Raw genomic sequence first — 57,671 nt, forward strand, 5'->3', positions numbered from 1 at the left:
TGGCGGCAGCTTTGGCGCCGGCAACTACGGAATGTGCGGCCGCGCCTACGATCCACGCTTCTTGTGGATGTGGCCAAATGCCCGAATCGGCGTGATGGGTGCGGAGCAAGCCGCGGGTGTGCTGGTGCAGGTCAAGCGCGAACAGGCCGAGCGCAATGGCGTCGGGTTTACAGCCCGGGAAGAGGCCGAGATCAAGCAGCCGATCCTCGACCAGTACGAGCATCAAGGCCACCCCTACTACTCCAGCGCGCGCTTGTGGGATGACGGCGTGATCGATCCGGCGCAAACCCGAGAGGTTTTGGCCCTTGGCCTGTCGGCGGCCTTGAACGCCCCTGTCGAAGCCACCCGTTTCGGTGTGTTCCGGATGTAACCCCACAGCCTTTCAGGACTGACAAACATGATGGATTTCAACACCCTCGAACTGCACACCGATCCCCGGGGCTTTGCCACCCTGTGGTTGAGCCGCGAGCAGAAGAACAATGCATTCAATGCCGAGATGATTCGTGAGCTGATTCTGGCGCTGGAGGCCGTACAAGCCGACCCTGCCCTGCGTTTTCTGGTGCTGCGCGGGCGCGGCAAGCATTTCAGCGCCGGTGCCGATCTGGCCTGGATGCAGCAATCGGCCGAACTGGACTACCACACCAACCTTGACGACGCCCGCCACCTGGCCGAGCTGATGTACAACCTGGCCAAGCTGAAAATGCCCACCCTGGCCGTGGTCCAGGGCGCGGCCTATGGTGGTGCGCTGGGCCTGATCAGTGCCTGCGACATGGCTATCGGCACCGAAGACGCGCAGTTCTGTCTGTCGGAAGTGCGTATCGGCCTGGCACCTGCGGTGATCAGCCCCTTTGTGGTGCAGGCCATCGGTGAGCGCGCTGCCCGCCGCTACGCCTTGACGGCTGAACGCTTCAGCGGCGAACGTGCCCGGGAACTGGGGTTGCTATCGGAGTGCTACCCGCTCGCCGAGCTTGAACAGCACATCGACCTCTGGATTGACAACCTGCTGCTCAACAGCCCCCAGGCCATGCGCTCATGCAAGGACCTGTTGCGGGAAGTCAGCCACGGAGCACCGACCCTGGCTATTCGCCGTTACTGCGAAAACGCCATAGCTCGCATCCGCGTCAGCCCCGAAGGCCAGGAGGGCTTGCGCGCCTTTCTGCAAAAACGTGCCCCCAGCTGGCAAGCCGATCCATCGACCCTGGAGCCGCGTTCATGAGCGCCCCTATTCTGACATCCGTACTGGTTGCCAACCGTGGCGAAATCGCCTGTCGGGTAATGCGCACAGCCAGGGCCCTGGGCCTCACCACAGTAGCCGTCCACAGCGCGACCGATCGCGATGCGCGGCATTGCCGCGAAGCCGATATCTGCGTAGACCTGGGGGGCAGCAAAGCGGCCGACAGCTACCTGAAAATCGACAAGATCATTGCAGCCGCCAAGGCCAGTGGGGCCCAGGCCATTCATCCCGGTTATGGCTTTTTGTCGGAGAACGCAGGCTTTGCCCGTGCCATTGAAGCTGCCGGGCTGATATTTCTCGGCCCGCCCGCCAGTGCCATTGATGCCATGGGCAGCAAGTCCGCCGCCAAGACCTTGATGGAAGTGGCGGGCGTACCGCTGGTGCCGGGTTACCACGGCGACGCCCAGGATCTGGAAACCTTTCGCCTCGCCGCAGAACGCATCGGCTATCCGGTGCTGCTCAAAGCCACGGCAGGAGGCGGCGGCAAGGGCATGAAGGTGGTCGAGGACGTCGCCCAGCTGGCAGAGGCGCTGGCCTCGGCACAGCGCGAAGCCCTGTCGTCCTTTGGCGATGCGCGCATGCTGGTGGAAAAGTACGTACTCAAGCCACGACACGTGGAAATCCAGATTTTTGCCGACCAGCACGGCAACTGCCTGTACCTCAATGAGCGCGACTGCTCGATTCAGCGCCGCCACCAGAAAGTCGTAGAGGAAGCGCCAGCACCGGGCCTGAGTGTCGAACAGCGTCAGGCAATGGGCGAGTCCGCCGTGCGTGCGGCCCAGGCCATCGGTTATGTGGGCGCGGGCACTGTAGAGTTCCTGCTGGATGCGCGAGGCGAATTCTTCTTTATGGAGATGAATACGCGCCTGCAGGTTGAGCACCCGGTCACTGAAGCCATCACCGGCCTCGACCTGGTGGCCTGGCAAATCCGCGTGGCACGAGGTGAAACCCTGCCCATCAGCCAGGCTCAGGTCCCGTTGAACGGCCATGCCATAGAAGTGCGACTGTATGCAGAAGACCCGGGCCATGATTTCCTTCCGCAAACCGGCCGTCTTGAGGTGTATCGCGAGTCGGCCGCTGGCCCGGGCCGTCGCGTGGACAGCGGTGTCAGCGAGGGCGACGAAGTTTCACCGTTCTACGACCCGATGCTGGGCAAGCTGATTGCTTGGGGTGAAGACCGCGAACAGGCACGTTTGCGCCTGATGGCCATGCTCGATGAATTCGCTATTGGCGGGCTGAAAACCAACCTGAATTTCTTGCGCCGCATTATCGGCCACCCTGCCTTCGCCGCAGCCGAACTCGATACCGGATTTATCCCACGCTACGAAGAAGAATTACTGCCTGCTGCCGAACCTTTGCCTACGGCATTCTGGTCTGCCGCTGCCCAGGCATTCAGCCAAAGCCAACCGCTACGGGTGCGCAACGATGACCCGGCATCGCCCTGGTCGGCAGCCAATGGCTTTCGTAGCGGCCTGCCGGCAAACACATTGCTGGTTCTGGCCTGCAAGGGTGAACAGCAGGTTATCCACCTCAGTGGCAACACCACCACTTTGCGCGATGAACACTTGCTCATCGAGCAGGACGGTGTACGCCGTCAGCACCTGGCCATCCGTCGGGGCGATGCGCTGTACCTGCGCTGGGACGGTGAACTGCACTGCGTGCGTCTGCACGATCCGATCAGCGCCGTGGACGCCAGTCACACGGCCCAGGGCGGCCTGACTGCACCGATGAACGGCAGCATCGTACGTGTGCTGGTCGAGGTCGGGCAAACCGTCGAGGCCGGTGCTCAGCTGGTGGTACTGGAAGCCATGAAAATGGAACACAGCCTGCGAGCCCCCCATGCAGGCGTGATCAAGGCGCTGTTTTTCCAGGAAGGTGAAATGGTCAGTGAGGGCTCGGCACTGGTCGAGCTGGAATGAGAAAAGGCGGGTACCGTGACCGGTATCCGCCTTTTCACTTGCAGTATGGACACACCGCTTCTAAAACTTGGCAGTGGCCTGTACCACCACGCCGATAATCCGGCAGTTTTCATCAAACAGGGTTTTCGGGTAGGTCGGATTGAGTGGCTTGAGGTAACGTTGCCCGCTTTCTTCGATCAACTGCCGGAAAGTCGTGGCATCGGATTCCGGCGTAAGAGCGATGACCATTTTGCCTGGCGTGGCCTCGATGTCCGGATCAACCAGAATCATCATCCCCTGCGCAATGCTGACCCCCACCGGGGCAGTCATTGCGTCTCCCGTGACCAGCAGCCAGAACGCAGCGCCCTTGGCGTAGTGATCACTCACTTCAAACAGCGTACCGGGCGGTGCATAACCGGGCAGCAGCTTTTCGCTGACGTGACCCGCCGCTACCCAGTCGCGCACCGGGTAGCGGAATGCCGATGTGATCTCGTAGGTGTATTCGTCAACCCCGGGCTTGTCGCCCGCCTCGTTGCGCTCACGAATCACCAGGGCGACCTCAAGGTGCTCCAGCCCAAGGGCGTGAAGTACGTTGTTCATCGTCGGCAAGTCGGGTTGACGGCGTTTATTGAGCCAATGGCCGACTCCGCCCTGGGAAGCCCCGACGCGTTCGGCTAGTTTTTCTTGCGTGAGTTTCAGCTCGCGCAATTTGGTTCTGACTAAAGCGATCCATTTATCCATCTGCCGAACAATACGGATTGAATTCGACGCAACAATACACGAATTGTATTATTTACTTATGAGACAAAAATACTTAATGTACTAATCTGCTTTAGCTGACTCGATCAACTCCTGAGACGCAGGTAAATCATGACTCCAATAACAAAAATCCCTTTCGAAACCGAGTCCGATGCCGGGCTTGAATCCATCAAGGACAGCATCGCGACCCAGCGTGCCCTCGACTATTATTTGAAACCTCCTGTTTCTCAACACGCTACGGGTAAGAAAATTTTCCAGGTCAGCGATGACGTGAGCCAGGAAGAAGCTCTGGTGCTGGCCTCGGATTACTTGCGCTGCGCAATTGCCAATGCGCAAAGCGCCAGCGAGCATCAGCAGGGCTCTCAACGGGATCTGCTGCTGAGCCTGCTGCTGCTTATGGAGCCATCCCGGCAATTGCTGGACAAGGCTATCGACATGCAACAACTGACTGCCCGCTGAAGTGAAAAGGCGCTGATTGCCTGCTGCGGGCACCAGCGCCCTGGCTATCACGCGTTCAGACGCTCCTGGGCGAGGCTGTCGGCAATGCGCGTGGTGTTCATGTCCTGCGCTTTAGCCCTTAGAAAGATCTGACGCAACGTCTCGCAAATGCCTTCAACGTGCTGGCGAACCTGCTCAGGCGTGCCACCGTTGTACTCGTAAGACACGTCAATAATGCCGCCCGCATTGATTGCGTAATCCGGTGCGTGCAAGCAACCCCGACGCCACAGTTCATCGGCATGGGAAGCCTTGGCCAATTGATTGTTGGCCGCACCGGCAATCACCGGTGCACGCAGTACCTGCAAGGTTTCATCGTTGATGATGGCACCCATGGCACAGGGCGAGAACACGTCGACATCGAGCCCGTAAATATCCAGTGCACTGACCGCATGGGCACCGAGTTCGTCGACAGCACGGCGCACATTGGCCTCCTGGATATCGTGAACCCACAGCTCGGCGCCCGCCTCCTTCAGGTGCCGGGCCAGGTTGTATCCCACCTGACCCAGCCCTTGAACGGCCACCCGCAGGCCCGTCAGGTCGTGGCGCCCCAAACGCTGCAACACTGCCTCACGCAGGCCAATAAAGACCCCTAGGGCGGTAGCCGGAGACGGGTCACCACTGCGCGTGCCACCGCCCAGTTGTTCGCGGGTGCCAGCACCCACCACGTGGCGGGTGCGCTGGCCCATGAGGGCCATTTCAGCAACCCCGGTGCCGGAGTCCGCCGCCGTGATGTAGCGTCCGCCCATGCTCTCGACAAAACCACCCATTGCCTGAAACAGCGCCTCGCTCTTGTCTTTGCGCGGGTCACCAATGATCACCGCCTTGCCGCCACCCAATGGCAACCCGGCCAGCGCCGACTTGTACGTCATGCCACGGGACAGGCGCAGCACATCGTTCAAGGCTTGCTGCTCGTCGGCATAGGGCCACATGCGGCAACCGCCCAGGGCTGGCCCCAGGCGCGTGTTGTGCACCGCAATAATGGCCTTGAGGCCCGTGGCCTTGTCATGACAGAACTGGACGTGTTCGTGGTGATCGAATTCGGGGTGGGTAAAAATCGGCATTGCGTTCTCTCTCTTGTTTTTAGCCAGAATGCGAGCCAGACCTTAAAGTCAGTCTGTGACCCGTGGCAAAAGAGTGAGGGTTTTACCTAGGATTTTTCTTTCTAAATTGCAGGAATTGTTCTGCTAATCTGCATGCATCATTCAAAAACAATAAGAAAACAGATCAATTCATGCAGATAAAGTTAAGCGCCATCGACCGCAAGATCCTTCGCCTGCTCCAGCACAATGCCGACCTGTCTGCCGCCGAGGTGGCGGAACGTGTGGAATTGTCGCAATCACCCTGCTGGCGGCGTATCCACCGTCTGCAAGAGGAAGGGCTGATCGAGCGCAAGGTCGCCCTGCTCAACCCGAAAAAACTCGGCCTCAATGTAGTGGTGTTCGTCAATGTGCGGCTGTCGGGCCACGGCCGTCGCCATCTGACCGAGTTTGAAGAGGCGATTACCGATTATCCCGAAGTGATCGAGTGCTACACCATGGCCGGGGACATGGACTACCTGCTCAAGGTGGTCACCCACGATATCGACAGCTACGAACGTTTTTTGCGCGATCACTTGCTGCAGAAACCACACGTACAGGAAGCCCACTCCAATATCGCCATGAGTGAGGTCAAACGCACCACGGAACTGTTACTCGATTAGGTCTGCAGGCCGCTGGATAGAGCATTGGGCCGGGGAGCGAAAAATTAATTTCGGAAAAGCGCGGGAAATAGCTTGATTTGCAAATGATAATGATTATTATTGCATGCAGCTGGTCGCGAGATCAGTCGATAATTCAAGGGACCTTAGGTCGGTCTTTTGAATTACCTCCTCATCAGGCTAATCACGGTTATTTGACCCGGCTTCTGGCCGGGTCTTTTTTTTGCGGCCAGTTATCTGGCTCTGCGTGCTTCAGGCTAATGAAGTCTGGTGTGCAGCCATTTTCTTGGGTGGCCGTCACGATAGGGTGATGATAGCAAAAGAACATCGAGAAACGGAAGCCTGAAGTCTAGGACTATAGCCGTAATGGCAATCTAGCACTTGAGAATCAATCGCAAAAACCCTACAATTGCGATGCGTCAAGGATGACGCCCCCCTTCGCTATTTCCTTCTTCCTCCCGCCTAAAATTCTGTATTGGCCTATCGCCATAGCACGGTACAGTAACGTCCACAATTATCAGATTTCGGGATTTGGACGATGACCGTGGCGCCCTCTTCACTTCATATCAGCAGCGACTTCGACAGCGGCAATATCCAGGTGCTGGATACCAGCAACCCGTTGCAGGTAAAACTTGCCATCAAGCCGGACACCAAGAGCCCGCATTTTCAGTGGTTCCATTTCAAGGTCGATGGCCTGACACCCGGTCACACCCACCATTTCCAATTGAGCAACGCCAGCCAGTCTTCCTACAATAAAGCGTGGGATGGCTACCAGGCAGTGGCGTCTTACGATCAGGAAAACTGGTTCAGGGTACCGAGCGATTTCGACGGCACATCCCTGAATATTCATTTTGCAGCCGAGCAACCTCAGGCCTGGTTTGCCTACTTCGAACCCTACAGCCGCGCACGTCATGATCAGTTGATCAAAAATGCCCTGCAGTGGTCAGGTTGCGAGCTGCTGGCCACCGGCAAGAGCGTTGAAGGTCGCGACATCCAGTTGTTGCGCAAAGGTAGCGGCGCCAGCCACAAGCGCAAGATCTGGATCATCGCCCAGCAACATCCCGGCGAACATATGGCCGAATGGTTTATGGAAGGCCTGTTGGAGCGTCTGGAGCAAGGCAGCGACCCGCAAATGCGCAAGCTGCTGGACTACGCGGATCTTTACCTGATTCCCAACATGAACCCTGATGGCGCCTTCCACGGGCACCTGCGGACCAATGCCAACGGTCAGGACCTGAACCGCGCCTGGCAAAACACCAGCCCGCAGGTCAGCCCCGAAGTGTTTTTTGCCCTGGAGCAGATGAGCCAGTACGGCGTCGATCTCTTCCTGGATATCCACGGCGACGAAGAAATCCCCTACGTGTTTACCGCAGGCTGCGAAGGTAACCCGGGCTACACCCAGCGCCTGGCAACTCTGGAAGAACGCTTTCGCACGCACCTCAGCGCCCTGACCAAAGATTTCCAGACCACCCACGGCTACACCCGCGACGAACCCGGGCAAGCCAATATGACCCTGGCCTGCAACAGCGTTGGCCATCGCTTCGACTGCCTGTCGCTGACCCTGGAGATGCCGTTCAAGGACAACAACGATGCGCCGGACCCGCAGACCGGCTGGGATGGCAAGCGTTCTAAGCAATTGGCCAAGGACGTGCTGACCACCCTTTCGACGATGGTCAGAGAGCTGCGTTAAAAGCTGCATAAGCAGTACCGGGCCCGACCAAGGGCCCTTTACCGCTGACTGGCCAGAGCCCAGGAGCATCACGTTTTGCGCTCATAACCCGCCGACAAATCCTCGGCCCCAAGCCGATAAATCGCTATCATGCGCGACACTTTTTGTCCTGCTTACGAGTCCCGACCCTGCATATGGATACCCTCGCTAAACTGCGCGCTGGCCAACTGGCGGGCCTCAAACGTCTTGATCTGTCGTGCGGGCTGACCGAGTTTCCGGCCGAGATATTCCAGTTGGCCGACACCCTGGAAATCCTCAACCTCAGCGGCAACGCCCTGAGCAGCCTGCCCGCTGACCTGCATCGCCTGACCCGGTTACGCATCCTGTTTTGCTCGGACAATCAATTCACCGAGCTGCCGGTTTGTCTTGGGCAGTGTGCGCAATTGAGCATGATTGGTTTCAAGGCCAACCGGATCGCCAACGTACCCGGTGCGGCACTGCCTCCTTTACTGCGCTGGCTGATCCTGACCGACAATTGCATCGAGCAACTGCCCGAAGAGCTGGGCCAGCGGCCACTGCTGCAAAAGCTGATGCTGGCCGGTAACCGCTTGCAGCAACTGCCCGCCAGTCTGGCCAAGTGCGAGCGCCTGGAGCTGATCCGCCTGGCTGCCAACCAGTTCAGCGAACTGCCCGACACCCTGCTGGCCTTGCCGGGCCTGAGCTGGCTGGCGTATGCCGGCAACCCGCTGCTTGAAGATGCCAGCACCCGGCACCAGCCCGACACCACGCCAAATATTGACTGGTCGCAGCTCGAGCTTGAGCAAAAGCTGGGCGAAGGCGCCTCCGGGATCATTTATCAGGCGCAGTGGCGCGCACCGGGGCAATCCCTGCAACCGGTGGCGGTCAAACTGTACAAGGGCAGCATCACCAGTGATGGCTCGCCGCTCAATGAAATGAATGCCTGCATCGCGGCAGGCCAGCATCCAAACCTGATCAAGGTACTGGGCCGCGTCACGGGTCATCCCGACGATCAGGCCGCATTGGTGATGGAACTGATCGACCCGTCCTTTATCAATCTCGCGGCCCTGCCCAGCTTCGACACCTGTAGCCGCGACCTGTATGCCGACAGCACCCGTTTCACCCGCGACAGCGCCTTGCGCATTGCCCGCGGTATTGCCTCGGCGGCCGGCCACCTGCACGCGCAGGGCATCTGCCATGGCGACTTGTACGCGCACAATATTTTATTCAATGCCCGGGGTGACTGCCTGCTGGGCGATTTCGGTGCCGCGTGCTTCCATGCCCTGGACGACAGCCCGCAAAGCCGGGCGCTGCAACGCATCGAAGTGCGAGCGTTCGGGATTTTACTGGGCGAGTTGCTGGAGCGGATCGACTCGGGCTTGAGCGATCAACAGCGCATTGAGCTGCAAGGGTTGCAACAGCGCTGTATTCAGCCAGAGGTACTGGCACGGCCGGGATTTGCCGAGGTTATACGGGCATTACAGTAAGTCCTGTAGCAGCTGCCTTCGTTCCTCGGCAGCTGCTACGGGATAGGCTCGATGGCTTACGCCAACGCTACAAACATGTCCTGCACGTCGTCCTGCTCTTCCAGCTTGGCCAGAAACTCTTGTACTTCGGCCATTTGCTCGTCCGTCAAACCGCTTACCGGGTTTTTCGGCTGGTAGCCCAGCTTGGCTGAAACCACGGTAAAACCTTGCTCGGGCAATGCTTTCTGTACAGCGTCGAGGTCAGTCGGCTCGGTGATGAACAAGGTCGTGCCTTCTTCTTCGCCTTCTTCGAAATCCTGGGCACCGGCTTCAATCGCGGCCATTTCAGGGTCTGCGTCCGGGGTATCAGGCTTGGCCTCGATCATGCCGACATGATTGAAGTCCCACGCCACCGACCCTGAAGCGCCCAGTTGGCCCTTGCGGAAGGCCACGCGGATTTCAGCGACGGTACGGTTGATGTTGTCCGTCAGGCACTCAATGATCAGCGGCACCTGGTGGGGAGCGAAACCCTCGTAGGTAACGCGGTGGTATTGCACGGCCTCGGTGCCGATACCGGCGCCCTTGTTGATCGCGCGCTTGATGGTGTCAGCCGGCATCGAGGCTTTTTTGGCCTGCTCATAGACCAGACGCAAGTGCGAGTTCATGTCCGGGTCGGCGCCGTTGCGCGCAGCAACCGTCAATTCCTTGGCCAGCTTGCCAAAAATCTTGCCGCGGCTGTTGGCGGCGTCCGCTTTATGTTTAACCTTCCACTGTGCGCCCATTACTCACTCTCTCAATCTGGTGTGTCGCAGCCTGTCGGCCGTCGAATGGGCGCAAGTTTATACGGCAAGAAGTCGGCAATCGACCAAAAAATCCAATTGATACCTGCTTAACCCTTGTCAGCCTTGCCCGCCGCCGCAGCAAATCTGGCCAGGCGCACATCCAGATGCCGAGGCCGGCGACCATGATCTTCGGCCCGTTCCTTGCGCCGAATGGCGTTGCGCACCATCAGCGACCCCAGGTAACGAATGGGTTCGGGCGGGAAATACCCCAACGGTCCGTTGACCAGCGGCGAGCGGGTCCAGTCATTGGCCAGCCCCAACACCAGCGAGGCGAGAATCTGCCCGCCCATATGGCAAGGCCCCACGCCGCTGCCCGAATAACCAAAGCCATAAAACACATTGCCGTGGCTGCTCATCTGACCAAAAAACGGCAAACCGGTGACAGAGCGGTCTGAAGGACCATTCCATGTCGCCTCGATCCCAACCCCGGCAAACGCCGGAAAGAACTGCTCCAGGCTTTTGCCCAGCAGCCCGGCGTAGGGCGACGGCTGATCGAACACAGGCAGCATGCGCCCACCGTAGGCAAAGGTATTGCCACCCTTGCCCAACATGATTCGTCCGTCCGGGGTGTTGTGGTAGTAGTGCACGAATATTCTCGAATCGAGCACGGTGACACCACTGGTCAGGCCGATGTCCTGCAGCAGGTCCGGGCGCGGTTCCGTGATCAGCATATCGCTGGAGACAATCGCCACACTGCGCTCGAACTGCGGGAATGCCCGGGCCATCCAGGCATTCATCGCGAGCACCACGCGGTCAGCACGAATGCTTCCGCCAGGCGTGCGGATCAGCGCCGGCGCGCCCTCTTCCAGCCCGGTCATTGGCGTGTTTTCGTGGATTTTAACCCCCAACTGCAAGGCCACCCGACGCAAACCACGCACCAGTTTGCCAGGCTGTACGCTGGCAGCAGCGGGAGAAAACCAGCCCTCCAAATGCTGGGCAGAACCGGCCCGGCGCTGCACGTCATCAACCGCCAGCTTGCTGAACGAGTTGATGGCCTGGCGCTCCAGCGCAGCAATCACGCCATCCGTCGATCCGATCTGGGCCTGATTGGTCGCGGTGTATAACGTGCCATCGAGGCGGTAATCAGCCTCCACACCATAGCGCTCACAAAATGCACCGATTGCGTAAATGCTCTGTTCCGAGGCTTTGACCAGCCGCACGGCCTCCTCCACCCCGAACAACCGCTCAAGGGTGAAATACTTGGCCGACCATGACAGCGCACAGCCACCGTTGCGCCCGCTGGCACCTGCGCCGCATATATCGGCTTCAATCAGCACCACATCCAGTTCAGGGCTTTGCTCCTTGAGCATGATCGCCGTCCATAACCCGGTATAACCGCCCCCCACAATGCACACCTGGGCACGGGTTTCACCCGCCAGCGCCTCGCAGGGTGCTTCATTTTCCAGGGCCAGTGCCTGTTCCAGCCAAAAAGGTCGCATGGGTCATTCTCCTGCTCAGGTGCGTAAAGGCTTGATCAGCAATGGATGATTGGGCACAAACGGGCACGCGGCTTTGAGCCCCGCAGGTCGGCTGTTCCAGTGCGGAATCAGCACCAGCGAGGAAAACAGCGCGCAGCAGGCAAATACGATAAACACCGTGACCGTGTCGAAATAACCGGGCAGCAGGCCGCCCAGAATCGCCCCGACCGAGCCGCAGCCATTGACGAACCCCGCCGCCGTGGCTCCGGCCTTGGCGGTGCCGAAATCAATGGCTGCAGCGCCGCTGATCATGGAGTCAGGCCCATACAGAGTCAGGCCCATGACAAACAGCAAGGCCACCACCAGCACCACGCTGCCGGAATGCAGTGCACCCATGAAAAACGCCAGGGAAACGGTCAGCGCCAACAGGCTCAAAATGCAGGCGGGCATGCGCCGGGCACCGAACAGCTTGTCGGAGGCCAGGCCGATCATGATCGGCCCCAGCAAGCCCGCCAACTCAAAGGCCGTAGGAATAATCGCGGCGCCGACCTTGCCCACTTGCGGCATTTGCTCGAACACAATCACCGGCCCCCACAGCAGAATCGCGTAGCGTGCCGGCTTGAGCATGAAGTACGCCAGACCCAGGGTCAGCACCGTGCGATTGCGCATGATCTCGCGCAAGGGTGCCCAAACGCTGATGCGCTTTTCGGCAGCGATTTCATCGGCGCTCATTGGCGGCTCGGGCTCAACCGCCGGCAGGCCGACATCTTGCGGCGTATTGCGCTGGAAGATAAAGAACAGCACCGCCACCAGCGCCACCACCGCCGCGCTGGAAATAAACGCCGCATGCCAGCTGCCGATCAGCGTATACGCCCACCACCCGGCAAAGGGTGAGGCCACCAGCCCGCCAAAGGCGTAGCACGAACTCCACAGCCCCAGCACCCGCCCACGTTGCTGGGCGGGGAAAAAGCTGCCGATGTTTTTGCACAGCCCCGACCAGCCGGTGGATTGCGCCAGGCCCTGAACCAGCATGCAGGTGGCAAAGATCGGCAAGGTGGCGTAAGTGCCCATCACCAACGCCGCCAGTGCAGAGATGATCAAGCCGCCCAGCACCACAACCCGTGGGCCGAAGCGATCGGCGAGGATGCCCCAGGTAAATTGCCCTACGGCGTAGGCTGCCAGATAGATGGCATCGAGGTTGGCCATTGCCATCTTGTCCAGATGAAAGCCGGGGTCATCAGCAATCCCCAGTTTGGCCACGGAAAAGGCTTTGCGAGTGAAGTAAAAGGCCGCGTAGGCCAGCCAGGTGATGGCAAAAATCTGCACGCGCCAGCGCTTGATGGTGGCAAAGGAGTTGTTCATGTCGGGTCTGACCTCAGAGGTGGAATGTGCCGGCAGAATCAGAAGAGAACGCCTGTTTTTTTATTGTGTTGAGCACTTCAATACCGCCCTTCAGACAAGAGCCGTATTTGACAGACACACCCTGAACGGCCCGTTTTTTGTTGGAGTTAGGGGCTGCACATCAGTGTGTCGCGACCCACCGTTATCGAGGACATAACGCCGGGCTGAGGTCGATCAAAGCAATTACTGACTAATAGGTAAAATCGATTTATCGTATTTCACTCATAAGCTCAGCTTGTAAGAGGTTTTTCAATGTCAGTTTCCCATGCGCAGTTGAAGGCCTTTCATGCCGTCGCCGTTCACGGCAGTTTCACACGGGCTGCCGAACGTCTGTTTTTAAGCCAGCCGGCCATCTCCGATCAGGTCAGAAAACTTGAAGAACGCTTCGGGGTGTTGCTGTTCCACCGCAACAAGCGCTCGGTGCGCCTTACCGACCTGGGTGAGCGGTTGCTGAGCATCACCCAGCGCCTGTTCGGGGTACAGGCCGAGGCCCAGGAGTTACTGCAGGACTCCCAGGCCCTGCAAACCGGGAGCCTGATCCTGGCCGTGGACGCCCCTGTTCATGTGTTGCCGCAAATCGCCCGCTTTTGCCAGCGCTACCCCGGGATCACGGTAAAAATCGAAACAGGCAACACCGACGAATGTCTGGCGCGGCTGTTCAACTACCAGGCAGACCTGGCCCTGCTGGGGCGCGATGTGAATGATGACCGGCTGCTGAGCGTGCCCTTGCGCAGCGACCCGATGGTGGCGTTTGTAGCACGCACGCACCCTTGGGCAAGCCGCCGTTCGATCTGCCTGGCCGACCTGGATGACACACCGCTGGTATTGCGCGAAGTCGGTTCGGTAACCCGGCAAACCCTGGAAGAAGAAATGAGCCAGGCCGGCCTGCGCATCCGCGCCGCGATCCAGGTAGAGGGTCGTGAAGCGGCGCGTGAAGCAGTGGTGGTCGGGATTGGCGTGGGGGTGGTGTCGGCGGCGGAGTTTGGCTCGGACTCCCGGGTGTGCGCCCTGCCCATCATCGACTGCAAAAGGCGCCTGACCGAAACCCTGGTGTGCCTGCAGGAGCAGAGCTCACGGCGGGTAGTGGCAACGTTTCTGGAGATTGTGCGGGCAGACCTGTAACACACCATTCGTAGCAGCTGCTACGCGTGTTATCCCCGCACAAATCACACCGCCAGCTCCATAAACGCCTTGATCAATCGCAACTCGGCCCGCCGTTCCATGCAGCCGAGCATATGCAGGTTGACCAGCCCCGCGCCGTTGATCGGCACCGCACGCACGCGGGGGTCATGACTGACTTCCACCGACGACACAATGCCCACACCCAACTGCGCAGCGACGGCTTCGGTCACCGCCTCCCGGCTGTCCAGTTCCAGTAATACCCGTGGATTGACTCCAGCCTGCTCACAGGCATTGTCGAAAGTGCGACGGGTAATCGAGGTTGGTTCACGCAGCACCATGATCACCTGATCCAGTTGCCCGATCGCGATGCCATCAGGCAAGGCCAGCCACGGGTGGTTGGCGGGAACCAGCGCACAAATCCGTGACTCGTTAAGCGCACGCAAGGCCAGGCCCTTGCGCGGCTCCACTTCGGTCAGCACCGCCACATCGGCATGCTCCGACAGCAACGCCGCCAGGGTTTCCTGAGCGTTGCCCAGGCGCAAATTCACGGTAACCCCCGGATAACATGCGCGCAGGCTTGCCAGCATGGGCATCACCAGATGCGGACCATCGGCCGCCACCTCAAGTCGCCCGGTGAGCAACTGGCGGTTGGCCTCCAGCATGACCTGCGCTTCATCCACCAAACCGAACATGGCCCGGGTGATGGCCGCCAGCTTGGTGCCTTCTTCAGTCAACTCCACCCGCCGCGCCGTACGCCGCAGCAAGGTGATCTGATAGTGCTCCTCAAGCGCCTTGATATGCCCGGTCACCGCCGGCTGGCTGATAAACAGCCGGGCCGCAGCCCGGGTAAAACTGCCCTCGCGGGCCACGGCATCAAACGCACGGAGCTGGAATAAATTCATTTATAAGCCTCACTGATGGCAGGCATAACAACAAACAATTTGATTGATATCAACACAAACTGCAATTTATGTCCTGTACCAAGTAGCCATCCCATGCTTGTGAGGAATTCAGAATGAGTACTGCCGCGCCGATCCTGCTGACCCCTGGCCCACTGACCACCTCGGCGCGTACCCGCCAGGCGATGATGGTTGACTGGGGCTCATGGGATGACAGCTTCAACCAGCTGACTGCCAGCCTGTGCCAGCAACTGCTGGCCATTATCAACGGCGCCGACAGCCATCACTGCGTGCCCCTGCAAGGCAGCGGCACCTTTGCCGTCGAAGCCGCCATCGGCACCCTGGTACCACGGGATGGCAATGTACTGGTGCTGATCAACGGTGCGTACGGCAAACGCCTGGCGAAAATCTGCGAAGTGCTGGACCGTCGCTACAGCACCTTTGAAACCGCTGAAGACGAGCCCACCACGGCGGCAGACGTCGACCGCCTGCTGCATGCAGACCCGAGCATCACCCACGTGGCGTTGATCCACTGCGAAACCAGCACCGGCATCCTTAACCCGCTGCCCGACATTGCCGCAGTGATCGCTCAGCACGGCAAACGCCTGATCATCGATGCCATGAGTTCCTTCGGTGCCCTGCCGATCGATGCCCGGCAAGTCCCTTTTGATGCATTGATCGCTGCCTCCGGCAAATGCCTCGAAGGTGTGCCCGGCATGGGCTTTGTATTCGCCCGCAAAGAAGCCCTGGGCAATGCCGCCGGTAACAGCCATTCACTGGCAATGGACCTGCACGATCAGCACGTTTACATGAGCAAAACCGGACAATGGCGCTTTACCCCGCCGACCCATGTGGTAGCCGCCCTGCACGAGGCACTGCTGCAATACAACGAAGAAGGCGGCTTGCCTGCCCGCCATCAGCGTTACGCCAACAACTGCCAGGCCCTGCTCGACGGCATGGCCAAACTGGGCATTAGCAGTTTTCTGCCCGAGGCTATCCAGGCGCCGATTATCGTCACCTTCCATGCGCCAAAAGACCCCCGCTATCAGTTCAAGGAGTTCTACGAGCGGGTCAAGGCCAAGGGTTTCATCCTGTATCCGGGCAAATTGACCCAGGTTGAGACTTTTCGTGTGGGCTGCATCGGCCACGTCAATCAGGCCGAGATGCAGGCAGCCGTAGACGCCATAGGCCAGGTGCTGCAGGAAATGGAAGTCTTCGATATTTGATGGTGCAGGAACAGGCTAGAACAACCCTATTTACTTCGTGCGGCACAGCCCGCTCTTACAGGATTAACAGACATGAACTACACCAACCCGAGCAAGCTGCAAGCCGCCATCCTCGACTGGGCCGGCACCGTGGTCGATTTCGGCTCGTTCGCCCCAACCCAGATTTTTGTCGAAGCCTTTGCCGAGTTTGACGTGCAGGTGTCCATCGAAGAAGCTCGCGGGCCGATGGGCATGGGCAAGTGGGACCACATTCGTACCCTGTGTGATCAGCCGCAGATAACCGAGCGCTATAAAAAAGTGTTTGGCCGTGCACCGACCGACGATGACGTCACCGCGATTTATGAGCGCTTTATGCCGCTGCAGATCGAAAAGATCGCCGAGCATTCGGCCCTGATTCCCGGCGCACTGGACACCATTGCCCAACTGCGTGAGCAAGGTATCAAGATCGGCTCCTGCTCGGGCTACCCCGCGCAGGTCATGGCCAAAGTGGTTGAACTGGCCGCCACCAATGGCTATGTGGCCGACCACGTCGTGGCCACCGATGAAGTCCCTAACGGTCGCCCCTGGCCGGCCCAGGCACTGGCCAACGTGATCGCGCTGGGTATTGATGATGTGGGTGCCTGCGTCAAGATCGACGACACCGTACCGGGCATTCTTGAAGGTCGCCGCGCCGGCATGTGGACCGTGGCGCTGGTGTGCTCGGGCAACGCCCTGGGCCTGACCTGGGAACAATACAAGGCACTGGCCCCGGCAACCCTGGACAGCGAACGCAACCGCATTCACGCCCTGTTCGCCGGCTCTCGCCCCCACTATCTGATCGACACCATCAGCGACCTGCCCGCAGTGATTAGCGATATCAACCAGCGCCTGGCCAAGGGCGAGATGCCGCAGAGCAGCTGATAGCTACAGGTTGATAGCTGCAAGCTGCAAGTTTCTGACTTGCGGCTTGCGACTGCTGTAGTCCTAGCGCTCTACCCACCCGGCAAACTGATCGATAAATTTCTGCAAAAACGGTCGGGTTTTATCCGACAGTTTACCGGATGCATCAAACGCATCACCGGCTCCTCCCAGATAGGCCTCAGGCTGCTGCATGCACGGCACATCGAGAAACACCAGCGACTGGCGCAAGTGATGGTTAGCCCCAAAGCCACCAATGGCCCCAGGCGAAACGCTGATCACCGCGCCCGGCTTGCCACTGAACACACTCTGCCCATAGGGTCGCGAACCGACATCAATGGCGTTTTTCAACACGCCTGGCACCGAGCGGTTGTACTCGGGGGTCACAAACAGGATGGCATCGGCCGGGCGGATCTGATCGCGAAAAACCGTGTATGGCGCAGGTGGCGACGCACCATCAATGTCTTCGTTGTAAAGCGCCAGCTCACCGATTTCGACAATAAACAGTTTCAGGCTTGGCGGAGCCAGCTCTGCCAGAGCCTGAGCCACTTTTCGATTGAGGGAATCCTTCCTCAAACTGCCAACCAACACTGCAACGCTGTAGACCTTGCTCATGGAAAACCCCGAGTCAGTAGCTGTAGGAAGAGTAGTTATAGATGATCGGACGGCTTTCTTGCACCCCAGTTCACCCTATCGGCCTGCAAGCCTGTAAAGTAGGGGGACTATTTTTTTCACATGGTTAAACTTCCCCTGCTGAACAACGGTCTACAGAACCGCAAATTGGGTGTTTATCTCCAGAGGTTCTCTACAAATGGCGGCAGTTCTCGTTGGACAATTTCATGCAAGAGATGCGGAAGGTCGCGTCTATTCCGTGCATGAGTTTGAAGATTCACAAGCAACCGGCGATCAACCCGTAATGACCTACAAACTGGCCATTGGCGATCGTGTCAAAAAGAACGATGACAACAACTTCGAGCTGGTGCAGTCGGGTGTCATCCTGGTTCGCGACCCGTCGCCCGTCGTCGCAGCCTGACCTGCCACTCAGGGCGTACAGGTTGAAGTCAAAGGATGAGAGACGGATCAGGCTTCGCAACGCTGAAACCTCATCTGCCGGGCACTGGTGTCCGGCCTCATGATTACGATCCTTTTTGACGACAACAGACGCCGTCAAAAAGGATCAGTATTTGCGAGACAGGACACCAGTATGCGTCTACGCCACATCGAAGTGATTCAAGCAATCTTGCAAACCGGCAACCTCGGCCATGCTGCCGAATTGCTGCAATTGCCCACGGCCACCCTCAACGCAACGCTGCAGGAAGCCGAACAGCAATTGGGCTTTATGCTGTTTGCCAGTATTCGCGGGAGGCTGCAAGCCACCCGCGACACCCTTGTGCTGCAACCCCTTATCAATCAGCTGTACCAGGCACTTGAGCCTCTGCGCCAGCTGGGCAACGAGCTGCGCCAGCATCAGGAACCGGCCTTGCGCATAGCCTGCAGCGAAACCCTGGCCCAACCGCTGCTGCCTCATTGCATAGGCGCCCTCAGACGGCGCTTTCCCGATACCCCGACAACCTTGAGCAGCCAGCCTTGCGCCGAAATTGTGCGCCGTCTGTTAATGGACGAATGCGATCTGGGCTTGAGCCTGCAGCAATCGGAGCAATCCGGGATCGAATCTCAGCCACTGGTTCAAGGCAAGGTGCAGTTTCTGGCGCCTCATGGCTGGTTGTCACCCAAGCACAAATACATCGCACTGCAAGAGCTGGCGGGACAGGCAATGATCGGCCTGCATCAGCACGACCCGTTGAGCCGCCTGCTCGACAGCAAGCTGCAAGCCTTGCGTCCGGCACCGGTGGTGCAGATTCAGGTGCAGAGTTACCAGATGATGCGCAACTTGGTCGAAGCGGGAGAAGGACTGGCGCTGGTCGACCCGTTCACGGCAGTGGGTGCCAGGGCAAGCGGGCTGGATGTGTGCCCGATCTCACCGGCGATCCCGGTGACGCTCTATGCGCTTACACGCAAAGGCACCCGGCACGGGCTGGCACTGGATGCCTTGCTGGAGATCGTGCGGCAAAAGGCCGAGGCATTGCTGGCGGATCAGGGCTTGGTGGTGCTTTAAAACACGATCCCTGTAGCAGCCGCCGAACGCAGCCTCGCAGAGCCCGACAACTGCTACAGATCCCTGCGCTCAAATATCAAATACCAGAAAATAGCCACTTCACGGGTCTGCGGGTCAATACCGCGATAGCGCAAATCATCGATGCCCCCTACCTGATAACCGCAACGCTCATACAACCGGCAGGCGCCCAGGTTGTTGTTCTGGGTCTCGAGCATGATCCCCGGCAGGTTTTTTTTATGGCTCCAGAACCTCACCACTTCCAGCAATGACCTGGCCACACCGTGGCGACGGGCGCCCGCGATAACGGCCAGTTCATCGACATGGGCAAAGCCGTTCCAGTGGGTGCTTACAACCACATGCCCCACGGGCTGGTTGTCCAGGTACGCCATAAAGATGTCGCTGCCCTTGCCACCGCGGTAGCTGGCGAACTCATCCGGGTCGATGCCGTAGCACTTGCGATAGGGCGTAATCAGCTCCAGCGGCCAGTGCTCGACCTTTTTATACCGGTCGGCACGGGCATAGGCACGAACTTCAAAGCTGAAATCGTTGCACCAGACATAGGGCGCAAAACCCTCGTCGGCCAGGCGTACCGAGACTTGAGGGTCTTGGGGGTTGATAACCAGATGCATGAAAAATCCTTCTTTCCTGTCGTCGACGCTGACAATAAGCGGCAGCGGCAGTCAGGTAGGCGCCAGGTTACTGCAGCGTCTGCCCTTTCGCGTCGAGGAGTTGCGCCCACAACGACGGGCCGCCAGCCGATTTGGCAATGGCTTCAAGTCGAGCCGCATGCTCGGTCAAGTCGCTTTCACTTGCACGAATAATCCGGCCCGGTTGACGGTCCGCCGACAGGCGGCGAATTTCGCTGGCCTGATTGCCCGACCCCTCACCCGAGCCATTACCGTCAGAAGCATTCCCGGCCAACGACAGGCTGGTCTGGCCACCGGTCATGGTCAGGTAAACGTCGGCCAGGATCTCGGAGTCGAGCAAGGCGCCGTGCAGCTCACGGCCCGAGTTGTCGACACCATAGCGTTTGCACAGCGCATCGAGGCTGTTGCGCTGGCCCGGGTGACGGGCCCGTGCCATGGCCAGGGTATCGAGGATGGTGCAGTGCTGAGTCAGGTCGGCGCGATCGGTCTGGCCGATCAGGGCAAACTCGTTGTTGAGGAAGCCCACGTCAAACGCAGCGTTATGAATAATCAGCTGTGCGCCCTTGATGAATTCGAAAAACTCATCGGCGACTTCAGCAAAACGCGGCTTGCCCACCAGGAATTCATTGGTAATGCCGTGGACGCCAATGGCGCCTTCGTCACTTTCACGGTCGGGTTGCAGATACACGTGAAAATGGCGACCGGTCAAACGGCGCCCCATCAACTCGACGCAACCGATCTCGATCACCCGGTGGCCGTCGGTGACCGGCATACCGGTGGTTTCGGTATCGAGTACAACACTACGCATGCTTGATTCCCCGTACCTGATCGACCCCACGATTGGCCAACTGGTCGGCGCGCTCGTTGCCGGGATGGCCGATGTGACCGCGTACCCACTGCCATTTCACGGTGTGACGACTGACCTGCTCATCGAGCAGCTTCCACAGGTCGGCATTTTTTACCGGCTCCTTGGAGGCGGTTTTCCAGCCGCGTTTTTTCCAGTTGACCATCCACTCGGTGATGCCTTTCATCACATACTGCGAGTCAGTCACCAGCAGCACCTCACACGGACGCTTGAGCTCTTCAAGCCCGCGAATGGCGGCCATCAGTTCCATGCGGTTGTTGGTGGTATTGGCCTCGCCACCCCAGAGCTCTTTCTCGACACCCTGGCAGATCAGCAAGGCACCCCAGCCACCCGGGCCAGGATTGCCCTTGCAGGCACCATCGGTGAACATTTCAACGCTATCAATCATTGCAAACTATCCAGGTAAGGCTGCTTATGGCCTGACCATCAGCAATGGCCAGCACCTGAGCCGGGCAAACCCGGCCCAACATAAATTTAGGAGTCTGTGTGGCGCCGATTGACCTTGGCCATCTGCAAGGGAATCAGCTTGCCCATCGGTTCCCGGCGCATCGGGTTGACAGGGCGCAAGCCCACCACCATTTTGCGAGCAACCAATACATAGAAGCCGCCACCTGCCAATTGCCAGCTACCGGCCTTGCGTTCCCAGCCGGACAAGCGGCTTTGCCACACTTTGGAAGCAAGCGGCGGACGATAGCACCCGAAGCGGCGTTTCTCCAGCGCAAAGCCCAGCAGGTTCAGCCAGTCGGCGACCCGTGAAGGTGAGATACAGCGTGCCTTGCGCAGGGCATCCTTGGCGAAGACATGGCGCAAGCCCCAGCTGCTCCAGGGGTTGATCCCGACAATCAGCAGGTGCCCGCCAGGGCGTACGCTGCTGGCCGCTTCGCGCAACAGACCGTGGGGCGACAGACAGAAATCCAGCCCGTGCTGCAGCACCACCACGTCGGCAGCGTGCTCGCACAATGGCCAGGCCTGTTCTTCGCAGATGATTTCAACACCCGGTAATGGCGCGCCCAGGCGTACGTTGCGCTGAACCTGCGGGGCCTTGGGCGGGGTGTCGGCAGCAGGGCCGTAATGCACCAGATAGCCGCCGAAAAAGCGCCCCAGCTCGTCCTCAAGCACGCGTTGCTCATCTTCGAGCAACAACTGCCCATGGGGGCCAGACAGCCACTCACGCGCCGAACTGATCAGTGCCAGCCACTCAGGATCAGCCTGAGCCAATGCTTTATCGGTCATTGCTCCTCCAACTCGCCCTTTATCTGTCGCAAGCCCTGACGACGCGACTCGCAATAAAACGTCAACAGCCCCTAAGATGCGCCATTGTTTCACACTTGGGAATTGCACCATGTTACAGATCGACGCCCTGCCCGCCTTCAACGACAACTACATCTGGTTGTTACAGGACACTACCCAAAAGCGCTGCGCCGTGGTCGACCCGGGTGATGCCGCGCCTGTTCTGGAGTGGCTGGCCAGGCGCCCGGACTGGGTCCTCAGCGACATTCTGATCACCCATCACCATTTCGATCATGTGGGCGGTGTCGCGCAACTTCACGCACACACTAACGCGAAGGTCTGGGGGCCGGCGCTTGAGACCATACCGGCCCGACAAGTGGCACTCAACGACGGCGACCGCATCGAGGTACTGGGCCTGGAGTTCCAGATCCTGCTGGTACCCGGCCATACGCTTGGGCATATCGCCTACTATCACCAAGACCCGACAGCGCCCCTGCTGTTCTGTGGCGACACCCTGTTCGCCGCGGGTTGCGGCCGACTGTTCGAGGGCACCCCGGAACAGATGCATCACTCCCTGACTCGCCTGGCCGCGCTGCCCGCCCACACCGGCGTGTACTGCACCCACGAATACACCTTGAGCAACCTGCGCTTCGCCCAGGCCGTGGAACCGAACAACCCGGATATTGCCGCGCGTGTAGCGCAAGTCACGCAGTGGCGGGCTGAAGGTCGTATCAGCTTGCCATCATCTATGGCACTGGAACTACGCACAAATCCCTTTCTGCGAGTCCACGAAACATCTGTTAAAGAAAAAGCTGACGAGTGGAACTCCCGCGACAACGACTCGCCCAGTGCGGTCTTTGCCAGCCTGCGCAGCTGGAAAGACAGGTTCTAAAACCGGCCGCGGTCAGAACAAAAATTCTCAACAGTTGACCGCGCCCCCCCTGCTTTCTAGAATCCCCCGACATTTTTTCCTGACTTTTTTCAAAACAATGTCGTCATTTAAAGGTAACTCCATCAATTCAGACGCATTGACGCGCATGGTCAAAGCCATTGCGGTGGCTGTCTGCGCCACGCTCGCGGGCTGCCAGTCCATGGATCATTCGGCGCAGACCACGGAGCGGGCCAGCCTTAAAATCGCCAAACGCATTCCCCAGGATCCACTCTGGCTCAGCCAGAAGCCCAGCCCCCTCCCCCCTCAAGATGTGTGGGAGCGCATGCGCCAGGGTTTCAAGTTGCAGGACGGCCAGAACGTCAACCCCCGAATTGAACAACAGCGCCTGTGGTTTGCGAGCAACCCGTCGTTTCTCGAGAATGCGGGCGAGCGCGGCAGCCTTTATATCCACTACATTGTAGAGCGCCTCGAAGAACGCAATATGCCGCTGGAACTGGCCCTGCTGCCAGCCATTGAAAGCGCCTACAACCCAATGGCGTATTCCCACGCAAATGCGGTCGGGCTCTGGCAGTTCATTCCGTCGACAGGCCGCTACTTCAACCTGCGTCAAACCCGTGCCTACGATGGTCGCCGTGACATTACCGCCTCGACGCTGGCAGCCCTGAACTACCTGAACCGTCTGCATGACATGTTCAACGGCGACTGGCTGCTGGCCCTGGCGGCCTACAACGCTGGCGAAGGTACCGTCAGCCGGGCCATCGAGCGCAACGAAAAGCTCGGCCTGCCGACCGACTACTGGAACCTGCCACTGCCGCAGGAAACCAAAGACTACGTGCCAAAACTGCTGGCCCTGTCACAAGTGGTTCTGGCCCCTGAAGCCTACGGCATCAACCTGAACCCGATCGCCAACGAACCCTACTTCGAAATGGTCGAGATCAAACAGTCCATGGACCTGTCCCGCGTGGCAGCCCTGGCCGAAATCGACGAAGACGAAATGTTCCAGCTCAATCCGGCCTACAAACAGCGCGCCACCACCGATGGCCCCCAGCATCTGCTGGTACCTACGGCCAAAGCCCAGCTGTTGACTGCCAGCCTGTCCAATCTCAGCTCCGACCAACTGGTCAGTCTGCGCCCCAACAAGCCGGTATTTGACAAGGTTGCAAGCACATCCCCAGCTCGCCTGAACCGCAAGTACCGGGTCAAGAGCGGCGACAACCTGACCCTGATTGCCAAGGCCAACAAGGTCAATGTCAAAGACTTGCAACACTGGAACAAGCTCAGCGGCAACAACCTCAAGGCCGGCCAGGTCCTGGTGATGCAGGACACACGCAAGCCCTCGGGCAAAAAGCCGACCCAATACAAGGTCCAGAAAGGCGACTCGCTGTATATGGTGGCCAAGCGTTTCAACGTTGAAATGCAGCATCTCAAGCGCTGGAATCCAAACAGCGCAAAAGCCCTCAAGCCGGGGCAAATGCTGACCGTTTCCAAACCCCGATAAGCACAGCGCTGACATCCCCCGCGGGCAAGCTGATTCCTACACAAAAGTAGGCCGCAGCTTGCCCGTCGTGCTTACCAGCGTGGCCTTTTTCCTACAGATACAAGCTGTTACTGTACGGAAACCTTAAGCCCAATGCCTGGATCGGATCTCTGACTTGACGCGTCCCCTCCTTACGCTATTTATCTGCCTGGCCTTGAGCTTCACCGCCAGCGCAAACCTGAGCGAAAGCCACGGTTATGCGCAGTTCGGCACACTCAAGTACCCCGCCACCTTTACCCATTTCGACTGGGTAAACCCTGACGCCCCCAAGGGCGGCACCTTGAAGGTCATGGCGTTCGGCACGTTCGACACGCTCAACCCCTACACCTTCAAAGGCACCAGCCCGGTTTCGACTCCCAACTTCCTGCAGTACGGGGTCAATGAACTCAATGAAACCCTGATGGCCGGTACGGGCCAATATGCCCCCTCCGGCGATGAGCCAACATCCAGCTATGGTTTGATCGCTCAATCAGTGGAGTACAACGAGGACCGCAGCTGGGTCGTCTTTAACCTGCGACCCGAAGCCCGCTTTCATGATGGGACGCCGATCACTGCCTACGATGTTGCCTTCTCCTACGACCTGTTACTAAAAGAAGGTCATCCGCAGTACCGCACCAATCTTCAGGAAGTCCAGCGGGTCGATATCCTGGGCCCCAAACGAATTCGTTTTGTCTTCAAGCGCTCAGGCAACCCGTTGCTGATTTTGCGCCTGGGCGAACTGCCCGTGTTGCCCCAGCATTACTGGGTAAAGCGCGACTTCAAAGCCACCACCTTCGAGCCACCGCTGGGTAGCGGCCCCTATCGCATTACCCGGGTTACCCCCGGGCGCCAACTGGTCTTTGAGCGCGTCAAGAACTGGTGGGGCGCCAACCTGCCGGTCAACCGCGGCAAATACAACTTCGACCGGGTTGAAGTGGAGTTCTACCGCGACAGCGATGTCGCCTTCGAGGCGTTCAAGGCCCGCGAGTTCGACATCTACATCGAGCACCAGGCCAAGAACTGGGCCAATGGCTATAACTTCCCGGCGGTACGCCGCGGCGATGTGATCAAGGCCGAAATTACCCACCAGATCCCGACACAAACCCAGGGGCTGTTTATGAACAGTCGCCGCGCCACCTTTGCGCAAAACAAAACCCGTGAGGCCCTGGGCCTTATGTTTGATTTTGAATGGACCAACCGCACCCTGTTCAACGGCGCCTACCAGCGCGCCGTGAGCCATTACCCCAACAGCGAATTCTCGGCCAGCGGCATTCCCCAGGGGCATGAGTGGCTGATGCTGTCACCCTGGCGCAGCCAACTACCGCCCGAACTGTTCAACCAGGCCTTTACCTTGCCGCAAACCGACGGCCGCGGCATCCCCCGCGCAACTCTGCGCCAGGCACTGGCACTGCTGGATGAAAGCGGCTGGAAACTGTCGGGCCAGCGCCTGGTCAATAGTGAAGGCAAACCCCTGCGTTTCGAAATATTACTGGTAAACCCGAACCTTGAGCGCATCCTGCAACCCTATGTGGAGAACCTGGCCAGCATTGGCGTCGATGCCCGGCTGCGCACCGTGGATCGCGCGCAATACAAGCAGCGCCTGGACCAGTTCGACTTTGACATGATCCTGATGACCCTTGACCAGACCCTGAGCCCCGGCCTTGAACAGTGGCAGTACTTCCACTCCAGCCAGGCCAACGTCAAGGGCAGCAAAAACTATGCAGGGGTAGCCAGCCCGGTGGTGGACCAACTGCTCGAGCGCCTGCTGGCCGCACGGACCCGCGACGAGCAATTGTCTGCCGGCCAGGCCCTGGACCGCGTGTTGCTTTGGCAGCACTACATCATTCCCAACTGGTATCTGAACTATCACCGCCTGGCGTACCGCAACCGGTTCGCCTTTGTGACTACGCCGCCCTACACCCTGGGCCTCAGCGCGTGGTGGCTTAAGCCTACGGAGAAAAAACAATGATGCCTTTGCGTACATGGCTAAAGCCCCTTGCCAGCTTGTTGTTTGCCGGTTTTGCCTGCACGGCCATGGCCGCTCCCCAGCATGCCTTGACCCTCTATGACGAGCCGCCGAAATATCCTGCCGACTTCAAGCATGTCGACTACGTCAACCCGCAAGCCCCCAAGGGCGGTACCTTTCGCAAGTCTGCGCTGGGCAGCTTTGACAGCCTCAACCCGTTTATCAATAAAGGCGTGCCAGCCGACGACATTGATCTGACCTTCGATACCCTGGCCCGGCAAACCCTCGACGAGCCTTTTACGTCCTACGGCCTGATTGCCGGGAAAATCGAGAAAGCCCCGGATAACAGCTGGGTGCGGTTTTACCTGCGCCCGGAAGCGAAGTTCAGCGATGGCCATCCGATTCGCGCCGAAGATGTCGTGTTCAGCTTCGATACCCTGATGAAAAGTGGCTCGCCGCTGTACAAGGGTTATTACAGCGATGTCGACCAGGCCATCGCGGAAAACCCGCTGCAAGTGAAATTCACCTTCAAGCACAACAAAAACCGTGAACTGCCGCTAATCCTTGGCCAGCTCCCGGTTCTGCCCAAGCACTGGTGGGAAACCCGCGACTTCAACAAGGGCAACCTGGAAATCCCGCCCGGCAGCGGCCCCTACACCATCGCCGAGATCAAGCCCGGGCGCTCGATCCGCTACGAGCGCAACAAGGACTATTGGGGCAAGGACCTGCCCATCAACAAGGGCCTGTACAATTTTGATGCCATCACGGTCGATTACTTTCGCGACAACAGCGTTGCCTTCGAAGCCCTCAAGGCCGGTCAGTTTGATTACTGGCTGGAGATCAGCGCCAAAAACTGGGCCGGAGCCTACAACTCTCCGGCATTTACTCAGGGCCGCCTGAAAAAAGAAGAAATCCGCAACCACAATCCAACAGGCATGCAGGGATTTGTCTTCAACCTGCGCAGGCCAATGTTCCAGGATGTGCGTGTACGCGAGGCGCTAAGCCTGCTGTTCGACTTTGAATGGGCCAACAAGCAACTGTTCAACGGTGCCTATGCGCGCACTGGCAGCTACTTCGAAAACTCGGAAATGGCCGCCAAGGCGCCGCCGACCGAAGCTGAACTGGCCATTCTGGAGCCCTTGCGCGGCCAGATTCCCGAGCAGGCGTTCAGCCAGGTGTTCAAACCCAGCGTCACCGACGCCAGCGGCATGATTCGCGAGCAACAGCGCCGCGCCTACCAACTGCTGCAAGACGCCGGCTGGCGCATCGTCGATGACAAGATGGTCGACGCCCAGGGCAAGCCGGTGAAGATCGAATTCTTGCTGGCACAAACCGAATTCGAGCGCATCCTTCTGCCGTTCAAGCGCAACCTCAGCGACCTGGGCATCGATTTGCAGATTCGCCGGGTCGACACCTCCCAATACCTCAACCGCCTGCGCTCAAGGGATTACGACATGATTGTCGGCAGCTTCCCGCAGTCCAGCTCACCCGGCAGCGAGCAGCGCGAGTACTGGGAATCACAAAGTATCGACAAACCCGGCAGCCGAAATTTTATCGGCCTGAAGGACCCGGCCATCGACCAGTTGACCGAAGGCCTGATCAACGCCGAGTCACGGCAAAGCCTGATCAACCATGCCAGGGCGCTGGACCGTGTGTTGCAGTGGGGCTTCTACGTGATCCCCAACTGGCATATCAAAACCTGGCGCGTGGCCTACTCGAACCATATCGGCCATCCCGAAATTACGCCCAAATACGATATCGGCACCAACACCTGGTGGGCCAAATCTGACGCAAAACCTGCACCCTCTACCAAACCTTCAAGCGCGAGCCAGGAGCCTTAAATGCTGGCTTATATTTTCAGGCGACTGCTGCTGATCATTCCGACACTGTTCGGGATTCTGTTGATTAACTTCATCATTATCCAGGCGGCCCCCGGCGGCCCGGTTGAACAGATGATCGCCAAGCTCGAAGGCTTTGACGGCGCCACCAGCCGCATCGCCGGTGGTGGTTCGGAAGTGTCGGTGGCGGGCTCCAACTACCGTGGCGCCCAAGGGCTGGATCCGGAACTGATCAAGGAAATCGAAAAGATGTACGGTTTCGACAAGTCGGCGCCGGAACGCCTGTGGATCATGATTAAAAACTACGCCCGACTGGACTTCGGCGAAAGCTTCTTCCGCGACGCCAAGGTCATCGACCTGATCAAGGAGAAAATGCCGGTCTCCATCTCGCTGGGGTTGTGGAGCACCCTGATCATGTACCTGGTGTCGATCCCCCTGGGGATCGCCAAGGCCACGCGCCACGGCAGCCACTTTGATGTCTGGACCAGTTCACTGATCATCATCGGCTACGCCATCCCGGCCTTTCTGTTTGCCATCCTGCTGATCGTACTGTTTGCCGGGGGCAGTTACCTGGACTGGTTCCCCCTGCGCGGCCTGACGTCCAACAACTTTGACGAACTGAGCCTGGGCGGCAAGATTCTCGATTACTTCTGGCATCTGGCATTGCCCGTTACGGCACTGGTTATCGGCAACTTCGCCACCATGACCCTGCTGACCAAAAACAGCTTTCTCGACGAGATCAACAAACAGTATGTCGTCACTGCCAAAGCCAAGGGCCTGACCAACCACCGGGTGCTCTATGGCCATGTGTTCCGCAATGCCATGCTGCTGGTTATTGCCGGTTTCCCGTCGGCCTTTATCGGAATTTTCTTTACCGGCTCACTGCTGGTCGAAGTGATTTTCTCCCTCGATGGCCTGGGCCTGATGAGTTTCGAGGCCGCGATCAATCGCGACTACCCGGTTGTCTTCGGCACCCTGTTTATCTTTACGCTGGTCGGGCTGGTGGTGAAGCTGATCGGTGACCTCTCATACACCCTGGTCGATCCGCGTATCGACTTTGAAAGCAGGGAGCATTGAGATGAAGCTATCCCCCCTCAATCGACGCCGTTTTGCCCGTTTCAAAGCCAACAAGCGTGGCTGGTGGTCGCTGTGGATCTTCCTGGTGCTGTTCGGGCTCAGCCTGAACGCCGAGTTCATTGCCAACGACAAACCGCTGGTGATCAATTACGACGGGGAGTGGTATTTCCCGGCGCTCAAGCGCTATCCAGAGACCGACTTCGGCGGCGAATTCCCCCTCGAAGCCAACTACAAAAGCCCGTATATCCGTGAACTGCTGGCCAAGAAAGATGCCTGGGTTGTGTGGCCACCCATCCCCTACAGCTATCAAAGCATCAACTACGACCTGAAAGTCCCTGCCCCTGCACCGCCCTCCGCCGAGAACTGGCTGGGCACCGACGACCAGGGCCGCGACGTGCTGGCCCGAGTGATTTATGGCTTTCGCATATCGGTGCTGTTCGCCCTGACCCTGACGGTACTGAGCTCCATCATCGGCGTGATCGCCGGGGCCTTGCAGGGCTTTTATGGTGGCTGGGTCGACCTGGCCGGTCAGCGCTTTCTGGAAATCTGGTCAGGCTTGCCCGTGTTGTACCTGCTGATCATTCTCGCCAGTTTTGTGCAGCCCAATTTCTGGTGGCTGCTGGGCATCATGCTGCTGTTCTCGTGGATGAGCCTGGTGGACGTCGTGCGCGCCGAATTCCTGCGTGGGCGCAATCTGGAGTATGTGCGCGCCGCCCGCGCCCTGGGCATGCAGGACATGGCCATCATGTACCGCCACATCCTGCCCAACGCCATGGTCTCCACCATGACCTTTATGCCGTTTATCCTCACTGGCGCCATCGGCACCCTCACTGCCCTGGACTTCCTGGGCTTCGGCCTGCCCCCGGGCGCGCCGTCGCTGGGCGAACTGGTGGCCCAGGGCAAGTCCAACCTGCAAGCGCCCTGGCTGGGCATCAGTGCATTCGCAGTGCTGGCCATCATGCTCAGCCTGCTGGTGTTTATCGGTGAGTCCGCTCGCGATGCCTTCGACCCGAGGAAATAAGATGACGCAGGACAATCTGATCGAAGTGCGCGACCTCAGCGTCGAGTTTGTAGCGGGTGACACACCGCAGCGGGTGGTGCAAGGCGTCAGTTTTGATATCAGGCGCGGCGAAACCCTGGCCCTGGTGGGCGAAAGCGGTTCGGGCAAATCGGTGACCGCGCACTCGATCCTCAGGTTGCTGCCCTACCCCCTTGCACGCCACCCCAGCGGCAGCATCGCCTACGGCGGCCAGGATTTGCTCAGCGTGGACGAGAAAAAGCTGCGCAACATTCGCGGCAACCGCATTGCGATGATTTTTCAGGAGCCCATGACCTCCCTGAACCCGCTGCACAGCATTGAAAAACAAATCAATGAGGTGCTCGGCATTCACAAGGGGATCACCGGCAAGGCCGCTACCCTGCGCACCCTGGAGCTTCTGGAGCTGGTAGGCATACCCGAGCCTCACAAACGCCTCAAGGCGCTGCCACACGAGCTCTCAGGGGGTCAGAGACAGCGCGTGATGATCGCCATGGCCCTGGCCAATGAACCCGAACTGCTGATTGCCGACGAACCTACCACCGCCCTGGACGTGACCGTTCAGCTTAAAATCCTCGACTTGCTCAAGGATCTGCAAGCCCGCCTGGGCATGTCGTTGTTACTGATCAGTCACGATTTGAACCTTGTACGAAGAATTGCGCATCGCGTATGTGTCATGCAGCGCGGTTTAATCGTCGAACAAGCATCGTGCGAGCAGCTGTTCCGTTCGCCGCAGCATCCTTACACCCGGGAACTGCTCAGCGCAGAGCCCAGCGGAGGCCCGGCCAGCACCATTGCCGGTCCGCCATTGCTGCAAGTCGAGGACCTGAGGGTATGGTTCCCGATCAAGAAAGGCCTGCTGCGCAAGACCGTCGATTACGTGAAAGCGGTGGACGGTATCAATTTCAGCTTGCCCCAGGGGCAGACCCTGGGAATTGTGGGTGAAAGCGGATCGGGCAAATCAACGCTGGGCCTGGCGATTTTGCGTCTGATTGCCAGCAAGGGCCTGATCAGCTTTGAAGGCAAACGGCTAGACTGTCTGTCACAGAAAGAAGTCAGGCCATTGCGACGGGAAATGCAGGTGGTATTCCAGGACCCGTTTGGCAGTCTCAGCCCGCGCATGAGCGTCAGCGAGATTGTCGGTGAAGGGTTGCGCATTCACCGTATGGGCACCGAAGCGGAACAGGAAAGTGCAATTATTGAAGCCTTGCGAGAAGTAGGTCTGGATCCGGAAACCCGGCACCGTTACCCTCACGAGTTTTCAGGCGGACAACGGCAAAGAATCGCCATTGCCCGCGCACTGGTGTTAAAGCCGGAGTTGATATTGCTGGACGAGCCAACCTCTGCGCTGGACCGCACAGTACAACGCCAGGTTGTTGAACTGCTGCGCTCATTGCAAGCCAGGCACAACCTGACGTATTTGTTTATCAGCCATGACCTGGCTGTCGTCAAAGCGCTGAGCCACCAGTTGATGGTGGTCAAGCATGGCCAAGTGGTCGAACAGGGTGATGCGCAAAGTATCTTTGCCTCACCGCAACATCCATATACACAACAGCTGCTGGAAGCCGCCTTTTTGGCACCAGTGGCTGTCGATTAACCTGATAGAGGAACAACACATGGGTTTTCTCACCGGTAAGCGCGTACTGATCGTTGGTGTCGCTAGCAAATTGTCCATCGCTTCTGGCATTGCTGCCGCCATGCACCGTGAAGGCGCCGAGCTGGCTTTCACTTATCAGAACGAAAAGCTGAAAGGTCGTGTTGAAGAATTCGCCGCAGGCTGGGGTTCGAATCCTGAGCTGTGCTTCCCTTGCGACGTTGCCAGCGATGAAGAAATCGCCAAGGTCTTCGAAGACCTGAGCAAGAAGTGGGACGGTCTGGACTGCATCGTTCACTCCGTAGGTTTCGCTCCTGGCGACCAGCTGGATGGCGATTTCACCGACGCCACCACCCGTGAAGGCTTCCGCATCGCTCACGACATCAGCGCCTACAGCTTCGTGGCCCTGGCCAAGGCTGGTCGCCCGATGATGAAAGGTCGCAACGGCAGCCTGCTGACCCTGTCCTACCTGGGCGCCGAGCGCACCATGCCTAACTACAACGTGATGGGCATGGCCAAGGCCAGCCTGGAAGCCGGTGTACGTTACCTGGCAGGCAGCCTAGGCCCTGAGGGTACTCGCGTTAACTGCGTATCGGCAGGCCCGATCCGTACCCTGGCAGCGTCGGGCATCAAGAACTTCCGCAAAATGCTGGCGGCCAACGAAGCGCAGACGCCACTGCGTCGCAACGTGACCATCGACGAAGTCGGCAATGCCGGCGCCTTCCTGTGCTCCGATCTGGCATCGGGCATCAGCGGCGAAATCATGTACGTAGACGGTGGCTTCAACACTACCGCCATGGGCAGCCTCGAAGAGTAAACCCTTCGTTACAAGCGCTACTCAAAAACGCCCGATGCAGAGATTGCATCGGGCGTTTTTTTGCCTCGCGACAATCTCTGGGAGATGATCTGTGGGAGCGGGCTTGCCCGCGATACAAACGACGCGATACGTCAGACAGAGCGCATGGATGCCATCGCGAGCAAGCCCGCTCCCACAAAAAAACCAGCGCAAAAAAATGGCCGCTCAATGAGCGGCCATTTTTAGCGAAGCAGGCTGAACTTAGTAGCGCTCAACCTTGGCTTCGTTTTCCAACTGCTTGCGGTAGGCAGCAAAGTCTTGCTGGCCAACACGCGAAGCGAGGAAGCGGCGATACGACGCTTTCTCTTCTTCAGTCGGCGCTACTGCATCGTTGACGCCGTTCAAACGCAATACAACCACAGTGCCATCTGCCAGGGTGACACTGCTGAATGTCGGCTTGTCCTTGGCTGCAGGTTTCGGCATGCGGAATACCGCTTGCAGCACGGCAGGATCAATACCTTCCTGACCACGGGCAACCGCTTCCTGGACCTTCCACGCCTGACCATCAACCGGCTGGTTCAACGGCAGTTTGCCATCGCGCAGCTCCTTGATGATTTCTTCGGCACGGGTTTTGGCCGCAGCACTGGCGTGCTCCTTGACCAGTTGCGCACGAATGCTCGAGGCAACAGCCTCCAGCGGCAACTGCTCAGGCTTGCGGTGCTCCTTGACGCGCAACACCACTACGGTCTCAGGGTCCAGCTCCAGGGCTGTACTGTTCGCGCCCTCATCCATCACTTCGGTGCTGAATGCGGCCTGAATCACAGCGCGATTGGCGGTGACACCCTCGCCCCCCTCGCGACCAAATGGCGCAGAGGTATGCACAGTCAGCTTAAGCTCTTGAGCTGGCTGAGCCAGATCGGACGCTTCAAATGCCGAGTCTTCCAATTGCTTGGTTGCATCGACAAACAGGCGTTCAACCTGCTGGGTTTTCAGGTCATGGGTCAGCTTGTCTTTCAGGCTGGCAAAGCTCGGCACTTCAGGTGCTTCAACACCCAGCAGCTTGATCAGGTGATAACCGAAGCTGGTGCGTACCGGCTCCGAAACCTGGTCCTGCTTCAACCCGTAAACAGCCGTTTCGAACACAGGATCGTAAACACCAGGGCCTGCGAAGCCCAGGTCACCGCCATTGGCAGCCGAACCCGGATCCTGGGAGAACTCCTTGGCCAGAGCTTCGAAGCTTTCACCTTTGGCCAGACGCTGCTGAATCTCGGCGATCTTGGCTTTGGCCTGCTCGTCGCTGACCTTGTCGTTCACTTCGATCAGGATATGCGCAGCGCGGCGCTGTTCGGCCAGGTTGGCGATTTCCTTTTGATACAACGCTTGAAGCTCATCATCCTTCACGGCTACCTGGTCAAAGAAAGAAGATTTCTTCAACTCGATATAGTCGATCACGACCTGATCAGGGGTCATGAATTCCTTGGCGTGCTCGTCGTAGTAAGCCTTGATTTCGTCATCGCTCAGTTTCACCGCAGCCGGGTCGGCCTTGATGTTCAGCGAAGCGAAATCACGAGTTTGTTTCTCAAGACGGGCGAACGCATTCACCTGTTCGTCGGTCACGAAACCACTGCCCGCCAGACCGGCACGCAGCTGACCAATCAGCATTTCTTCGCCCAGCATGTTACGGAACTGCAAGCGACCGTAACCCAGTTGACGGATCACCTGGTCGAAACGCTCAGGGCTGAATTTGCCGTCTTCCTGAAATTCAGGAGTCAACAGAATGACTTGGTCCAAAGCGGCTTCAGAAAACGAAAACTTCGCGTCTTTGGCGCCTTGCAGCAACAGCTTGCGATCGATCAACCCTTTGAGGGCCGCTTCACGCAGCATTTTTTCATCCAGCAACGACGAGTCGAAATCCTTGCCCAACTGCTGCAGCAGCTGCCGGCGTTGCATATCGACGGCCTGGCTCAGTTCAACCTGGGTGATTTCTTCACCGTTAACCTTGGCAGCATCCTGGCTGGTAGAGGTGGCTTGAAAAATGGCATCGAAACCGGTCAACGCCATTAACGCGACGATGACACCGATGATGGTCTTGGCAATCCAGCCTTGTGAATTGTCCCTGATATTTTGCAGCATGCTTCCCCCAGAAACGGTCTTGCATAATGAGCAACCGTGGAGCGTGGGTAGAGTCCGGATAGAAGAAAGGCGCATCCGAGGATGCGCCTTCTCGTAACTGGCGGAGCGGACCGGGCTCGAACCCGCGACCCCCGGCGTGACACATCGATGTTGCCACCGACTGCACTACCGCTCCGCTGCCAAGCCTGGCGTGCGCCTGACCCGGTTGGGTAAAAGGTGTTACAGAAACTTAGTTAACCGCTTCTTTCAGTGCTTTACCGGCTTTGAAGCCTGGCTTTTTGGCAGCAGGAATTTCCAGCGTTTTACCGGTCTGTGGGTTACGACCAATACGGGCAGGACGATCGGTTACAGAGAAAGTACCAAAACCAACCAGTACCACAGAGTCGCCAGCCTTAAGAGCGCCAGTGACGGATTCGATTACTGCGTCCAGCGCACGGCCAGCTGCAGCTTTCGGGATATCAGCAGATGCAGCGATAGCATCAATCAGTTCCGACTTGTTCACTCTAAGTCCCCTTATATCTGTCTGAGTATGTTTCTAAAGTTTTTTGGTAAAAGCAAAACGACTGCTGAAGCACTTACGGACACTTATAGAGCCGCTTTATAACAAGGGCTCTAAAAAGCGTCAAGAAAGCCCGTCAGGCGAATCCGTATTAATGCGTGCTAATTCTTTCCTTAGAGTCAGATTCTCGTTTGTCGTCCTTGGCAACAATCTCGGGAGCCACATCCGGCAAGGGCTCCGGGGCGTATTGCAGCGCAATTTGCAGGACTTCGTCAATCCATTTAACCGGTTTAATCTGAAGATCCTGTTTGATGTTGTCAGGAATTTCCTTCAGGTCACGAACGTTCTCTTCAGGAATAATTACAGTTTTGATGCCACCACGATGAGCAGCAAGTAATTTTTCCTTCAGGCCACCAATCGCCAACACCTGACCACGAAGGGTAATTTCACCGGTCATGGCAACATCGGCGCGTACCGGAATCAGGGTCAATGCAGAGACCAGGGCAGTACACATTCCCACACCAGCACTAGGGCCATCTTTAGGCGTAGCGCCTTCGGGCATGTGAATGTGAATATCGCGTTTTTCGTGGAAATCCAACGGGATACCCAGGCTCTTGGCGCGGCTGCGCACCACCGTCAATGCAGCGGTGATGGACTCTACCATCACGTCGCCCAGCGAACCGGTCTTGATCAGCTGGCCTTTGCCAGGAACAACGGCCGCTTCGATGGTCAACAACTCGCCACCCACCTGGGTCCAGGCCAGGCCGGTCACTTGACCGATCTGGTCCTGAACTTCAGCCAAACCGTAGCTGAATTTTCTTACGCCCAAAAAGTGCTCAAGTAGCTCCGGCGTGACGGTGACCGCAAAGCGTTTTTCCAGCGCATGCTCTTTGACCGCCTTGCGGCAGATCTTCGCAATCTGGCGCTCAAGGCCCCGCACACCGGCTTCCCGGGTGTAGTAGCGGATCATGTCGCGGATGGCTTCGTTATCAAATGCCAGCTCGCCCTTCTTCAAGCCATTGGCTTCAATTTGTTTCGGGGCCAGGTATTTGACAGCAATGTTGATTTTTTCGTCTTCGGTGTAGCCAGGCAGACGAATGACTTCCATCCGGTCCAGCAAGGCTGGCGGGATGTTCATCGAGTTGGACGTACACAGGAACATCACATCGGAGAGGTCGTAATCAACCTCGAGGTAATGGTCGTTGAAATTGTGGTTCTGCTCGGGATCGAGCACTTCAAGCAGTGCAGACGCCGGATCGCCGCGCATGTCACTGCCCATCTTGTCGATTTCATCAAGCAGGAACAGCGGGTTGCGCACACCAACCTTGGTCATCTTTTGAATCAATCTTCCTGGCATCGAACCGATGTACGTACGGCGATGGCCACGAATTTCCGCTTCGTCACGCACGCCACCCAAGGCCATACGCACGAATTTACGGTTTGTTGCGTGGGCAATGGACTCAGCAAGCGAGGTTTTGCCTACACCCGGAGGACCGACCAGGCACAGAACCGGACCACGAATTTTCTTCACACGCTTTTGCACGGCAAGATATTCGAGAATCCGTTCTTTGACTTCGTCCAGACCGTAGTGATCTGCGTCCAGAATGTCTTCAGCACGCTTGAGATCCAGGCGCACCTTGCTCTGAGCCTTCCACGGCACCTGCACCAGCCAGTCGATGTAGGAGCGCACCACGGTGGCTTCTGCGGACATTGGCGACATTTGCTTGAGCTTGTTCAGCTCCGCCTGGGCCTTGGCCATTGCATCTTTCGGCAAACCGGCAGCATCGATGCGTTTTTTCAGCTCTTCGATTTCATTGTGACCTTCGTCACCATCACCCAGCTCTTTCTGAATGGCCTTCATCTGCTCATTCAGGTAGTACTCGCGCTGGCTGCGCTCCATTTGCTTTTTGACGCGACCACGGATGCGCTTTTCGACTTGCAGCAAGTCGATCTCGGCATCCAGCAGGGCCAGAACGTGCTCGACACGGGCCTGCAGATCGATGATTTCGAGGATTTCCTGCTTCTGCTCGATCTTGAGTGCCATATGGGCAGCCATGGTATCGACCAGACGGCTTGGCTCGTCAATGCTGTTAAGCGATGACAGAACCTCGGCCGGGACTTTTTTGCCCAGTTGCACGTATTGCTCGAACTGCGAAAGCAGGCTGCGCACAAAGACCTCGGATTCGCGATCCGGGGCAGCCACTTCGTCAATCAGGGAGACTTCGGCACTCAGATAACCATCTGCCTGACCAAAATGCTCAACCGCACCGCGTTGCTCACCCTCAACCAGCACTTTGACCGTGCCGTCCGGGAGCTTGAGCAGTTGCAGAACAGTTGCAATGGTACCGACGCGATACAGGGCATCTTCGCCCGGATCGTCGTCAGCCGGATTCTTTTGAGCCAATAGCAAAATTTGCTTGTCGCCCGTCATCGCAGCCTCAAGGGCCTCGATCGACTTCTCGCGTCCCACGAACAGTGGGATCACCATGTGCGGATACACAACAACATCACGCAACGGCAAGAGAGGCAATTCGATGGTTGTCTTCATGATTTCGCCTCTACGGCGGCCATAAGGCCGTAATCAGATGGATGTAAGCTTGAAGCCAAGATGGGGGCAGTCTTGAAAAAAAACAAGCGTTGAACGACAGGAAAAACAAAGGGGCCCGAAGGCCCCTTCTTTAACACGCAATGTGGAATGCCAGCATTACATTTACGCGTCAGGTGCAACCTTGGCAGTCGCTTCGTTGTTTTCATAGATCAACAACGGCTTGGACTTGCCTTCTATAACGCTTTCGTCGATCACAACTTTACTCACCTCGGATTGCGAGGGGATTTCATACATTGTGTCGAGCAGCACGCCTTCAAGAATCGAACGCAGGCCACGAGCGCCCGTTTTGCGCTCCAGAGCACGCTTGGCCACGGCCTTCAAGGCGTCGGCACGGAACTCAAGATCTACACCTTCCATCTCGAACAGCTTGCCGTACTGCTTGGTCAAGGCGTTCTTCGGTTCGGTGAGGATCTGCATCAAGGCAGCCTCGTCCAGCTCGTCCAGGGTTGCCAGCACAGGCAGACGACCCACGAATTCCGGGATCAGGCCAAACTTGACCAGATCGTCAGGCTCGACTTCACGCAGGGATTCGCCAACCTTCTTGCCCTCTTCCTTGCTGCGCACTTCGGCACTGAAGCCGATGCCGCCGCGAGTCGAGCGAGCCTGTACAACCTTCTCAAGGCCCGAGAACGCACCACCGCAGATAAACAGGATGTTGCGGGTATCAACCTGCAAGAACTCCTGCTGCGGGTGCTTGCGGCCGCCTTGAGGCGGTACGGAAGCCACGGTACCTTCGATCAGCTTGAGCAATGCCTGCTGCACACCTTCACCGGAAACATCACGGGTAATCGAAGGGTTGTCAGACTTGCGCGAAATCTTGTCGATTTCATCGATGTAGACAATGCCCATCTGGGCTTTTTCTACGTCGTAATCGCATTTCTGCAGCAGCTTCTGAATGATGTTTTCAACATCTTCGCCTACGTAACCGGCTTCAGTCAGCGTGGTTGCGTCAGCGATGGTGAAAGGTACATTCAACAGGCGTGCAAGGGTTTCTGCCAGCAGGGTCTTACCCGAACCGGTAGGGCCGATCAGCAGGATGTTGCTCTTGCCGAGTTCGACGTCGTCGTTTTTCTTGTCACGCTGGTTGAGGCGCTTGTAGTGGTTGTACACCGCTACAGCCAAAACCTTTTTGGCACGTTCCTGACCAATGACGTATTGATCAAGGATGCCGCTGATTTCTTTTGGCGATGGTAATTTATGCGCGCTGCTCTCGGCCTGGGCTTCCTGCACCTCCTCACGGATGATGTCATTGCACAGGTCAACGCATTCGTCGCAGATAAAGACCGAGGGGCCGGCAATCAATTTGCGCACTTCATGCTGGCTTTTGCCACAGAAGGAGCAATAGAGCAATTTGCCGTTGTCCTCGCCGTTGCGGGTGTCAGTCATTCGATCGATCCAAATCCGATAGGCTTGCAACACAAGATGAAGGCAACTGCGGGCTTTTTCAAGCCCGCAGGTGGTCGGTTAACCCAACCACCCACATTTGAGCTGCTTAAGCGGGCATTTGACGCTTGCTGAACACAGAGTCGATCAAACCGTATTCGGCTGCACGCTCGGCGCTCATGAAGTTGTCACGCTCGGTGTCGCGCTCGATGGTTTCGAGAGTCTGGCCCGTGTGGTGAGCCAGCAGCGAGTTCAAACGGTGACGGATGTTGAGGATTTCCTTGGCATGAATGTCGATATCCGACGCCTGGCCCTGGAAACCGCCCAGTGGCTGGTGAATCATCATGCGCGAGTTCGGCAGGCAGTGACGCTTGCCCGGTGCGCCACCGGCCAACAGGAAGGCACCCATGCTGCAGGCCTGGCCGATGCAGATGGTCGACACGTCAGGCTTGATGAATTGCATGGTGTCGTAGATCGACATGCCTGCAGTCACCGAACCGCCCGGCGAGTTGATGTACAGGTGGATGTCCTTGTCCGGGTTCTCGGCTTCAAGGAACAGCAGCTGCGCAGCCACCAGGTTGGCCATGTAGTCTTCTACGGGGCCGACCAGGAAGATGATTCGCTCCTTCAGGAGGCGCGAGTAGATGTCGTAAGCGCGTTCGCCACGGGCGGACTGCTCGACAACCATCGGGACCAGGCCGCCAGCGGCGTGGATATCAGAGTTCTGCTGAATATAAGAATTGCGGGACATGTCCGGCAGTCACTCCCAAATAGTCTTGTCTGGATACGCATAAGCCAGCTCGAGGCTGGCTTATGGTTGTGTTTTCTAACGAGTCAGAAATCAGTCGGCTTGTGGAGCTTCCACCGGCTTGACAGCTTCTTCGTAAGAGACCGCTTTATCGGTCACCTTGGCCTTCTGCAGAACAGTATCCACAACTTGCTCTTCCAGCACAACCGAACGAACCTCGTTCAATTGCGCGTCGTTTTTGTAGTACCAGGCTACAACCTGCTCTGGCTCCTGGTAAGCGGAAGCCATTTCCTGAATCATTTCGCGAACGCGATCTTCGTCAGGCTTGAGGTCGAACTGCTTGACCACTTCAGCCACGATCAGACCCAGCACTACACGGCGGTTGGCTTGCTCTTCGAACAGCTCTGCCGGCAGTTGATCAGGCTTGATGTTACCACCGAACTGCTGAACAGCCTGCACGCGCAGACGGTCAACTTCGTTGGCCAGCAGCGACTTCGGCACTTCGATCGGGTTGGCAGCCAGCAGGCCGTCCATTACCTGGTTCTTGACCTTGGACTTGATGGCCTGACGCAGTTCACGCTCCATGTTCTTGCGAACTTCGGCGCGGAAGCCTTCCAGACCGGTTTCCTTGATACCGAACTGGGCGAAGAACTCTTCGTTCAGCTCTGGCAGCTTAGGCTCGGAAACAGTGTTCACGGTTACGGTGAACTCGGCTTCTTTGCCAGCCAGGTCCAGATTCTGGTAGTCAGCAGGGAAAGTCAGTTTCAGAACGCGCTCTTCACCGGCTTTGGCGCCTACCAGGCCTTCTTCAAAGCCAGGAATCATGCGGCCCGAACCCAGCACCAGCTGAGTACCGGTGGCGGAGCCGCCAGCGAACACTTCGCCGTCTACCTTGCCAACGAAATCGATGTTCAGCTGATCATCGTTCTGGGCAGCACGGTCAGTCACTTCAAAGCGGGTGTTCTGCTTGCGCAGCACGTCCAGCATCTTGTCCAGGTCGGCATCAGCCACTTCGGCGCTCAGGCGCTCGATAGCGATGGTGTCCAGACCGGTCACTTCGAATTCAGGGAATACTTCGAAAGTAGCAACGTATTCCAGATCTTTGCCTTTTTCGAAAACCTTAGGCTCGATCGAAGGAGCACCAGCCGGGTTCAGCTTCTGCTCAACCACAGCTTCGTAGAACGAAGACTGGACTACATTGCCCAGCGCTTCCTGGCGCGCATCAGCTTCGTAACGCTGACGGATTACGCTCATTGGCACCTTGCCTGGACGGAAGCCCGGGATCTTGGCCTTTTGGGCAGTCTGTTGCAGACGCTTGTTGACTTCAGCCTCAATACGCTCAGCTGGCACGCCAATGGTCATGCGACGCTCAAGAGCGGAAGTATTTTCAACAGAAACTTGCATGGATATTCCTCGTTGCACAGACATTAGCCGGCCGTTTCCGACCCCATAATCAAGGGCAAGCATTCTAGTGGGTCAAACTCAAGAAGTCACCCTACCGCAAACACCCTAAGAAACGGCCGACAGAAATTAAGTAAAAGCAGCCATCCGTCTCGCCTTCTATATAGATAGAAGACTGCACTGATCAATTGGCGATAACGGGCAGCCTTTGGAGCTACCCCGATCTGCGCGCATTGTCACACAAATCACAGAGGACGCTAAGCATGCGGAAAACAAGGTGCCGAACGACACCCCTATATGCGATTCTCAAACCGCAGATACAAAAAAACGCCAGAGGGTTAGTCTGGCGTTTTCTTTTAATATGGGGTGGACGAAGGGGATCGAACCCTCGACAACGGGAGTCACAATCCCGTGCTCTACCAACTGAGCTACGCCCACCATAGTGCGTTTACAACGCTGCCTGCTCCTGGAAGCCGACAGTTACAACCAAAGAAAAAGCCGCTACAAGCGGCTCTATCAAAATTTGGTGCGGACGGAGAGACTCGAACTCTCACACCTTGCGGCGCTGGAACCTAAATCCAGTGTGTCTACCAATTCCACCACATCCGCATTTCAAACTCTTGAAGCAAAGACGCCAGACTTTTAATCTGGCGGCTTTCTAAATATGGGGTGGACGAAGGGGATCGAACCCTCGACAACGGGAGTCACAATCCCGTGCTCTACCAACTGAGCTACGCCCACCATATTGCCTGTACTGCTTTACTTGTGCCAAAGCTGCCTAATGGCGCACCCGGCAGGACTCGAACCTGCGACCATCCGCTTAGAAGGCGGATGCTCTATCCAGCTGAGCTACGGGCGCATTGTTAGCCTGTATTCTTTGACGACTACAAACCAAGTGCTTTCAGTATCACCAAGCTGGACAACAACTTCGCTCTACCTTCTTAACCAGTGCTAGGCTGTGCCCGACAAGTGCGACGAATGTTATAGGTGAGCCCGTAAGTCGTCAACTGTTTTTTAAAAAAAGTTTAGAAATATAAAGGAGTTAGGGCAATAAACAGACCAGGCGCCTTTGCCCTCGCGCCGCGGCATGCGAGAATGCACGTCCTTTTTCCACCCTTTACGATGGTTAATCACGCGTAATGACTGCACAACTAATCGACGGCAAAGCGATCGCCGCCAGCCTGCGCCAGCAGATTGCCAAACGTGTCGCCGAGCGCCACGAGCAAGGCCTGCGCACCCCTGGTCTGGCAGTGATTCTGGTCGGCAGCGATCCTGCTTCCCAGGTTTATGTTTCGCACAAGCGTAAAGACTGCGAAGAGGTAGGCTTTATTTCCCAAGCCTATGACCTGCCCTCCGACACGACCCAACAGGACCTCACCGACCTGATCGACCGTCTCAATGACGACGCGAACATCGACGGCATCCTGCTGCAACTGCCTCTGCCTGCCCATCTGGATGCCTCCAAACTGCTGGAGCGTATCCGTCCGGACAAAGATGTCGACGGTTTCCACCCCTATAACGTCGGTCGTCTGGCCCAACGCATCCCGCTGCTGCGCCCATGCACCCCCAAAGGCATCATGGCCCTGCTGGAAAGCACCGGCCAGGACCTGTACGGAATGGACGCGGTCATTGTCGGCGCCTCCAATATCGTTGGACGCCCGATGGCCATGGAATTGCTGCTGGCTGGCTGCACCGTGACCGTAACCCACCGTTTCACCAAGGACCTGGCCGGCCACGTTGGCCGCGCCGACCTGGTGGTGGTAGCTGCCGGCAAGCCTGGCCTGGTCAAAGGCGAATGGATCAAGGAAGGCGCCATCGTCATCGACGTGGGCATCAACCGCCAGGCTGATGGCAAGCTGGTGGGCGACGTGGTGTACGAGACCGCCCTGCCCCGCGCGGGCTGGATCACCCCGGTACCGGGCGGCGTAGGCCCGATGACTCGTGCCTGCCTGCTGGAAAACACCTTGTACGCAGCCGAAGAATTGCACGGCAACTAGTGCAAAGCGCTGCAAAAAAACGGCACCTTCGGGTGCCGTTTTTATTGGCGCCGCTAAAATCCGGGCAAACAAAAGCCCGCACTTGGCGCAATGCCATGACCTCAATTGTGGGAGCGAGCCTGCTCGCGAAAGCCCACCCGAGACCTTCGCGAGCAGGCTCGCTCCCACAAAATCATCAGCATCACGCCCCGTACGGGCTTTTGTTCACACAACGGGCAATCTAGTCAGCCAAGCGCCAGGTTGTCCCGCCTTTACTGTCTTCCAGCACCACACCCATTGCCGCGAGCTGATCACGGATACGGTCAGACTCCGCCCAGTCCTTGGCAGCGCGGGCAGCCAGACGCGCATCGATCAAGGCCTGCACCTGAGCGGCATCGATCTTGCCTTCAGCACCGGCCTGCAGAAAGTCATCCGCTTCAAGCTGCAACACACCCAGCACATCGGCCAATTGCTTGAGACGTGCCGCCAGACCGGCAGCCGCCTGCAGATCGGTTTCGCGCAACCGGTTGATCTCGCGAACCATCTCGAACAGCACCGCACAGGCTTCCGGCGTACCGAAGTCGTCGTTCATGACCTGGGTAAAGCGCTCAACAAAGGCTTCACCACCGGCCGGAGCAACCTTGGGCAACCCTTTCAGTGCGTTATAGAAGCGATCAAGGGCTGCCTTGGCATCCTTGAGATTGTCTTCCGAATAGTTGATCGAACTACGGTAGTGGCTCGACACCAACAGATAACGCACAACCTCCGGGTGATACTTCGCCAGAACGTCGCGAATGGTGAAGAAGTTGTTCAAGGACTTGGACATCTTCTCGCCATTGATGCGAATCATCCCGCAATGCATCCAGGCATTGGCGTAGGTTTTACCCGTAGCCGCCTCGCTTTGGGCGATTTCGTTCTCATGGTGCGGAAACTCCAGGTCGCTGCCGCCGCCATGAATATCGAAGGTCTCACCCAGGCAGCAGGTAGACATCACCGAGCATTCAATGTGCCAGCCCGGACGACCCGGGCCCCACGGCGACTCCCAGCTCGGCTCGCCAGGCTTGATGCCTTTCCACAACACGAAGTCCAGCGGATCGTCCTTGGCCTCGTCGACCTCGATGCGCGCGCCGATGCGCAGATCTTCGATCTTTTTGCGCGACAGCTTGCCGTAGCCCATGAACTTGGCAACGCGGTAGTACACGTCACCATTGCCCGGGGCATAGGCGTAACCCTTGTCGATCAGGGTCTGGATCATCGCGTGCATGCCAGGGATATGATCCGTGGCACGAGGCTCCATATCCGGCTTGAGGATATTGAGCCGCGCTTCATCTTCATGCATGGCCGCGATCATGCGCTCGGTCAGCACCTCGAAAGGCTCGCCGTTTTCACGCGCACGATTGATGATCTTGTCTTCAATGTCCGTAATGTTGCGCACGTAGGTCAGGTTGTAGCCGCTGAAACGCAACCAGCGGGTCACCAGATCGAAGGCAATCATGCTGCGACCATGGCCGATGTGGCAGTAGTCGTACACGGTCATGCCGCACACGTACATGCGCACATTGTTGCCGTCCAGCGGCTTGAAAACTTCTTTGCTCTTGGTGAGCGTGTTGTAGATCGTAAGCACGGCTTGTTCCTTCAAAACTTGATCACTGGCCCCACGAATCACGCAGGGTCACGGTACGGTTGAATACCGGGTGACCGGGTTTCGAGTCCTTGATATCTGCGCAGAAGTAGCCTTCGCGCTCGAACTGGAAACGGTCTTCCGGCTGTGCATTGCCCAGCGAGGGTTCAGCACGACAACCGGTCAGTACCTGCAGCGAGTCAGGGTTGATGTTTTCCAGGAAGCCCGCGCCGTCTTCGGCCTTTTCAGGGTTCGGCGAGCGGAACAGACGATCATACAAACGCACTTCGCATTCGACGCTGGCAGCCGCCGGCACCCAATGCACAACACCCTTGACCTTGCGACCTTCAGGGTTTTTACCCAGGGTCAGCGGATCGTACGAGCAATGCAGTTCAACGATGTTGCCATCGGCATCCTTGATCGCTTCGTCGGCACGGATCACATAGCTGCCGCGCAAACGCACTTCGCCCGCAGGCTCAAGACGCTTGTAGCCTTTTGGCGGCTCTTCCATGAAGTCTTCACGGTCGATGTAGATTTCACGGGCAAACGGCAACACCCGCACACCCATGTCTTCCTTAGGGTGGCAAGGCAGCTCGAGGTTTTCGACCTGACCTTCCGGGTAGTTGGTGATGATCACTTTCAATGGACGCAGCACGCACATGGCGCGCGGCGCGCTGTGGTCCAGATCGTCACGAATGCTGAATTCCAGCATGCCGAAGTCAACAACACCGTCAGAACGGTTGGTGCCGACCATGTCACAGAAATTACGAATCGATTTAGGCGTGTAACCGCGACGGCGGAAACCCGACAGCGTCGACATGCGCGGGTCATCCCAGCCGTTGACGTGCTTTTCATCGACCAGCTGCTTGAGCTTGCGCTTGCTGGTGATGGTGTAGTTGAGGTTCAGACGGCTGAACTCGTACTGACGCGGGCGCGCCGGTACTGGCAGGCTGTCCAGGAACCATTCGTACAGCGGACGATGGCTTTCGAACTCCAGGGTGCAGATCGAATGGGTGATGCCTTCAATGGCATCCGACTGACCGTGGGTGAAGTCATAGTTGGGGTAGATGCACCACTTGTCACCGGTCTGGTGGTGATGGGCATGACGGATGCGGTACATGATCGGGTCGCGCAGGTTAATGTTCGGCGAGGCCATGTCGATCTTGGCGCGCAGAACACGCTTGCCGTCTTCAAACTCACCGGCGGTCATGCGGGCGAACAGATCCAGGTTCTCTTCAACGCTGCGGTCGCGGAACGGGCTGTTCTTGCCGGGCTCGGTCAGGCTGCCGCGGTATTCCTTGGCTTGCTCGGGCGTCAGGTCGCAGACGTAGGCCTTGCCTTCTTTGATCAGGTAAATCGCCCACTCGTGCAGTTGATCGAAGTATTGCGACGCGTAACGCACTTCACCGGCCCACTCGAAGCCCAGCCACTTGACGTCGCTTTCGATGGCGTCGATGTATTCCTGGTCTTCTTTTGCCGGGTTGGTGTCGTCAAAACGCAAATGCGTCACGCCGCCAAACTCTTGAGCCAGCCCAAAGTTCACACAAATGGATTTGGCATGACCGATGTGCAGATAGCCGTTTGGCTCCGGCGGAAAGCGGGTCACGATCTGTGTGTATTTACCCGAGTCTAGGTCCGCCTGAACGATTGGACGCAGGAAGTTAGCCGGGACAGCAGGGCCAGCCTTTGGATTCAGAGTGGGGTCGACAGTGGGCTTGCTCATAGGATCCTTGAACGTAACAGGGTGCGCGGCCTGGGTCGGCCGACTAAATCAAAGCGCCTATCATAGCCGATGCCGCCAAGTCACTGACAGAGCAGGTGCTCAATCAAAGCGATTGAAATGCCGGCTTTTAGTCCCCATATGGGAAAAACACCATCGAAATGCCGTGCGAGCACGCTAAACTCCGCCCGCGGCTGTATCTACCCAGCCAGCCCGGGAGATTGAGGTGTGTTCACCCCGCTCCCCGGCCCGACGAATTCCCTGATAGAGCGATACGACCATGACCCAAGTAAAACTGAGCACCAACCACGGCGACATCGTGATCGAACTGAACGCTGAAAAAGCACCGATCACCGTAGCCAACTTCATCGAATACGTAAAAGCCGGCCACTACGAAAACACCGTTTTCCACCGTGTAATCGGCAACTTCATGATCCAGGGCGGCGGTTTTGAGCCAGGCATGAAAGAAAAGAAAGACAAGCGTCCAAGCATCCAGAACGAAGCCGACAACGGCCTGCCGAACGAGAAGTACACCGTGGCCATGGCTCGCACCATGGAACCGCATTCGGCTTCCGCCCAGTTCTTCATCAACGTGGCTGACAACAGCTTCCTCAACCACAGCGGCAAAACCGCTCAGGGCTGGGGCTACGCCGTATTCGGTAAAGTCGTTGCAGGCCAGGACGTAGTAGACAAGATCAAAGGCGTTGCCACCACGTCCAAAGCCGGCCACCAGGACGTGCCTAAAGATGACGTGATCGTCGAGAAAGCAGAGATCATTGAGTGATACTGCTGATTTCAGATTTGCATCTGGAAGAGGAGCGCCCGGACATTACCCGGGCGTTTCTGGATTTCCTGACCGGGCGTGCGCGCTCGGCTCAGGCGCTCTACATCCTGGGCGACTTTTTCGAAGCCTGGATTGGCGACGATGCCATGACCCCCTATCAGCGCTCGATCTGTGCAGCGCTGCGCACCCTGAGCGAGACCGGCACGCAGATCTTTCTGATGCACGGCAACCGCGACTTTTTACTTGGCCAGGCCTTTTGTAAAGCGGCTGGCTGCACCCTGATCAAAGACCCCAGCGTGGTCGACTTCTATGGCGAAGCGGTTTTGTTGATGCACGGCGACAGCCTGTGCACGCGCGACGAAGCCTATATGCGCCTGCGACGCATCCTGCGCAACCCCGTCACTTTGTGGGTCCTGCGCCACCTGCCGCTGAGCACCCGGCATAAACTGGCGCGCAAGCTGCGCAGCGAAAGCCGCGCGCAGACCCGCATGAAAGCCAACGACATCGTTGACGTGACCCCCGAGGAAGTACCCCGGATCATGGCGCACTTTGGTGTGCACACCCTGATTCACGGCCACACCCACCGCCCGGCGATACACAAACTGCAGATCGGCGAACAGACCGCCCGGCGCATTGTGCTGGGTGACTGGGACCGCCAGGGCTGGGTACTGCAAGTGGATGAGCAAGGTATGCAGCTCGCGCCGTTTGATTTTGCTCCGCCTGACGCACAGTAAACTCGTGGGCGCGAGCCTGCTCGCGAAGGTTTCTGCGCAACATCACAGATAAACCGCATGCAGACTTTCGCGAGCAGGCTCGCTCCCACAAGGACTTGCAGGGCTCCAGCCCCTCTACCTCTAATGCCCGCTGGTCGCCGGCCCCGCCTTGGCTATAAACGGTGGTTTCGCCAGCCACACCAGCAGAATCAAGCCCATAAACAGCCAACCCATCATGGTGAAGTAATCCACGGTGGAGAACATATAGGCCTGACTGGTCAGAATCTTGTCCATCTGTGCATAGGCGGGCGTGCTGGCACCGCCCAGGCTTTCGAGCGTATGCCGGGTCACAGGGTCATAGGCGCTGATGCTTTCGCTCAAGTAGGCATGATGCTGATCCGCCCGGCGAATCCAGATCCAGGTGGTCAAGGACGCCGCAAAGCTGCCGCCCAGTGTACGCAGGAAGGTCGCTAGCCCAGCGCCATCAGCAATCTGATGCGGCGGCAAATCCGACATCAAAATGGTCAAGGTCGGCATAAAGAACAGGGCCACGCCAATCCCCATAAACAGCTGCACCATCGCGATATGCTGGAAATCCACCTCATTGGTGAACTCGGCACGCATAAAGCAGCTCAGGCCAATAGCCAAAAAGGCCAGCCCGGCCAACAGGCGCAAGTCGAATTTATTCGCGTACTTGCCCACAAAGGGCGACATCAAAACCGGCAAGATCCCGATCGGTGCCACCGCCAGACCGGCCCAGGTAGCGGTATAGCCCATCTGCGTCTGCAGCCATTGCGGCAAAATCAGGTTGATACCAAAGAACCCGGCATAACCCAACACCAGCACAATGGTGCCAATCCGGAAGTTACGGTGAGCAAACAGGCGCAAGTTGACGATCGGATGCTTGTCTGTCATTTCCCAAATGATAAAGGCCGCCAGTGCCACTACCGATAAAGCTGTGCCCGAGAGGATGAAACTGGACTCGAACCAGTCCAGATCATTGCCCTTGTCGAGCACGATCTGCAACGCACCCACACCGATGATCAAGGTGATTAGCCCCACGTAATCCATCGGTTGACGGGTAATCACCACCGGGCGCGCCTTGAGTTGCTGGCGAACCACCATCACGGCAAAAATACCGATCGGGATATTGATAAAGAAGATCCACGGCCAACTGTAACTGTCGGTGATCCAGCCGCCCAAAATAGGCCCGGCAATCGGTGCAACCACCGTGACCATTGCCAGCAATGCCAATGCCATCCCCCGTTTTGCCGGGGGATACACCGCAATCAGCAAAGTCTGGGTCATGGGATAAAGCGGCCCTGCCACCAGCCCCTGGAGCACGCGAAACCCGACCAGCTCTGGCATCGAGGTGGAAATACCGCACAAAAACGAGGCCAGAACGAACAGCATCGTGGCCCACAGAAACAACTTAACCTCACCAAAACGCCGGCTGAGCCAGCCGGTTAACGGCAAGGCAATCGCGTTACTGACCGCAAATGACGTAATGACCCAGGTACCCTGCTCCGAACTCACTCCAAGATTACCGGAGATGGTGGGCAAGGCGACGTTGGCGATGGTGGTGTCCAGCACCTGCATAAAGGTCGCCAGCGACAGGCCGATCGTGGCCATTACCAGGCTGGGAGGGGAAAATGACGCGTTTGTACTCATCGCAAATCCTTTAAAACCGGGGATGCAGCCCCACCCTTGCGGCGGGGCTCATGGATTGGCGAATCAGCGTTGGGCGGCCATGTCGCCAGTGCCAGCGCTGTTGCTGTCAATCAAACGCGTAATCAGGGCTTCGGCATCGACCAATTGCTGCGCATACACCGTGGTGGAGAACGAAGCTTTTTGCGGCGGTTGCTGAGCCAGAACCGGACCACTTTGGTCACGCAGGTTGACATCCACAGTCGTCGACAAGCCGACCCGCAACGGGTGCTCGGCCAGCTCATCGGCATTGATATGAATACGCACCGGCACACGCTGGACAATCTTGATCCAGTTGCCCGTGGCATTTTGCGCGGGCAACAGAGCAAATGCACTGCCGGTACCGGCACCGATACTGTCGATGGTGCCGCTGTATTTCACGCCGCTGCCGTAGATATCAGACTCAATATCCACCGCCTGCCCGATACGCATCTTGTGCAACTGGGTTTCCTTGAAATTGGCATCGATCCACAGCTGGTTAAGCGGAATGACCGCCATCAACGCCGTGCCTGGCTGAACCCGCTGGCCCAGCTGCACGGTGCGCTTGGCCACATAACCGGTGACCGGCGCAATCAGGGTGGAACGGGCATTGGCCAGGTACGCCTGGCGCAGTTGCGCCGCTGCAGCCTTCACATCCGGGTGGTTGGCCACCGTGGTGTTATCGACCAACGCCAGGGTGGTGTCGAGTTTTTGCTCGGCATTGCGCAAGGCGCTTTGCGCCGAAGACAGATCATCCCGGGCATGGGACAACTCTTCCTGAGAGATCGCCCCGCCTGCTGCCAGGCTTTTACGGCGGCTGTAGTTGTCCTGGTTTTTCTGCACTTCAACTTTCTGCGCAGCCACCTGGGCTTTCATGCCCTTCACATCACTGAACAGGCCGCGTACCTGGCGCACGGTACGGGCCAGATTGGCTTCAGCGCTCTGCAGGCCGACCTGGGCATCGCTCGGATCGAAATCAATCAGCACCTGCCCTTCATGCACCAGATCGCCATCATCGGCGCCGATACTCACCACCGTACCGGTGACCAACGGGGTGATTTCAACCACGTTGCCATTTACATAGGCATCGTCGGTGCTTTCATTCCAGCGACCATAGAGCTCTTCCCAGGCCCAGACACCCAGCCCGAGCAGGATGACCAAAATTGCCAGGCCGCTCAGCCAGAGCTTGCGTTTGCGCTGGCTGGCAGCGTCCTGGGGTTGTTGCGTTTCATTCGGTGTTTGCACAGTGGCCATGACGGGTACCTAAATTATTCTGCCAGCGAGGGCTTCAGCGGGAGCGGCCGCAGCCGGATTGCCGGGCTCAAGTCCGCCGCCCAGGGCTTGCATCAGTTGAATCGAAAGGTCGATCTGCTCGGCATTCAGGCCCGCCAGCTGGCGCTGCGCCTGCAACAATTGCTGCTCGATGCTGAGCACGTCGAGGTAGTTGCCGACACCCGAGCCGTAGCGCTGCAAGACGGTATCGAACGACTCCTGAGCGATCTGGGTGGCCCGTTGCTGGGCGCTTATCTGCTGGCCCACGGCACTTAACTGCGCCAGGGTGTCACTGACATCGCCCAGGGCGCCGACCAGGATCTTGTTGTATTGCGCCACCGCCAGATCGTAATTGGCGTCCTCTGCGTCCAGCCCGGCACGCAAACGCCCGCCATCAAAGATCGGCAGCGAAATCGCCGGGGCAATATTGAGGAAGCGACTGGCAGAACCGAACAGCGCATCACCCAGCAACGACTGGGTTCCCGCCGCTGCACTCAAATTGAGATTGGGATAAAAACGCGTCCGGGCGGCGGCAATATTCTTGCTCGCCGCCTCTACCCGCCAGCGCGCAGCCACCAGATCGGGGCGACGCCCCAGCAGTTCAGCTGGCAAGCTGCTCGGTAACGCCACGGCGCCCGGGGCGAGGGTTTTCGGGCGAGCGATATCCATCCCGCGGTCCGGCCCCTTGCCCAACAACACCGCCAGCGCGATGCGTGCACTTTTGAGTTGTTTTTCAGCATTGATCAACTGCTCCTGGGAGCTGGCCTCAAGGCTTTCGGTTTGCTGGTACTGGTAATGGCTGTCGATACCGGCTTGCAGGCGGCGCTTGCTCAGGTCCAGCATTTTACCGGTGCGTTCCAGGTCATCCCTGGCCAGGTCGCGCACGATAAAGGCATGTCCCAGGCTGCTATACCCCCGCGCTACATCGGCAGCCAGGGTCAGGCTCGCGGCCTGAGTGTCGACTTCGGCAGCGCGGGCCTGGCCCAACGCCGCTTCCCAGGCCGCACGCTGGCCACCCCATAGGTCGAAGGTGTAATTAAATGTCAGGCTGGCGTTACGTAGCGTGTCGTAACGGCCACCCTGGCCGGTCGGATCCTGGGAACGCGACAGGCGCGAACGCGAAACATCGGCCTCGGCATCCAGGGTCGGCATGCGTGCGGCATCTGCAGCCCCGGCTGCAGCCGTTGCTTGATGGGCGCGGGCACTCGCTATTTGCATATCAGGGCTGTCGCGCAACGCTTGTTCGATCAATCCATCCAGCTGAGTGTCGCCCAGGCGCTTCCACCAGTCCTTTTCAGGCCATGCCGCCGGGCTGACGGTAATGCCTGCAAGGGTCCTGGCCGCTTCCAGGTTTTTCCCGTCCTGGCTCACGCCCTCGGTGTTCAGCCCGCTGTAGCTGGCACAACCGGCCAGCAGCATCGACGTAAAAACCAGGCTAAAGCCTGTACGCAGTGTCTTGTGGCTCATTTTTCACCTAAACGCATGACAGTGATGGGATCACCCGCTGCCAACAGTATTTTCTTGAGGATCTGTTCCAGGCTTTGCAGTTCTTGCGGGCTGATGGCGCCGGCCAGCTGGTTCATCGCATCGGCACCGACCTGCGGCAGAAGGCCTGCCAGGGCCTTGCCGTCTTCGCTCAGTACCAGCCGCACCTGGCGACGGTCAGCCTCGGAACGCTGGCGCACCAGCAGGTTTTTCTGCTCAAGACGATCGAGCATGCGCGTCATCGAGCCGCTGTCCAGGCACAGATGGCGGCAAAGCTCAGCCGGAGTGTCGACGTCGAACTGGGCCATGATGATCAGCACCTTGAACTGCGCCGCGGTGATGCCGTAAGGCTCCATATGGCGGTCAATGATCTTGTCTTTGAGCATGGCCGTGCGCCCCAGGAGCAAACCCAGGGTGCAGTTTTGAAAGTTATCGGGGTGAAAATGCTTCATCAGGGCACCAGGAAGCTGCCTAGGCAGTAATGTTTCTAAATATTACTGTCTAGGCAGCTAATGTCAAGCCGATTATTAGGTGGCTATCTATCTGGTTTTTCAGCGGGCACGCAAACCGGTGCCTAAGAGAGCAACTATCTAGATGATGGTGGGATTGTTGTGGGAGCGGGCTTGCTCGCGAGGGCATCGCCCTGCCTGCATGACAGACCGCAGCGTCTGCATCGCGAGCAAGCCCGCTCCCACAGTAGATCTACAGAAGACTCAAGAAACTGCCGGCACACCACTATGAAAGCGGAATTCAACATCCGGCGATTCAATCAGCTCCTGCTCCGCCGCCCTCACCCGCTCGATCACCTGGGCGATATCCTTGGCGTCGCCATACTGGTAGGCCAGCTTCAGATAACCCTGGAAATGTCGGGCCTCGCTCTTGAGCAGACCGAAGTAGAACTTGCCGAGCTCTTCGTCCAGATGCGGCACCAGCGCCTCGAAACGCTCGCAGCTGCGGGCCTCGATAAACGCCCCCACCACCAGGGTATCCACCAGCTTGACCGGCTCATGGTTGCGCACCACCTTGCGCAGCGCCGAGGCATAGCGCCCGGCCGATAGCTGGCGCAGCTCAATCTTGCGCTTTTTCATCAGACGCATGACTTGCTCGTGGTGCACCAGCTCTTCACGAGCCAGACGCGACATCATATTGATCAGGTCAACATGGGAGTGATATTTGGCGATCAGGCTCAGCGCCGTGCTGGCGGCCTTGAACTCGCAGTTTTTGTGATCGATCAGCAGGGTTTCCTGATCAGCCAGTGCCGCTGCAATCCAGCCGTCAGGCGTTCGGCAACCCAGGAACTCATGAATTTCAGGAAGATTCACGCGCACACTCCCAAGCATTGGGAATTGCACGGCAGACCGGCAGTGATTTGAACAATTGCTGACATGGGACTCACAAAGACTGAATTGAGGCGAGCCGGTGATTATACGGGCACCGGCGCGCAGCACCAACGACACAACTTGATATGCATCAACGCAGGTTCAACTGCCGACCAACTATAGTGAATGCACGCCGTTTCTATTACATGTGGAGTCACCGGTCATGCACAGCATTAACAGCCTGTTGGTCGTCATCGAGCCTCACCTGATGGAAAGCCTCGCACTCAAGCGGGCCAAGCACATTGCCAGTCACACCAAGGCGCATCTGCATCTATTGATCTGCGATAAAAAAAATGACCACTCAGCCCTGCTGAGCGTGCTTGAAAGCAGCCTCAAAAGCGAAGCCTACAGTGTGAGCAGCGAGCAGGCCTGGCACGAAAGCCAGCACGCCACCATTATCAAAGTGCAGCAGGCGCACAACTGCGGGCTGGTGATCAAACAGCATGTGCCCGACAACCCGCTAAAAAAAGTCCTGCTGACCCCTGAGGACTGGAAACTGCTGCGCTATTGCCCTAGCCCGGTGCTGCTGGCCAAAACAGCACAGAGCTGGGAGCACGGCGTGATACTGGCAGCCGTCGACGTGGGCAATAACGACCCGGAGCATATGGCCCTGCATACCAGCATTGTCGACCACGGCTTTCGCATCGCCAGCATGGCCCATGCCGAACTGCATGTGGTCAGCGCCCACCCGGCGCCAATGCTCGCAACAGTCGACGCGGTCTACCCGCTGGATACCGAGCTGGAACAGACCTACCGCGCAGAATGTAAAGTCTTCCAGCAACAATGCGAAATTGACGACAGCCGCCTGCATATTGAAGAAGGCCCGGCGGACGTGATCATTCCGCGGGTAGCCAAAAACCTGGACGCCGTGGTCACTGTGATGGGCACCGTCGCCCGTACCGGCTTTTCCGGGGCCCTGATCGGCAATACCGCCGAAGTGGTGATCGACAAGCTGGAAAGCGACATTCTGGTGCTCAAGCCCGATGACATCGTCGAACATCTGGAGCAACTGGCGAGCAAGCTCTGAGCGCTTACTCGCCAAACGCATCCTTCAGAAAGCCCGGGGCGATATAGCGCTGATAATGCGCTTCGGACAGGAGGAAAAATTCCCGATCAATGGCATCGCGCAGATCGGTCAGCGGCCAGCCGCGAAACTCCGGCAACAGCACCATGCCGTACAGCTCCAGCTGGTTGATCACCCGCGCCCCGCGGGCAATCAGCTGGTAGGCCCAGCAATACTCGGACTGGGCAGGCACAAAGCGGATTTTGCGCGCCACCAGCTGGTCACGCAGCGTGGCCCGGTCGAACACTTCGACCTTGCCGGCCATCACCTGCACCAACAACTGCTCGAGCCGACGCCACACGGCACGCTTTTCTTCCTCGTTGTAACCGTTCCAGTTGATCACTTCATGATGGAAACGCTTGCAACCACGGCACACAAGGTCGCCGTAAACCGTTGAGCAAAGGCCTATGCAGGGGGTCTTGATGGTTTGATTGGACATGGCGAAATAGAGCACTGCAGAACGAAACAGGTGGCCATGTTAGCCCTTTGTCTAACGCAGATCACCCCTCAACCTTCAGGGCCTAACTTACCTTTAACAAGTTTTTACCGTAGAATCGGCCTGCCTTTTAAGGCGCCAATGTCCGTTAGAAGCTGTTTTCAAAGCGTCACGAGCACAGTTGATCCCGAAGAACGGTGTTGGTGAGGGGTGTTTGCACTGCAGATACCCCCACCGACATTCATCATCTCCCCCGTTCGGAAGGCGTAAAACTTTGAAAACAGCTTCTGTTGGGAATCCTTGAAACTCTGGCCAAGCGGCTCATAAAGCCGCGCAGCGCATGAGTGCTCGGCATTCCTGGATGAGCGTCCCGGACACCCATTTGGGACCAATGATGAGGGTAATAACTGTGCTTGAAGCCTACCGCAAACATATCGAAGAGCGCGCAGCACTGGGTATCGTTCCCCAGCCGCTTAACGCCGAACAAACCGCAGGCCTGGTTGAGCTGCTGAAAAACCCGCCTGCCGGCGAAGAAGAATTCCTCGTAGACCTGATCACCAACCGCATTCCGCCGGGTGTTGACGAAGCTGCTTACGTAAAAGCCGGCTTCCTGGCCGCGATTGCCAAAGGCGAAGCGACCTCTCCGCTGATCAGCAAAAAACGCGCTGTTGAACTGCTTGGCACCATGCAGGGCGGCTACAACATCGTGACCCTGGTTGACCTGCTGGACGACGCGGAGCTGGCTCCGGTTGCCGCCGAGCAACTCAAGCACACCCTGCTGATGTTTGACGCCTTCCACGACGTTGCAGAAAAAGCCAAGAACGGCAATGCCCACGCCAAAGCCGTGGTGCAGTCCTGGGCTGACGGCGAGTGGTTCAAGAACCGCCCTACCCTGGCTGACAAAATCAGCCTGCGCGTGTTCAAGGTAACCGGCGAAACCAACACCGACGACCTGTCGCCGGCACCGGACGCCTGGTCGCGCCCTGACATCCCGCTGCACGCCCTGGCCATGCTGAAAATGGCCCGTGACGGTATCGTGCCGGACGTGCAAGGCTCCATCGGCCCGATGAAGCAAATCGAAGAAATGCGCGGCCAGGGCTTCCCTATCGCTTACGTCGGTGACGTAGTCGGTACCGGTTCGTCGCGCAAGTCGGCAACCAACTCCGTACTGTGGTTCTTCGGCGACGACGTTCCTTATGTACCGAACAAGCGTGCCGGCGGTTTCTGCTTCGGCAGCAAAATCGCTCCGATCTTCTACAACACCATGGAAGATGCTGGCGCACTGCCAATCGAATTTGATGTTTCCAACATCAACATGGGCGACGTGATCGACCTGTACCCGCACGCAGGCAAAGTCTGCAAGCACGGTACTGACGAAGTCATCACCACTTTCGAACTGAAAACCCCGGTTCTGTTGGACGAAGTACGCGCTGGCGGCCGTATTCCGCTGATCATCGGCCGCGGCCTCACCGAGAAGGCTCGCGCCGAGCTGGGTCTGGGCCCTACCGACCTGTTCAAGAAGCCTGAAGCACCGGTTGAAAGCACCAAGGGTTTCACCCTGGCGCAGAAAATGGTCGGCAAGGCTTGCGGCGTGACTGGCGTTCGTCCAGGCACTTACTGCGAACCGAAGATGACCACCGTAGGTTCTCAGGACACCACCGGTCCTATGACCCGTGACGAACTGAAGGACCTGGCGTGCCTGGGCTTCTCCGCTGATCTGGTGATGCAGTCGTTCTGCCACACCGCGGCTTATCCAAAGCCGATCGACGTGACCACCCACCACACCCTACCTGACTTCATCATGACCCGCGGCGGTGTTTCCCTGCGTCCGGGCGACGGCATCATCCACAGCTGGCTGAACCGCATGCTGCTGCCGGATACCGTCGGTACCGGTGGTGACTCCCACACCCGTTTCCCGATGGGCATTTCGTTCCCGGCCGGTTCGGGTCTGGTGGCGTTCGCCGCAGCTACTGGCGTAATGCCATTGGATATGCCGGAATCGGTTCTGGTTCGCTTCAAGGGCGAAATGCAACCGGGCATCACCCTGCGTGACCTGGTTCACGCCATTCCTTACGTCGCTATCCAGAAAGGCCTGCTGACGGTAGAGAAGAAAGGCAAGATCAACGAATTCTCGGGTCGTATCCTGGA

50 protein-coding genes and 4 tRNA genes (2 of these 54 cut by a window edge) are annotated in these 57,671 nt (G+C 58.0%); 25 read left to right on the forward strand and 29 right to left on the reverse strand.

Annotated elements, in window-relative coordinates; all coding sequences use genetic code 11:
- The 3 genes in view from HBN79_RS14755 to HBN79_RS14765 are tightly spaced (at most 27 nt apart) and all read left to right on the forward strand, a layout consistent with a single transcriptional unit that may run on beyond the window.
- Positions 1 to 370 carry the end of a carboxyl transferase domain-containing protein gene (locus HBN79_RS14755; RefSeq protein WP_095001678.1) on the forward strand. The gene continues 1,238 nt to the left of window position 1, outside the view, so only the last 370 of its 1,608 coding nucleotides appear in the window; its start codon lies off the left edge, out of view; it ends in the stop codon at positions 368 to 370.
- Between the two features lie 27 nt (positions 371 to 397).
- On the forward strand, positions 398 to 1,216 hold the full coding sequence (locus tag HBN79_RS14760; protein ID WP_095025486.1) for a gamma-carboxygeranoyl-CoA hydratase: 819 nt from the start codon (positions 398 to 400) through the stop codon (positions 1,214 to 1,216).
- Positions 1,213 to 3,153 carry an acetyl/propionyl/methylcrotonyl-CoA carboxylase subunit alpha gene (locus HBN79_RS14765; protein ID WP_169916846.1) on the forward strand — a complete coding sequence of 647 codons (1,941 nt, stop codon included), beginning with the start codon at positions 1,213 to 1,215 and terminating at the stop codon, positions 3,151 to 3,153. The genes HBN79_RS14760 and HBN79_RS14765 overlap by 4 nt, the downstream gene beginning before the upstream one ends.
- Before the next feature lie 60 nt (positions 3,154 to 3,213).
- Here the strand turns inward: HBN79_RS14765 and HBN79_RS14770 are convergent, their stop codons facing one another.
- Positions 3,214 to 3,873 carry a S24 family peptidase gene (locus HBN79_RS14770; protein ID WP_095001681.1) on the reverse strand — a complete coding sequence of 220 codons (660 nt, stop codon included), beginning with the start codon at positions 3,871 to 3,873 and terminating at the stop codon, positions 3,214 to 3,216.
- A gap of 129 nt (positions 3,874 to 4,002) precedes the next feature.
- On the opposite strand from HBN79_RS14770, the gene HBN79_RS14775 reads away from it, so the two are divergent.
- Positions 4,003 to 4,350 carry a DUF3077 domain-containing protein gene (locus HBN79_RS14775; protein ID WP_095001682.1) on the forward strand — a complete coding sequence of 116 codons (348 nt, stop codon included), beginning with the start codon at positions 4,003 to 4,005 and terminating at the stop codon, positions 4,348 to 4,350.
- A gap of 47 nt (positions 4,351 to 4,397) precedes the next feature.
- On the opposite strand, the gene HBN79_RS14780 is transcribed toward HBN79_RS14775, so the two are convergent.
- Positions 4,398 to 5,450, reverse strand: coding sequence for a Glu/Leu/Phe/Val dehydrogenase dimerization domain-containing protein (locus HBN79_RS14780; protein WP_169916847.1), 1,053 nt, complete (start codon positions 5,448 to 5,450; stop codon positions 4,398 to 4,400).
- Positions 5,451 to 5,620: 170 nt separating this feature from the next.
- Between HBN79_RS14780 and HBN79_RS14785 the strand changes: the two genes are divergently transcribed.
- The 3 genes from HBN79_RS14785 (at position 5,621) to HBN79_RS14795 (ending at position 9,259) form a co-directional block, all read left to right on the forward strand.
- Positions 5,621 to 6,088 carry an Lrp/AsnC family transcriptional regulator gene (locus HBN79_RS14785; RefSeq protein WP_095001684.1) on the forward strand — a complete coding sequence of 156 codons (468 nt, stop codon included), beginning with the start codon at positions 5,621 to 5,623 and terminating at the stop codon, positions 6,086 to 6,088.
- Positions 6,089 to 6,623: 535 nt separating this feature from the next.
- On the forward strand, positions 6,624 to 7,775 hold the full coding sequence (locus tag HBN79_RS14790) for a M14-type cytosolic carboxypeptidase (protein WP_095038679.1): 1,152 nt from the start codon (positions 6,624 to 6,626) through the stop codon (positions 7,773 to 7,775).
- 173 nt (positions 7,776 to 7,948) lie between these two features.
- Positions 7,949 to 9,259 carry a protein kinase gene (locus HBN79_RS14795; protein WP_169916848.1) on the forward strand — a complete coding sequence of 437 codons (1,311 nt, stop codon included), beginning with the start codon at positions 7,949 to 7,951 and terminating at the stop codon, positions 9,257 to 9,259.
- A 56-nt stretch (positions 9,260 to 9,315) separates the two neighbouring features.
- On the opposite strand, the gene HBN79_RS14800 is transcribed toward HBN79_RS14795, so the two are convergent.
- The 3 genes from HBN79_RS14800 to HBN79_RS14810 all read right to left on the reverse strand — a co-directional run bounded on the left by HBN79_RS14800 (position 9,316) and on the right by HBN79_RS14810 (position 12,860).
- A complete protein-coding gene (locus HBN79_RS14800) occupies positions 9,316 to 10,020 on the reverse strand; it encodes a YebC/PmpR family DNA-binding transcriptional regulator (RefSeq protein WP_016782338.1) in 705 nt (234 codons plus the stop codon).
- A gap of 107 nt (positions 10,021 to 10,127) precedes the next feature.
- Positions 10,128 to 11,519, reverse strand: coding sequence for an FAD-dependent oxidoreductase (locus HBN79_RS14805; protein WP_095020899.1), 1,392 nt, complete (start codon positions 11,517 to 11,519; stop codon positions 10,128 to 10,130).
- A 15-nt stretch (positions 11,520 to 11,534) separates the two neighbouring features.
- Positions 11,535 to 12,860 carry an MFS transporter gene (locus HBN79_RS14810; protein WP_095038678.1) on the reverse strand — a complete coding sequence of 442 codons (1,326 nt, stop codon included), beginning with the start codon at positions 12,858 to 12,860 and terminating at the stop codon, positions 11,535 to 11,537.
- A 291-nt stretch (positions 12,861 to 13,151) separates the two neighbouring features.
- Between HBN79_RS14810 and HBN79_RS14815 the strand changes: the two genes are divergently transcribed.
- The gene (locus HBN79_RS14815; RefSeq protein WP_095001689.1) at positions 13,152 to 14,021 is read left to right on the forward strand and encodes a LysR substrate-binding domain-containing protein; all 870 of its coding nucleotides are present in this window, start codon (positions 13,152 to 13,154) and stop codon (positions 14,019 to 14,021) included.
- Between the two features lie 44 nt (positions 14,022 to 14,065).
- On the opposite strand, the gene HBN79_RS14820 is transcribed toward HBN79_RS14815, so the two are convergent.
- Positions 14,066 to 14,923: a LysR substrate-binding domain-containing protein gene (locus HBN79_RS14820; protein WP_095038677.1), complete on the reverse strand. Its 858-nt coding sequence runs from the start codon at positions 14,921 to 14,923 to the stop codon at positions 14,066 to 14,068.
- Between the two features lie 113 nt (positions 14,924 to 15,036).
- Here HBN79_RS14820 and HBN79_RS14825 point away from each other — a divergent pair, with 113 nt between their 5' ends.
- A complete protein-coding gene (locus HBN79_RS14825; RefSeq protein ID WP_095001691.1) occupies positions 15,037 to 16,146 on the forward strand; it encodes a 2-aminoethylphosphonate--pyruvate transaminase in 1,110 nt (369 codons plus the stop codon).
- 72 nt (positions 16,147 to 16,218) lie between these two features.
- The gene (gene phnX / locus HBN79_RS14830; protein ID WP_095001692.1) at positions 16,219 to 17,046 is read left to right on the forward strand and encodes a phosphonoacetaldehyde hydrolase; all 828 of its coding nucleotides are present in this window, start codon (positions 16,219 to 16,221) and stop codon (positions 17,044 to 17,046) included.
- Positions 17,047 to 17,109: 63 nt separating this feature from the next.
- Here phnX and HBN79_RS14835 read toward each other — a convergent pair whose 3' ends face one another.
- On the reverse strand, positions 17,110 to 17,658 hold the full coding sequence (locus HBN79_RS14835; RefSeq protein ID WP_095001693.1) for an NAD(P)H-dependent oxidoreductase: 549 nt from the start codon (positions 17,656 to 17,658) through the stop codon (positions 17,110 to 17,112).
- 196 nt (positions 17,659 to 17,854) lie between these two features.
- Here HBN79_RS14835 and HBN79_RS14840 point away from each other — a divergent pair, with 196 nt between their 5' ends.
- Positions 17,855 to 18,076, forward strand: a complete 222-nt coding sequence (locus HBN79_RS14840; protein WP_095001694.1) for a hypothetical protein — start codon at positions 17,855 to 17,857, stop codon at positions 18,074 to 18,076.
- Between the two features lie 171 nt (positions 18,077 to 18,247).
- A complete protein-coding gene (locus HBN79_RS14845; protein ID WP_169916849.1) occupies positions 18,248 to 19,159 on the forward strand; it encodes a LysR substrate-binding domain-containing protein in 912 nt (303 codons plus the stop codon).
- Between the two features lie 53 nt (positions 19,160 to 19,212).
- Here the strand turns inward: HBN79_RS14845 and HBN79_RS14850 are convergent, their stop codons facing one another.
- From HBN79_RS14850 to HBN79_RS14865, 4 genes are all read right to left on the reverse strand, one after another.
- The gene (locus HBN79_RS14850) at positions 19,213 to 19,788 is read right to left on the reverse strand and encodes a GNAT family N-acetyltransferase (protein WP_095019315.1); all 576 of its coding nucleotides are present in this window, start codon (positions 19,786 to 19,788) and stop codon (positions 19,213 to 19,215) included.
- Positions 19,789 to 19,855: 67 nt separating this feature from the next.
- On the reverse strand, positions 19,856 to 20,614 hold the full coding sequence (gene dnaQ / locus HBN79_RS14855; RefSeq protein ID WP_095001697.1) for a DNA polymerase III subunit epsilon: 759 nt from the start codon (positions 20,612 to 20,614) through the stop codon (positions 19,856 to 19,858).
- The gene (gene rnhA, locus HBN79_RS14860; RefSeq protein ID WP_095001698.1) at positions 20,607 to 21,059 is read right to left on the reverse strand and encodes a ribonuclease HI; all 453 of its coding nucleotides are present in this window, start codon (positions 21,057 to 21,059) and stop codon (positions 20,607 to 20,609) included. The genes dnaQ and rnhA overlap by 8 nt, the downstream gene beginning before the upstream one ends.
- 86 nt (positions 21,060 to 21,145) lie before the next feature.
- On the reverse strand, positions 21,146 to 21,904 hold the full coding sequence (locus HBN79_RS14865) for a class I SAM-dependent methyltransferase (RefSeq protein WP_095001699.1): 759 nt from the start codon (positions 21,902 to 21,904) through the stop codon (positions 21,146 to 21,148).
- A gap of 109 nt (positions 21,905 to 22,013) precedes the next feature.
- Here HBN79_RS14865 and gloB point away from each other — a divergent pair, with 109 nt between their 5' ends.
- From gloB to fabI, 8 genes are all read left to right on the forward strand, one after another.
- Entirely contained in the window at positions 22,014 to 22,793 is a 780-nt protein-coding gene (gloB, locus tag HBN79_RS14870) for a hydroxyacylglutathione hydrolase (RefSeq protein ID WP_095025492.1), read from the forward strand.
- 97 nt (positions 22,794 to 22,890) lie between these two features.
- Positions 22,891 to 24,291: a lytic transglycosylase domain-containing protein gene (locus tag HBN79_RS14875; RefSeq protein ID WP_095001701.1), complete on the forward strand. Its 1,401-nt coding sequence runs from the start codon at positions 22,891 to 22,893 to the stop codon at positions 24,289 to 24,291.
- A 154-nt stretch (positions 24,292 to 24,445) separates the two neighbouring features.
- The gene (locus tag HBN79_RS14880) at positions 24,446 to 26,278 is read left to right on the forward strand and encodes an extracellular solute-binding protein (protein WP_095022902.1); all 1,833 of its coding nucleotides are present in this window, start codon (positions 24,446 to 24,448) and stop codon (positions 26,276 to 26,278) included.
- A complete protein-coding gene (locus HBN79_RS14885; protein ID WP_169916850.1) occupies positions 26,275 to 28,116 on the forward strand; it encodes an extracellular solute-binding protein in 1,842 nt (613 codons plus the stop codon). Before HBN79_RS14880 ends, HBN79_RS14885 begins: the two co-directional genes overlap by 4 nt.
- Positions 28,117 to 29,190, forward strand: coding sequence for a microcin C ABC transporter permease YejB (locus tag HBN79_RS14890; protein WP_095019319.1), 1,074 nt, complete (start codon positions 28,117 to 28,119; stop codon positions 29,188 to 29,190). It abuts the gene before it with no gap.
- Between the two features lies 1 nt (position 29,191).
- A complete protein-coding gene (locus HBN79_RS14895) occupies positions 29,192 to 30,211 on the forward strand; it encodes an ABC transporter permease (protein WP_095019320.1) in 1,020 nt (339 codons plus the stop codon).
- Position 30,212: 1 nt separating this feature from the next.
- Positions 30,213 to 31,823: an ABC transporter ATP-binding protein gene (locus HBN79_RS14900; RefSeq protein WP_095038674.1), complete on the forward strand. Its 1,611-nt coding sequence runs from the start codon at positions 30,213 to 30,215 to the stop codon at positions 31,821 to 31,823.
- Positions 31,824 to 31,842: 19 nt separating this feature from the next.
- A complete protein-coding gene (gene fabI / locus HBN79_RS14905) occupies positions 31,843 to 32,637 on the forward strand; it encodes an enoyl-ACP reductase FabI (RefSeq protein WP_016782317.1) in 795 nt (264 codons plus the stop codon).
- 240 nt (positions 32,638 to 32,877) lie between these two features.
- Here fabI and HBN79_RS14910 read toward each other — a convergent pair whose 3' ends face one another.
- From HBN79_RS14910 to HBN79_RS14955, 10 genes are all read right to left on the reverse strand, one after another.
- Positions 32,878 to 34,749: a SurA N-terminal domain-containing protein gene (locus HBN79_RS14910; RefSeq protein WP_095019322.1), complete on the reverse strand. Its 1,872-nt coding sequence runs from the start codon at positions 34,747 to 34,749 to the stop codon at positions 32,878 to 32,880.
- Between the two features lie 229 nt (positions 34,750 to 34,978).
- The gene (locus HBN79_RS14915) at positions 34,979 to 35,251 is read right to left on the reverse strand and encodes an HU family DNA-binding protein (protein ID WP_016782315.1); all 273 of its coding nucleotides are present in this window, start codon (positions 35,249 to 35,251) and stop codon (positions 34,979 to 34,981) included.
- A 148-nt stretch (positions 35,252 to 35,399) separates the two neighbouring features.
- Positions 35,400 to 37,796, reverse strand: a complete 2,397-nt coding sequence (gene lon, locus HBN79_RS14920) for an endopeptidase La (RefSeq protein ID WP_095001708.1) — start codon at positions 37,794 to 37,796, stop codon at positions 35,400 to 35,402.
- A 162-nt stretch (positions 37,797 to 37,958) separates the two neighbouring features.
- The gene (gene clpX / locus HBN79_RS14925; protein ID WP_016782313.1) at positions 37,959 to 39,242 is read right to left on the reverse strand and encodes an ATP-dependent Clp protease ATP-binding subunit ClpX; all 1,284 of its coding nucleotides are present in this window, start codon (positions 39,240 to 39,242) and stop codon (positions 37,959 to 37,961) included.
- A gap of 106 nt (positions 39,243 to 39,348) precedes the next feature.
- Positions 39,349 to 39,990, reverse strand: a complete 642-nt coding sequence (gene clpP, locus HBN79_RS14930) for an ATP-dependent Clp endopeptidase proteolytic subunit ClpP (RefSeq protein ID WP_095001709.1) — start codon at positions 39,988 to 39,990, stop codon at positions 39,349 to 39,351.
- 90 nt (positions 39,991 to 40,080) lie between these two features.
- Positions 40,081 to 41,391 (reverse strand): trigger factor, encoded by a 1,311-nt coding sequence (gene tig, locus HBN79_RS14935; protein WP_029611584.1) that lies wholly within the window; start codon positions 41,389 to 41,391, stop codon positions 40,081 to 40,083.
- Between the two features lie 359 nt (positions 41,392 to 41,750).
- Positions 41,751 to 41,826, reverse strand: a tRNA-His gene (locus HBN79_RS14940).
- An 86-nt stretch (positions 41,827 to 41,912) separates the two neighbouring features.
- Positions 41,913 to 41,997, reverse strand: a tRNA-Leu gene (locus tag HBN79_RS14945).
- A 56-nt stretch (positions 41,998 to 42,053) separates the two neighbouring features.
- Positions 42,054 to 42,129, reverse strand: a tRNA-His gene (locus HBN79_RS14950).
- Positions 42,130 to 42,170: 41 nt separating this feature from the next.
- A tRNA-Arg gene (locus HBN79_RS14955) sits at positions 42,171 to 42,247 on the reverse strand.
- 280 nt (positions 42,248 to 42,527) lie between these two features.
- Between HBN79_RS14955 and folD the strand changes: the two genes are divergently transcribed.
- Positions 42,528 to 43,385 (forward strand): bifunctional methylenetetrahydrofolate dehydrogenase/methenyltetrahydrofolate cyclohydrolase FolD, encoded by an 858-nt coding sequence (gene folD, locus HBN79_RS14960; protein WP_088377854.1) that lies wholly within the window; start codon positions 42,528 to 42,530, stop codon positions 43,383 to 43,385.
- A 220-nt stretch (positions 43,386 to 43,605) separates the two neighbouring features.
- Here the strand turns inward: folD and cysS are convergent, their stop codons facing one another.
- Positions 43,606 to 44,988, reverse strand: a complete 1,383-nt coding sequence (cysS, locus tag HBN79_RS14965) for a cysteine--tRNA ligase (RefSeq protein WP_169916851.1) — start codon at positions 44,986 to 44,988, stop codon at positions 43,606 to 43,608.
- 22 nt (positions 44,989 to 45,010) lie between these two features.
- A complete protein-coding gene (locus HBN79_RS14970; RefSeq protein WP_095025498.1) occupies positions 45,011 to 46,708 on the reverse strand; it encodes a glutamine--tRNA ligase/YqeY domain fusion protein in 1,698 nt (565 codons plus the stop codon).
- Positions 46,709 to 46,985: 277 nt separating this feature from the next.
- Here HBN79_RS14970 and HBN79_RS14975 point away from each other — a divergent pair, with 277 nt between their 5' ends.
- Both HBN79_RS14975 and lpxH read left to right on the forward strand, forming a co-directional pair.
- On the forward strand, positions 46,986 to 47,489 hold the full coding sequence (locus tag HBN79_RS14975) for a peptidylprolyl isomerase (protein WP_095001712.1): 504 nt from the start codon (positions 46,986 to 46,988) through the stop codon (positions 47,487 to 47,489).
- On the forward strand, positions 47,486 to 48,223 hold the full coding sequence (lpxH, locus tag HBN79_RS14980) for a UDP-2,3-diacylglucosamine diphosphatase (protein ID WP_095019324.1): 738 nt from the start codon (positions 47,486 to 47,488) through the stop codon (positions 48,221 to 48,223). The genes HBN79_RS14975 and lpxH overlap by 4 nt, the downstream gene beginning before the upstream one ends.
- Before the next feature lie 120 nt (positions 48,224 to 48,343).
- Here the strand turns inward: lpxH and HBN79_RS14985 are convergent, their stop codons facing one another.
- From HBN79_RS14985 to miaE, 5 genes are all read right to left on the reverse strand, one after another.
- On the reverse strand, positions 48,344 to 49,873 hold the full coding sequence (locus HBN79_RS14985; protein WP_095001714.1) for a DHA2 family efflux MFS transporter permease subunit: 1,530 nt from the start codon (positions 49,871 to 49,873) through the stop codon (positions 48,344 to 48,346).
- A 63-nt stretch (positions 49,874 to 49,936) separates the two neighbouring features.
- Positions 49,937 to 51,142 (reverse strand): efflux RND transporter periplasmic adaptor subunit, encoded by a 1,206-nt coding sequence (locus HBN79_RS14990; RefSeq protein ID WP_095019325.1) that lies wholly within the window; start codon positions 51,140 to 51,142, stop codon positions 49,937 to 49,939.
- Positions 51,143 to 51,151: 9 nt separating this feature from the next.
- The gene (locus HBN79_RS14995; protein ID WP_095019326.1) at positions 51,152 to 52,627 is read right to left on the reverse strand and encodes an efflux transporter outer membrane subunit; all 1,476 of its coding nucleotides are present in this window, start codon (positions 52,625 to 52,627) and stop codon (positions 51,152 to 51,154) included.
- The gene (locus HBN79_RS15000; protein WP_095019327.1) at positions 52,624 to 53,097 is read right to left on the reverse strand and encodes a MarR family transcriptional regulator; all 474 of its coding nucleotides are present in this window, start codon (positions 53,095 to 53,097) and stop codon (positions 52,624 to 52,626) included. Before HBN79_RS15000 ends, HBN79_RS14995 begins: the two co-directional genes overlap by 4 nt.
- A 261-nt stretch (positions 53,098 to 53,358) precedes the next feature.
- On the reverse strand, positions 53,359 to 53,967 hold the full coding sequence (gene miaE, locus HBN79_RS15005; protein WP_095001718.1) for a tRNA isopentenyl-2-thiomethyl-A-37 hydroxylase MiaE: 609 nt from the start codon (positions 53,965 to 53,967) through the stop codon (positions 53,359 to 53,361).
- 220 nt (positions 53,968 to 54,187) lie between these two features.
- Here miaE and HBN79_RS15010 point away from each other — a divergent pair, with 220 nt between their 5' ends.
- A complete protein-coding gene (locus HBN79_RS15010) occupies positions 54,188 to 55,051 on the forward strand; it encodes a universal stress protein (RefSeq protein ID WP_095001719.1) in 864 nt (287 codons plus the stop codon).
- A 4-nt stretch (positions 55,052 to 55,055) separates the two neighbouring features.
- On the opposite strand, the gene HBN79_RS15015 is transcribed toward HBN79_RS15010, so the two are convergent.
- The gene (locus tag HBN79_RS15015; protein ID WP_095001720.1) at positions 55,056 to 55,526 is read right to left on the reverse strand and encodes a DUF1289 domain-containing protein; all 471 of its coding nucleotides are present in this window, start codon (positions 55,524 to 55,526) and stop codon (positions 55,056 to 55,058) included.
- A gap of 406 nt (positions 55,527 to 55,932) precedes the next feature.
- Here HBN79_RS15015 and acnB point away from each other — a divergent pair, with 406 nt between their 5' ends.
- Positions 55,933 to 57,671, forward strand: partial view of a bifunctional aconitate hydratase 2/2-methylisocitrate dehydratase gene (gene acnB / locus HBN79_RS15020; protein WP_095001721.1) — the 5' portion only. Its footprint extends 862 nt past the window's final position; 1,739 of the gene's 2,601 nt are visible here — the first part of the coding sequence; it begins with the start codon at positions 55,933 to 55,935; its stop codon lies beyond the right edge, outside the window.

Source organism: Pseudomonas sp. WS 5051 (assembly GCF_012985715.1).
Taxonomy (GTDB): domain Bacteria; phylum Pseudomonadota; class Gammaproteobacteria; order Pseudomonadales; family Pseudomonadaceae; genus Aquipseudomonas; species Aquipseudomonas bubulae.

Coding starts and splice junctions, on each gene's coding strand:
- HBN79_RS14760 (WP_095025486.1), top strand. CDS start 398: ATGATGGATTTCAACACCCTCGAACTGCACACCGATCCCCGGGGCTTT.
- HBN79_RS14765 (WP_169916846.1), top strand. CDS start 1,213: ATGAGCGCCCCTATTCTGACATCCGTACTGGTTGCCAACCGTGGCGAA.
- HBN79_RS14770 (WP_095001681.1), bottom strand. CDS start 3,873: ATGGATAAATGGATCGCTTTAGTCAGAACCAAATTGCGCGAGCTGAAA.
- HBN79_RS14775 (WP_095001682.1), top strand. CDS start 4,003: ATGACTCCAATAACAAAAATCCCTTTCGAAACCGAGTCCGATGCCGGG.
- HBN79_RS14780 (WP_169916847.1), bottom strand. CDS start 5,450: ATGCCGATTTTTACCCACCCCGAATTCGATCACCACGAACACGTCCAG.
- HBN79_RS14785 (WP_095001684.1), top strand. CDS start 5,621: ATGCAGATAAAGTTAAGCGCCATCGACCGCAAGATCCTTCGCCTGCTC.
- HBN79_RS14790 (WP_095038679.1), top strand. CDS start 6,624: ATGACCGTGGCGCCCTCTTCACTTCATATCAGCAGCGACTTCGACAGC.
- HBN79_RS14795 (WP_169916848.1), top strand. CDS start 7,949: ATGGATACCCTCGCTAAACTGCGCGCTGGCCAACTGGCGGGCCTCAAA.
- HBN79_RS14800 (WP_016782338.1), bottom strand. CDS start 10,020: ATGGGCGCACAGTGGAAGGTTAAACATAAAGCGGACGCCGCCAACAGC.
- HBN79_RS14805 (WP_095020899.1), bottom strand. CDS start 11,519: ATGCGACCTTTTTGGCTGGAACAGGCACTGGCCCTGGAAAATGAAGCA.
- HBN79_RS14810 (WP_095038678.1), bottom strand. CDS start 12,860: ATGAACAACTCCTTTGCCACCATCAAGCGCTGGCGCGTGCAGATTTTT.
- HBN79_RS14815 (WP_095001689.1), top strand. CDS start 13,152: ATGTCAGTTTCCCATGCGCAGTTGAAGGCCTTTCATGCCGTCGCCGTT.
- HBN79_RS14820 (WP_095038677.1), bottom strand. CDS start 14,923: ATGAATTTATTCCAGCTCCGTGCGTTTGATGCCGTGGCCCGCGAGGGC.
- HBN79_RS14825 (WP_095001691.1), top strand. CDS start 15,037: ATGAGTACTGCCGCGCCGATCCTGCTGACCCCTGGCCCACTGACCACC.
- phnX (WP_095001692.1), top strand. CDS start 16,219: ATGAACTACACCAACCCGAGCAAGCTGCAAGCCGCCATCCTCGACTGG.
- HBN79_RS14835 (WP_095001693.1), bottom strand. CDS start 17,658: ATGAGCAAGGTCTACAGCGTTGCAGTGTTGGTTGGCAGTTTGAGGAAG.
- HBN79_RS14840 (WP_095001694.1), top strand. CDS start 17,855: ATGGCGGCAGTTCTCGTTGGACAATTTCATGCAAGAGATGCGGAAGGT.
- HBN79_RS14845 (WP_169916849.1), top strand. CDS start 18,248: ATGCGTCTACGCCACATCGAAGTGATTCAAGCAATCTTGCAAACCGGC.
- HBN79_RS14850 (WP_095019315.1), bottom strand. CDS start 19,788: ATGCATCTGGTTATCAACCCCCAAGACCCTCAAGTCTCGGTACGCCTG.
- dnaQ (WP_095001697.1), bottom strand. CDS start 20,614: ATGCGTAGTGTTGTACTCGATACCGAAACCACCGGTATGCCGGTCACC.
- rnhA (WP_095001698.1), bottom strand. CDS start 21,059: ATGATTGATAGCGTTGAAATGTTCACCGATGGTGCCTGCAAGGGCAAT.
- HBN79_RS14865 (WP_095001699.1), bottom strand. CDS start 21,904: ATGACCGATAAAGCATTGGCTCAGGCTGATCCTGAGTGGCTGGCACTG.
- gloB (WP_095025492.1), top strand. CDS start 22,014: ATGTTACAGATCGACGCCCTGCCCGCCTTCAACGACAACTACATCTGG.
- HBN79_RS14875 (WP_095001701.1), top strand. CDS start 22,891: ATGTCGTCATTTAAAGGTAACTCCATCAATTCAGACGCATTGACGCGC.
- HBN79_RS14885 (WP_169916850.1), top strand. CDS start 26,275: ATGATGCCTTTGCGTACATGGCTAAAGCCCCTTGCCAGCTTGTTGTTT.
- HBN79_RS14890 (WP_095019319.1), top strand. CDS start 28,117: ATGCTGGCTTATATTTTCAGGCGACTGCTGCTGATCATTCCGACACTG.
- HBN79_RS14895 (WP_095019320.1), top strand. CDS start 29,192: ATGAAGCTATCCCCCCTCAATCGACGCCGTTTTGCCCGTTTCAAAGCC.
- HBN79_RS14900 (WP_095038674.1), top strand. CDS start 30,213: ATGACGCAGGACAATCTGATCGAAGTGCGCGACCTCAGCGTCGAGTTT.
- fabI (WP_016782317.1), top strand. CDS start 31,843: ATGGGTTTTCTCACCGGTAAGCGCGTACTGATCGTTGGTGTCGCTAGC.
- HBN79_RS14910 (WP_095019322.1), bottom strand. CDS start 34,749: ATGCTGCAAAATATCAGGGACAATTCACAAGGCTGGATTGCCAAGACC.
- lon (WP_095001708.1), bottom strand. CDS start 37,796: ATGAAGACAACCATCGAATTGCCTCTCTTGCCGTTGCGTGATGTTGTT.
- clpX (WP_016782313.1), bottom strand. CDS start 39,242: ATGACTGACACCCGCAACGGCGAGGACAACGGCAAATTGCTCTATTGC.
- clpP (WP_095001709.1), bottom strand. CDS start 39,990: ATGTCCCGCAATTCTTATATTCAGCAGAACTCTGATATCCACGCCGCT.
- tig (WP_029611584.1), bottom strand. CDS start 41,391: ATGCAAGTTTCTGTTGAAAATACTTCCGCTCTTGAGCGTCGCATGACC.
- folD (WP_088377854.1), top strand. CDS start 42,528: ATGACTGCACAACTAATCGACGGCAAAGCGATCGCCGCCAGCCTGCGC.
- HBN79_RS14970 (WP_095025498.1), bottom strand. CDS start 46,708: ATGAGCAAGCCCACTGTCGACCCCACTCTGAATCCAAAGGCTGGCCCT.
- HBN79_RS14975 (WP_095001712.1), top strand. CDS start 46,986: ATGACCCAAGTAAAACTGAGCACCAACCACGGCGACATCGTGATCGAA.
- HBN79_RS14985 (WP_095001714.1), bottom strand. CDS start 49,873: ATGAGTACAAACGCGTCATTTTCCCCTCCCAGCCTGGTAATGGCCACG.
- HBN79_RS14990 (WP_095019325.1), bottom strand. CDS start 51,142: ATGGCCACTGTGCAAACACCGAATGAAACGCAACAACCCCAGGACGCT.
- HBN79_RS14995 (WP_095019326.1), bottom strand. CDS start 52,627: ATGAGCCACAAGACACTGCGTACAGGCTTTAGCCTGGTTTTTACGTCG.
- HBN79_RS15000 (WP_095019327.1), bottom strand. CDS start 53,097: ATGAAGCATTTTCACCCCGATAACTTTCAAAACTGCACCCTGGGTTTG.
- HBN79_RS15010 (WP_095001719.1), top strand. CDS start 54,188: ATGCACAGCATTAACAGCCTGTTGGTCGTCATCGAGCCTCACCTGATG.
- HBN79_RS15015 (WP_095001720.1), bottom strand. CDS start 55,526: ATGTCCAATCAAACCATCAAGACCCCCTGCATAGGCCTTTGCTCAACG.